Origin of the sequence: Bizionia paragorgiae (genome assembly GCF_900107625.1) — a bacterium.
GTDB classification, from domain to species: Bacteria; Bacteroidota; Bacteroidia; order Flavobacteriales; family Flavobacteriaceae; genus Bizionia; species Bizionia paragorgiae.
Genome location: NZ_FNQK01000006.1, coordinates 57672 through 115342, shown reverse-complemented (window position 1 = coordinate 115342; position 57671 = coordinate 57672). Strand labels below are relative to the sequence as shown.

General features: G+C 34.9%; 51 protein-coding genes and 1 riboswitch (2 of these 52 cut by a window edge). Of the genes, 32 read left to right on the top strand and 19 right to left on the bottom strand.

The window, feature by feature from the left end:
• A protein-coding gene (locus tag BLV64_RS05770) for a heme-binding domain-containing protein (RefSeq protein ID WP_092133247.1) crosses the window boundary here: on the bottom strand, positions 1-36 show its start. The gene continues 438 nt to the left of window position 1, outside the view; 36 of the gene's 474 nt are visible here — the first part of the coding sequence; it begins with the start codon at positions 34-36; its stop codon lies off the left edge, out of view.
• 38 nt (positions 37-74) lie between these two features.
• Between BLV64_RS05770 and BLV64_RS05765 the strand changes: the two genes are divergently transcribed.
• On the top strand, positions 75-632 hold the full coding sequence (locus BLV64_RS05765) for an adenylosuccinate lyase (RefSeq protein ID WP_092133246.1): 558 nt from the start codon (positions 75-77) through the stop codon (positions 630-632).
• Positions 633-738: 106 nt separating this feature from the next.
• Positions 739-2082 carry an adenylosuccinate lyase gene (gene purB, locus BLV64_RS05760; protein ID WP_092133245.1) on the top strand — a complete coding sequence of 448 codons (1344 nt, stop codon included), beginning with the start codon at positions 739-741 and terminating at the stop codon, positions 2080-2082.
• Positions 2083-2171: 89 nt separating this feature from the next.
• Here purB and BLV64_RS05755 read toward each other — a convergent pair whose 3' ends face one another.
• From BLV64_RS05755 to BLV64_RS05740, 4 genes are read right to left on the bottom strand one after another with little or no spacing between them, the layout of a single operon-like run.
• Positions 2172-2717 (bottom strand): DUF4252 domain-containing protein, encoded by a 546-nt coding sequence (locus BLV64_RS05755; RefSeq protein WP_092133244.1) that lies wholly within the window; start codon positions 2715-2717, stop codon positions 2172-2174.
• Between the two features lie 28 nt (positions 2718-2745).
• Positions 2746-3354: a DUF4252 domain-containing protein gene (locus tag BLV64_RS05750; protein WP_245705872.1), complete on the bottom strand. Its 609-nt coding sequence runs from the start codon at positions 3352-3354 to the stop codon at positions 2746-2748.
• Positions 3355-3366: 12 nt separating this feature from the next.
• The gene (locus tag BLV64_RS05745) at positions 3367-3840 is read right to left on the bottom strand and encodes a hypothetical protein (RefSeq protein ID WP_092133243.1); all 474 of its coding nucleotides are present in this window, start codon (positions 3838-3840) and stop codon (positions 3367-3369) included.
• Entirely contained in the window at positions 3827-4336 is a 510-nt protein-coding gene (locus BLV64_RS05740; protein ID WP_092133242.1) for an RNA polymerase sigma factor, read from the bottom strand. Before BLV64_RS05740 ends, BLV64_RS05745 begins: the two co-directional genes overlap by 14 nt.
• A 143-nt stretch (positions 4337-4479) precedes the next feature.
• Here BLV64_RS05740 and BLV64_RS05735 point away from each other — a divergent pair, with 143 nt between their 5' ends.
• Together BLV64_RS05735 and BLV64_RS05730 are read left to right on the top strand one after the other, a co-directional pair.
• The gene (locus BLV64_RS05735) at positions 4480-5877 is read left to right on the top strand and encodes a S41 family peptidase (RefSeq protein ID WP_092133241.1); all 1398 of its coding nucleotides are present in this window, start codon (positions 4480-4482) and stop codon (positions 5875-5877) included.
• 14 nt (positions 5878-5891) lie between these two features.
• A complete protein-coding gene (locus BLV64_RS05730) occupies positions 5892-6590 on the top strand; it encodes a Dph6-related ATP pyrophosphatase (protein WP_092133240.1) in 699 nt (232 codons plus the stop codon).
• A 77-nt stretch (positions 6591-6667) separates the two neighbouring features.
• On the opposite strand, the gene BLV64_RS05725 is transcribed toward BLV64_RS05730, so the two are convergent.
• Both BLV64_RS05725 and BLV64_RS05720 read right to left on the bottom strand, forming a co-directional pair.
• Positions 6668-7726, bottom strand: coding sequence for a YncE family protein (locus BLV64_RS05725; protein WP_092133239.1), 1059 nt, complete (start codon positions 7724-7726; stop codon positions 6668-6670).
• A gap of 11 nt (positions 7727-7737) precedes the next feature.
• Positions 7738-9588: a TonB-dependent receptor plug domain-containing protein gene (locus tag BLV64_RS05720; RefSeq protein WP_092133238.1), complete on the bottom strand. Its 1851-nt coding sequence runs from the start codon at positions 9586-9588 to the stop codon at positions 7738-7740.
• 31 nt (positions 9589-9619) lie between these two features.
• A riboswitch (cobalamin riboswitch) is annotated at positions 9620-9821 on the bottom strand.
• Between the two features lie 94 nt (positions 9822-9915).
• Here BLV64_RS05720 and BLV64_RS05715 point away from each other — a divergent pair.
• From BLV64_RS05715 to BLV64_RS05690, 6 genes are all read left to right on the top strand, one after another.
• Positions 9916-11064 carry an ABC transporter substrate-binding protein gene (locus tag BLV64_RS05715; protein WP_092133237.1) on the top strand — a complete coding sequence of 383 codons (1149 nt, stop codon included), beginning with the start codon at positions 9916-9918 and terminating at the stop codon, positions 11062-11064.
• 2 nt (positions 11065-11066) lie between these two features.
• A complete protein-coding gene (locus BLV64_RS05710; RefSeq protein ID WP_092133236.1) occupies positions 11067-12098 on the top strand; it encodes a FecCD family ABC transporter permease in 1032 nt (343 codons plus the stop codon).
• A 1-nt stretch (position 12099) separates the two neighbouring features.
• Positions 12100-12894, top strand: coding sequence for an ABC transporter ATP-binding protein (locus tag BLV64_RS05705; RefSeq protein WP_092133235.1), 795 nt, complete (start codon positions 12100-12102; stop codon positions 12892-12894).
• 68 nt (positions 12895-12962) lie between these two features.
• On the top strand, positions 12963-13487 hold the full coding sequence (locus tag BLV64_RS05700; RefSeq protein WP_092133234.1) for a hypothetical protein: 525 nt from the start codon (positions 12963-12965) through the stop codon (positions 13485-13487).
• A gap of 113 nt (positions 13488-13600) precedes the next feature.
• Complete coding sequence (gene rmuC, locus BLV64_RS05695) at positions 13601-14998, top strand: DNA recombination protein RmuC (RefSeq protein ID WP_092133233.1); 1398 nt, start codon at positions 13601-13603, stop codon at positions 14996-14998.
• Between the two features lie 46 nt (positions 14999-15044).
• Positions 15045-15602 (top strand): acyl-CoA thioesterase, encoded by a 558-nt coding sequence (locus BLV64_RS05690; RefSeq protein ID WP_092133232.1) that lies wholly within the window; start codon positions 15045-15047, stop codon positions 15600-15602.
• Between the two features lie 54 nt (positions 15603-15656).
• Here BLV64_RS05690 and BLV64_RS05685 read toward each other — a convergent pair whose 3' ends face one another.
• The 3 genes from BLV64_RS05685 to rpmH form a co-directional block, all read right to left on the bottom strand.
• Complete coding sequence (locus tag BLV64_RS05685; RefSeq protein WP_092133231.1) at positions 15657-16268, bottom strand: T9SS type A sorting domain-containing protein; 612 nt, start codon at positions 16266-16268, stop codon at positions 15657-15659.
• A 119-nt stretch (positions 16269-16387) separates the two neighbouring features.
• The gene (gene carB / locus BLV64_RS05680; protein ID WP_092133230.1) at positions 16388-19240 is read right to left on the bottom strand and encodes a carbamoyl-phosphate synthase large subunit; all 2853 of its coding nucleotides are present in this window, start codon (positions 19238-19240) and stop codon (positions 16388-16390) included.
• 97 nt (positions 19241-19337) lie between these two features.
• Complete coding sequence (gene rpmH / locus BLV64_RS05675; protein WP_092133229.1) at positions 19338-19499, bottom strand: 50S ribosomal protein L34; 162 nt, start codon at positions 19497-19499, stop codon at positions 19338-19340.
• A gap of 303 nt (positions 19500-19802) precedes the next feature.
• Here rpmH and BLV64_RS05670 point away from each other — a divergent pair, with 303 nt between their 5' ends.
• Positions 19803-20375, top strand: a complete 573-nt coding sequence (locus tag BLV64_RS05670; protein WP_092133228.1) for a hypothetical protein — start codon at positions 19803-19805, stop codon at positions 20373-20375.
• Positions 20376-20445: 70 nt separating this feature from the next.
• Here BLV64_RS05670 and cls read toward each other — a convergent pair whose 3' ends face one another.
• From cls to BLV64_RS05655, 3 genes are read right to left on the bottom strand one after another with little or no spacing between them, the layout of a single operon-like run.
• Positions 20446-21903, bottom strand: coding sequence for a cardiolipin synthase (gene cls / locus BLV64_RS05665; RefSeq protein ID WP_092133227.1), 1458 nt, complete (start codon positions 21901-21903; stop codon positions 20446-20448).
• On the bottom strand, positions 21903-22832 hold the full coding sequence (locus tag BLV64_RS05660; RefSeq protein WP_092133226.1) for a lytic transglycosylase domain-containing protein: 930 nt from the start codon (positions 22830-22832) through the stop codon (positions 21903-21905). Before BLV64_RS05660 ends, cls begins: the two co-directional genes overlap by 1 nt.
• 53 nt (positions 22833-22885) lie before the next feature.
• Positions 22886-23548: an alpha/beta hydrolase gene (locus tag BLV64_RS05655; protein ID WP_092133225.1), complete on the bottom strand. Its 663-nt coding sequence runs from the start codon at positions 23546-23548 to the stop codon at positions 22886-22888.
• A 112-nt stretch (positions 23549-23660) separates the two neighbouring features.
• Here BLV64_RS05655 and BLV64_RS05650 point away from each other — a divergent pair, with 112 nt between their 5' ends.
• Positions 23661-23957: a GNAT family N-acetyltransferase gene (locus BLV64_RS05650; protein ID WP_177165300.1), complete on the top strand. Its 297-nt coding sequence runs from the start codon at positions 23661-23663 to the stop codon at positions 23955-23957.
• A 35-nt stretch (positions 23958-23992) separates the two neighbouring features.
• Here BLV64_RS05650 and mtaB read toward each other — a convergent pair whose 3' ends face one another.
• Positions 23993-25321, bottom strand: a complete 1329-nt coding sequence (mtaB, locus tag BLV64_RS05645) for a tRNA (N(6)-L-threonylcarbamoyladenosine(37)-C(2))-methylthiotransferase MtaB (protein ID WP_092133224.1) — start codon at positions 25319-25321, stop codon at positions 23993-23995.
• A gap of 44 nt (positions 25322-25365) precedes the next feature.
• Here mtaB and BLV64_RS05640 point away from each other — a divergent pair, with 44 nt between their 5' ends.
• Entirely contained in the window at positions 25366-26994 is a 1629-nt protein-coding gene (locus tag BLV64_RS05640; RefSeq protein WP_092133223.1) for an ABC transporter substrate-binding protein, read from the top strand.
• Positions 26995-27094: 100 nt separating this feature from the next.
• On the opposite strand, the gene BLV64_RS05635 is transcribed toward BLV64_RS05640, so the two are convergent.
• On the bottom strand, positions 27095-28270 hold the full coding sequence (locus BLV64_RS05635; protein WP_092133222.1) for a GlmU family protein: 1176 nt from the start codon (positions 28268-28270) through the stop codon (positions 27095-27097).
• 103 nt (positions 28271-28373) lie between these two features.
• A complete protein-coding gene (locus BLV64_RS05630; protein ID WP_092133221.1) occupies positions 28374-28625 on the bottom strand; it encodes a type B 50S ribosomal protein L31 in 252 nt (83 codons plus the stop codon).
• A gap of 157 nt (positions 28626-28782) precedes the next feature.
• Here BLV64_RS05630 and BLV64_RS05625 point away from each other — a divergent pair, with 157 nt between their 5' ends.
• From BLV64_RS05625 to BLV64_RS05595, 7 genes are all read left to right on the top strand, one after another.
• A complete protein-coding gene (locus BLV64_RS05625; RefSeq protein WP_092133220.1) occupies positions 28783-29313 on the top strand; it encodes a DUF4199 domain-containing protein in 531 nt (176 codons plus the stop codon).
• Between the two features lie 39 nt (positions 29314-29352).
• Positions 29353-30300 (top strand): glycosyltransferase family 2 protein, encoded by a 948-nt coding sequence (locus BLV64_RS05620; RefSeq protein ID WP_092133219.1) that lies wholly within the window; start codon positions 29353-29355, stop codon positions 30298-30300.
• A gap of 86 nt (positions 30301-30386) precedes the next feature.
• Positions 30387-32117 carry a phospho-sugar mutase gene (locus tag BLV64_RS05615; RefSeq protein WP_177165299.1) on the top strand — a complete coding sequence of 577 codons (1731 nt, stop codon included), beginning with the start codon at positions 30387-30389 and terminating at the stop codon, positions 32115-32117.
• Complete coding sequence (locus tag BLV64_RS05610) at positions 32118-33947, top strand: ABC transporter ATP-binding protein (protein ID WP_092133218.1); 1830 nt, start codon at positions 32118-32120, stop codon at positions 33945-33947.
• A 183-nt stretch (positions 33948-34130) separates the two neighbouring features.
• Positions 34131-34673, top strand: coding sequence for an RNA polymerase sigma factor (locus BLV64_RS05605; RefSeq protein WP_092133217.1), 543 nt, complete (start codon positions 34131-34133; stop codon positions 34671-34673).
• 33 nt (positions 34674-34706) lie between these two features.
• A complete protein-coding gene (locus BLV64_RS05600; RefSeq protein WP_092133216.1) occupies positions 34707-35186 on the top strand; it encodes a hypothetical protein in 480 nt (159 codons plus the stop codon).
• Position 35187: 1 nt separating this feature from the next.
• Entirely contained in the window at positions 35188-35637 is a 450-nt protein-coding gene (locus tag BLV64_RS05595) for a hypothetical protein (RefSeq protein ID WP_092133215.1), read from the top strand.
• A 37-nt stretch (positions 35638-35674) separates the two neighbouring features.
• Here BLV64_RS05595 and BLV64_RS05590 read toward each other — a convergent pair whose 3' ends face one another.
• A complete protein-coding gene (locus tag BLV64_RS05590) occupies positions 35675-36781 on the bottom strand; it encodes a WD40/YVTN/BNR-like repeat-containing protein (protein WP_092133214.1) in 1107 nt (368 codons plus the stop codon).
• A 174-nt stretch (positions 36782-36955) separates the two neighbouring features.
• Here BLV64_RS05590 and BLV64_RS05585 point away from each other — a divergent pair, with 174 nt between their 5' ends.
• The 4 genes from BLV64_RS05585 (at position 36956) to BLV64_RS05570 (ending at position 44740) form a co-directional block, all read left to right on the top strand.
• Positions 36956-38161, top strand: a complete 1206-nt coding sequence (locus BLV64_RS05585) for an RsmB/NOP family class I SAM-dependent RNA methyltransferase (protein WP_092133213.1) — start codon at positions 36956-36958, stop codon at positions 38159-38161.
• 18 nt (positions 38162-38179) lie between these two features.
• Entirely contained in the window at positions 38180-39973 is a 1794-nt protein-coding gene (locus BLV64_RS05580; protein WP_092133212.1) for an endonuclease, read from the top strand.
• A 143-nt stretch (positions 39974-40116) separates the two neighbouring features.
• The gene (gene purL / locus BLV64_RS05575; RefSeq protein WP_092133211.1) at positions 40117-43782 is read left to right on the top strand and encodes a phosphoribosylformylglycinamidine synthase; all 3666 of its coding nucleotides are present in this window, start codon (positions 40117-40119) and stop codon (positions 43780-43782) included.
• A gap of 154 nt (positions 43783-43936) precedes the next feature.
• Positions 43937-44740, top strand: a complete 804-nt coding sequence (locus BLV64_RS05570; RefSeq protein WP_092133210.1) for a helix-turn-helix domain-containing protein — start codon at positions 43937-43939, stop codon at positions 44738-44740.
• Positions 44741-44963: 223 nt separating this feature from the next.
• On the opposite strand, the gene BLV64_RS05565 is transcribed toward BLV64_RS05570, so the two are convergent.
• Entirely contained in the window at positions 44964-45410 is a 447-nt protein-coding gene (locus tag BLV64_RS05565; RefSeq protein WP_092133209.1) for a hypothetical protein, read from the bottom strand.
• Positions 45407-45964 carry a hypothetical protein gene (locus tag BLV64_RS05560; RefSeq protein WP_092133208.1) on the bottom strand — a complete coding sequence of 186 codons (558 nt, stop codon included), beginning with the start codon at positions 45962-45964 and terminating at the stop codon, positions 45407-45409. The genes BLV64_RS05565 and BLV64_RS05560 overlap by 4 nt, the downstream gene beginning before the upstream one ends.
• A gap of 100 nt (positions 45965-46064) precedes the next feature.
• Between BLV64_RS05560 and BLV64_RS14790 the strand changes: the two genes are divergently transcribed.
• From BLV64_RS14790 to BLV64_RS05530, 8 genes are all read left to right on the top strand, one after another.
• Positions 46065-46193: a hypothetical protein gene (locus tag BLV64_RS14790; protein WP_262484276.1), complete on the top strand. Its 129-nt coding sequence runs from the start codon at positions 46065-46067 to the stop codon at positions 46191-46193.
• 278 nt (positions 46194-46471) lie between these two features.
• Positions 46472-48241: an AMP-dependent synthetase/ligase gene (locus BLV64_RS05555; RefSeq protein WP_092133207.1), complete on the top strand. Its 1770-nt coding sequence runs from the start codon at positions 46472-46474 to the stop codon at positions 48239-48241.
• Between the two features lie 128 nt (positions 48242-48369).
• Entirely contained in the window at positions 48370-48819 is a 450-nt protein-coding gene (locus BLV64_RS05550; RefSeq protein WP_092133206.1) for a MarR family winged helix-turn-helix transcriptional regulator, read from the top strand.
• 5 nt (positions 48820-48824) lie between these two features.
• Positions 48825-51233 carry a 3-hydroxyacyl-CoA dehydrogenase/enoyl-CoA hydratase family protein gene (locus BLV64_RS05545; protein WP_092133205.1) on the top strand — a complete coding sequence of 803 codons (2409 nt, stop codon included), beginning with the start codon at positions 48825-48827 and terminating at the stop codon, positions 51231-51233.
• A gap of 81 nt (positions 51234-51314) precedes the next feature.
• On the top strand, positions 51315-52505 hold the full coding sequence (locus tag BLV64_RS05540; RefSeq protein ID WP_092133204.1) for an acetyl-CoA C-acyltransferase: 1191 nt from the start codon (positions 51315-51317) through the stop codon (positions 52503-52505).
• Positions 52506-52532: 27 nt separating this feature from the next.
• Positions 52533-54341 carry an acyl-CoA dehydrogenase family protein gene (locus BLV64_RS05535; RefSeq protein ID WP_092133203.1) on the top strand — a complete coding sequence of 603 codons (1809 nt, stop codon included), beginning with the start codon at positions 52533-52535 and terminating at the stop codon, positions 54339-54341.
• A 246-nt stretch (positions 54342-54587) separates the two neighbouring features.
• Positions 54588-54980 carry a hypothetical protein gene (locus tag BLV64_RS14465; RefSeq protein ID WP_143034134.1) on the top strand — a complete coding sequence of 131 codons (393 nt, stop codon included), beginning with the start codon at positions 54588-54590 and terminating at the stop codon, positions 54978-54980.
• Positions 54981-54991: 11 nt separating this feature from the next.
• Positions 54992-57671, top strand: partial view of an ATP-binding protein gene (locus BLV64_RS05530; protein WP_092133202.1) — the start only. The gene runs 3146 nt beyond the window's last position; only the first 2680 of its 5826 coding nucleotides appear in the window; the start codon lies at positions 54992-54994; its stop codon lies beyond the right edge, outside the window.

Sequence of the window (57671 nt, the reverse complement as noted above, 5' to 3'; positions counted from 1 at the left end):
TAAAAAAGCGAATACTATGTTCTTAAGTAGTTTCATATATTTGATTACATTAGACATCAAAAGTATAAAAACTAGTGACACCACAGCAACTCTACAACGAATTAAATTACGTAAATCATTCCAGAGAAAAACGACAATACTATGCCAACCTTGTTATTGACAACACCGATTTAGTACCTTTACTTCTCGATATTTTATTTCAGGTTAACGATCCTATATCGTGTCGTGCTGCCTGGGTATTCGAGTTTATGTGCAGTAAAAAACTAGAAGCCTCCCTACCCTATTTGGATACATTTACAAACCAATTACATACCGTACATCGCGATTCGGCAATACGCCCTGTCGCTAAAGTTTGTGAATACCTGGTTACAACATATTACAACCAGCCCCAATCACAAGTGAGGCAAAAACTAACGGAATCTCACAAAGAAAAGATTATTGCATCGTGTTTTGATTGGATGATAAACGAGAACAAGGTAGCCCCAAAAGCCTATGCTATGAATTGCTTGTTTTTACTTGGTTCGGACAATACTTGGATACATCCAGAGTTACGCGGTATCTTAGAACGCGACTATCAGATGCAAAGCTCAGGGTTTAAAGCCCGAGCACGACACATTCTAAAAAAAATATAGAGCGACTATAAATAGTATATTTTTTGTAAATACATAAAAATACAATCGCTAATCATCACACAAAAAAGCTATCTTTGTTTTTTTTCAAAAACAACACACTAACACTATGTTATTATCTACATTAAATGCCATTTCACCAATAGATGGCCGTTATAGAAACAAAATTGACAATTTAACGCTTTATTTCTCTGAGGAGGCACTAATAAAGTACCGCGTTTTAGTAGAAGTAGAATATTTTATCGCCCTTTGTGAGCAGCCTTTACCGCAGCTAAAAGGAGTTGATAGTTCTCGTTTTGAAGACTTAAGAGCGATTTATAAAAACTTTTCTTCGGAAGACGCTCTAGCGATTAAGAAAATTGAAAGTGTAACCAACCACGATGTTAAAGCGGTTGAGTACTTTATTAAAGAAAAGTTTGACGCCTTAGACCTTTCGGCATACAAAGAGTTTATCCACTTCGGATTAACATCTCAAGATATCAATAACACCGCGGTTCCACTAAGTATTAAAGACGCAATGAACGCGGCTTATGTACCAGAATACAGTAAATTATTAAACCGTTTAAAAGAACTAGCTAAAGAATGGGCAAATGTACCTATGCTAGCTAGAACTCACGGGCAACCGGCTTCTCCTACGCGTTTAGGGAAAGAGATTGAAGTCTTTGTTGTACGTTTAGAAGAGCAGTTTAACTTATTAAACGATATCCCAAGTGCCGCTAAATTTGGTGGAGCAACAGGAAATTACAACGCACATAAAGTAGCTTACCCGTCTATAGACTGGAAAGCATTTGGAAGTGCCTTTGTACACGATAAATTAGGATTATACCACTCATTTCCAACGACTCAAATTGAGCATTACGACCATATGGCGGCTTTGTTTGATTGTTTAAAACGTATAAACACGATACTTATAGATTTAGATAGAGATATCTGGACGTATGTGTCTATGGATTATTTTAAACAAAAAATTAAAGCAGGTGAAGTTGGAAGTAGCGCAATGCCACACAAAGTAAATCCTATCGATTTTGAAAATAGCGAAGGAAACTTAGGACTTGCAAATGCTATTTTCGAGCATTTATCGGCAAAATTACCAATTTCTCGTTTACAACGTGATTTAACAGATAGTACGGTATTACGTAATGTAGGTGTGCCTTTTGGACATACGTTAATCGGATTTGCCTCTACCCTAAAAGGATTGGATAAATTGCTTTTAAATGAAAGTAAATTTGCTGCCGATCTAGAAAATAACTGGGCAGTTGTGGCCGAAGCGATCCAAACCATATTGCGTCGTGAAGGGTACCCAAACCCGTATGAAGCTCTAAAAGGTTTAACACGTACTAACGAAGCGATTACGCAAACGTCGATTGCTAATTTTATAGATACACTTGAAGTTAGCGATGCTATTAAAACAGAATTAAAAGCCATTACACCAAGTAATTATACAGGAATATAAAAATAAGATTTTGAGTTCGATTAGAAACTCTTTTAATACAAAAAGGATAGCTCACGCTATCCTTTTTTTTGTTTTATGATCTATAAACTTTAATTATTAAAATAGTCCATAACTTTACCTAATTGGTTTTTATCGATATCCACATCTTTCATTTTCTCCATAAGTTGCACTAATTTCTCAGGTTGCATATTATCTCCAATAACGCGAACCACAGCGAAACCAACTTCTTCTGAGCTTGCTAAAAGTATAAACTCATCAATCTCTTCACCTTCTCCAATGGTATTAACTTGAAACTTCATACCATTATCGCTAAACTCCATTAATTCACTATACTCTTTATTCTTAAAAACAGTTTTCGCTTTCTCTAATTCTGAAGCATAGGTCGTTTTATCAGTTTTATCGGCTTTATAACCTAAAACATTAACCTTTTTAAACGAATTGTAAACTTTTCGTTGTTCGTCATCGAGTTCGGTTTGCGAAATATCTATCATTTTAGGAGAGAGATCTATCATTAAAAACTCGGGTTTATCTTGATGCTCTACAAAGTATGTTTGTATAGACTCTTCGTTTTTACAACTAAAAAGTGCTAATAAAAAGAAGGTGCTTAATGCAAATAATTTAAAGAAATGTTTCATGATTGATGGTGATTTTCGGAATCGTTAATTATTTTTTCTTCTCTAATTCGTCACTACCTGGTAGGTCAAATTTTTTCGTTAATTTAGAAATGTGATTCAAATTAATATCTCCGGTAAAGGAAACTATCACCGTTTCTAAACTACGCTTTTGTCCATTTATGTTGATATCGCTATCTTTCATTACCGCTTCCAACCCATTTACAAACATTAAAAGTTCTGCAACATGGTCTTCGTCTTTACCTTGTTTTACGTAGAATTTTACGACTACACCGTTGTCTTTAACTTCCATTAACTCTTCTAATGCGTTTGATCTTGACTTAACCCATTTAGACACATCGGCAGCAATAGTTTTATCGTCTGTAGCTAGCGTTTTAAAACTAGTTATACTATTCACCATTTGCATAAACTCTTTGGCTTCAGCATCTTCAGGATTAATATCCATTTTCGCTAACATTTGAAACATTTTTGGTTTAATAGACACGTAAGTCACGCTGCTATTGTCGCTATATTTCGAAAATATATCACTTTGAGCCCACCCTGTTAATGGCATTAAAATAACGGCTAAAGCGAATAATACAATTGATTTTTTCATGGTTTCTAATTTTTTAATTGATGCTATATTTATACGTGTTTTCATGATTTCTTTGTTTTAATTTTTAAATATTCTCCGCAAGGGATGGTTAAATTCTTTTAAGTAGTCGACCTGTGTTCCGGCTGTATTAATTATGCCCAAATAACTTACTTTTTCTGTTCCTTTATTAAGTTGTTTAGACACAAAATGTAAGGACTCTTTTACCTGTTGGTAAGCGAGTTCTTTCTCGGTTTGCGTGTACTCGTCAGTATTATTTATAGAAGAGTTGTAGAAAAATCCGAATATTAAAACACCTACCGCTGCAACAGATAACCATTTGTAGTATAAACTACTTTTAGTTTTTAAAGGCACCTGCTTGGTAAACTGCTCTTTACTGCTCTTAGAAAAATAGGCAAACATAGGTTTATACATTTCCAAGTGCGGCGCTACAGTTTCCTGAGAAAAATAGTTTTTTAACTGCTGCTCTTCTTGTAATGTGGTTTCCCCATTATCGTATTTTTCTAATAGTTTTTCTATATTATTTAATACCATAATTATGTGTATTAGTTAATTGTTCTTTAATAGTTTTTCTAGCTCTAGATAAAGCAACGCGAATTGCGGTTTCATTCATATCTAGCATTTGTGCAATCTCTTTAAATTCGTATTGCTCGATATCACGAAGTTGAACGATTAGTTTTTGCTGCTCAGGTAAACCATTCATTATTTTACCCACCCAGTCTAAACTATCACTGTCCTCCAACTGTTTTTGTAAACCTACTTGCGTGTCTTCGTAATTATTATGAACTATTTTTAAATTTTGAGCTTGCTTCGATTTTAATTTGTCATAACAAAAATTCTTGGTCATGGTCATCGAAAAAGCTTCAACATTCTTATAGTTTTTTATATTCTTTTTATTCTTCCAAAGCTTTATCATGACTTCTTGTGTCGCATCTTCTGCTTCTTCTGTCGACACTAGCAATCGTTTTGCTAAACGAAAGACTTTGTCTTTAAAAGGCGTCACAATAGTTAAAAAATCGGACTGTGTCATTATTTTGCTTTGGTTGGTGGTTTGTTTTACAGTGCTTTTTATCGCACTATACTATTACGACGATTGGATGCCAGTTTTGTTACAATTTATTTTTAATCCGACTAAAAGTAAGTACATTTAAACTGAAAAAGAAACCTATTATAATGAAAAGCCTCCATAAAATTCTATTTGCTGTAGCCATATCCTTTCTGTTTACAAGTTGTTTCGAAGATTTAGATGATAAACCTATAGATTCCGTCGACATTAATGATTTTGTTTACAAAGCAATGGATACTTATTATTTATATAAGGATCAAGTACCTCATTTACTTGAAGATAAAGTATCGCGCCCTGATTACACTAGTTATTTATCGCAATATACACAACCCCAAGACCTCTTCGAAACTTTAATATATAACCGTACTACGGTGGATAAATTTAGTTGGATTACAACCGATTATTTAGCATTAGAACAATTATTTAGTGGACTATCTACAACTACAGGTATGGAATATGGTCTTGTGCGTTATGCCTCAGGATCGGATGCTATTTTTGGCTATGTGCGTTATATTTTACCAAATACCAGTGCAGAAAGTGCAGGCTTACAACGTGGTGATTTATTTTATGCTGTTAACGGCACTCCATTAACAGTCTCTAATTACAGAGGTTTATTAAATCAATATGCATTTACCTTAAATTTAGCGGCCTATAATAATAACAATACAACAGACCCTGATGATGATAGTATTGACCCTACACCAAACACAGTCGATTTAAGCATGGTTTCCTATACTGAAAACCCTGTATATAAAACGACTATATTACAAGTGGAAGGTGAAAATGTGGGCTACCTAATGTACAACGGATTCGTTGCCAATTTTAATGAATCTCTAAAAAATGCATTTGGAATTTTAAAAGCGAATGCCGTGCAGCATTTAGTAATCGATTTGCGTTATAATTCTGGAGGTTCGGTAACCACCGCGGCGCTATTAGGAAGTCTTATCAACGGGAACTTTAGCGGTGAAACGTTCTCAAAACTACAGTACAACTACCAATTGCAAAGTAATAATACCAGCTATACTTTTAGCTCTCAAGGCTATAGTTTAAATTTGAATAAAGTCTATGTCCTAACCTCAAAAAGTTCGGCTTCAGCGAGCGAAATGGTGATTAATAGTTTAAAACCTTATCTCACCGTGGTACAAGTTGGCGATATTACAACAGGAAAATCGCAAGCTTCAATCACACTTTATGATTCTCCAGATTTTGGACGTACCAATGCCGATCCTCGACATACCTATGCACTGCAACCCTTGGTAGCCAAAACAGTAAATGTTTTAGATGAAGGTGTGCCACCGACTGGTTTAGTGCCTGTAATAGAATATAAAGAGCAACTGAATAACTTAGGTGTACTTGGAAATGAGAATGAACCTCTTTTAGCTGAAGCATTAAATGATATTGCCAACACCAATAAAACATCACATTCTGTTGAAGGTAAATCGTTTGAAGCCGTTGGAGATAGTAATGATTTCATACCGTTTTCTAAGGACATGTACATTGACTAATACAATAAGTACTCATGTTTAAACACAAAACCTATTGCAACTGGAGCAGCGGCAAAGATGCTGCCCTTGCGTTGTATTATACACTTAAAGACGAGCGTTTCGATGTTAGCGAACTCGTTACTTCTGTAAACTCACACTATCAACGGGTGACCATGCACGGTTTACCACTTAATTTGCTTCACGCACAGACGGAAGCTATTGGTATTAAAGGTACAACTATAGAATTACCCGAAAACCCATCGATGGAGGCGTACAACCAAATAATGAAGCGCACTACAACACGGTTAAAGAATGAAGGGTATACACATAGTTTGTTTGGAGATATTTTTTTGGAAGATTTAAAACAGTATCGCGAAAATGAATTAGAAAAAGTAGAACTGACTGGCATTTTTCCTTTATGGAAAAAGGACACTAAAACACTTATTAATACCTTTCTAGATTTAGGTTTTAAAGCCGTTATAGTTTGTGCAGATGCAAAATATTTTAACGACGATTTTGTAGGACAAACACTTAGCAAAGATCTTATTAAAAAGTTACCGGAAGGTGTTGACCCTTGCGGTGAAAACGGAGAGTTCCATACCTTTTGCTACGATGGTCCTATTTTTAAAACACCTGTAGCCTATTCTATTGGAGAAAAAACCTATCGCGAATACGACTCCCCTAATGTTAAAGGAGGGAAATCCGGATTTTGGTTTTGTGATTTACAATCATAAAAAAACTGCTTTGCCTACACAAGGTAGAACAAAGCAGTTACGGAATTAATAGCGATAATTGGTTGTTTGATTAATCCCTAATTAAAGTAAATTTTTGAGGCTCCGATTCCTGCATCAAAAGAATGTGTTTGCGTCGCTGTAGACAAGTCATAAACTAAAATTTCACTTTGTGACGTAAAACTAGCATCAGCTACAAACAATCTATTGTCTTTAACAGCCATACCATAAGTATACCCTGTTGTTAACTCTAATATTGATGTCGTAGGTAAACTCGTATCAGCATCTGTCATACTATAAATTTTATTATCTGAAGTTTGAAAGTATAAGTTACCATTACCGTAATCCATTAAATTTGGGTGTACTCCCATTGGAAACTCATGGTTAGAAATAACAGTATTGTTAGTCACATTAATTTTTGTAATAGATCCAAGAGTTTCAGTTCCAGACCACGCCTCTTTACCTCCACATAATACAACCAGTTGCCCTGAGTTGTTCATAATCATTTCATCTGGATTATCGTTAACAGTAATAGTATTCACAACAGTACTGTTAGCATGTACTACAGAAATTATATTATTAGAACCATATCCACCTTTATGAGAAACAAATAATTTATTATCATTTGCTAAAATACGCTCAGGTCCTTCTCCAACAGGAACAGTTGATTCAACAGTATTTGTTGCTAGGTCAATTACAGCAATAAAATCATCTGTTGCATCATTAGGATCTCCCCAATTTGAAACGTACCCTTTTCCATTTAAAAATGAAATATAACGTGGTAATTCAAGTCCTGTTGTAATTGCTCCTACTTTTTCGAATGTATTTCGGTTTACTATAGTAATTGTATTATTACTATCTGTTACTATATAAGCCAAGTCATTATTGAACCCGATAGACTGTAGGTAAACTCCTAAATCCTCGTTATTCACGTTGTAATAAATTGTATTTTCACTAGTTGATAAATCTTCAGAAATAAAAGCAATTGACGACGGTCCGCCTTCAGAACTTACTAAAATACCATCCTCATAAGCCCCTAAAGGTGCTACCACTTCTTCTTCATAAAAAGTATCATCATCGCTAGAGCACGAGAAAGTTAAAAGTAAAAGAGCTACTACTGGTAATAAAATGTTTTTCATTGTGTTTGGTTTTAAAATTTATAGTGTAATTGTATATTAAAATTTCTATTGGGCATAGGTCTAAAAGCTACGCTTTGATACGATTTATTAAATACGTTATTGATTGTTCCCCCTAAGCTTAATGTATTATTTCCTTTATTGTAAAGACTATACTCTAGGCCTAGGTTAGATACATCATACGATGGTAATGACGTTAACCGTCCTTTTAAATTATCTTCGGTAGTGAATACATCACCGTTAAAAGCATGTTGAAAAAACAGTGCTAACTTTTTATAAGAATACGCTATAGAGAAATTGGCTTTGTGAAAAGGCACATAAATAAGTTGCTTTTTAGTATTTGTATCTTCAGAAACGGTATACGAATAATGGCCATCTAACTTAAAATAATGTGATTTAAAATGCACCTCGGCGTGGCCTTCTATTTCTGCCCCATAACTTTGAGTTGATGCTATATTAACAGGCGACCATAACCCGATACTATTGGGTTTCCACACAATTAATTCACTAGTTTTAATAAAGTATCCGTTTAATTTTAATTGAGCAAAACCAAACGATAATTGCTGACCTAAATCAACTTGATACGACGATTCAGGAATCAGGTCCAAATTCCCTCCCGGTTGCCAATACAAATCGTTAAAAGTGGGAACACGGTAGTTTCGCGACCCGTTAAGCTGTAAACTGTAGTGTTTAGTAACAGCATATTCCGTATCGACAGAAAACACTAGCGGATTACTAAATGTGGAAGTGAAATCCTTTCTCAAATTCACACCATAGCTAAACGCTCGTGAAACCTTATGATTTAATAAAGCTGTTGCCGAAACATTAGAACGACTTGGAGTGCCAAAGCTAGTGCCTTCAGCATCGTACTTAGTATAATCAACACTTGTTTGCAGTTTAATTTTTCTTGAAAACCGAAAGTTAAATGACGGTTTCACGATTAGAGTATTTACTTTTCCGTAGGAAAAATTAGAGGTCGATTGGGTGCCGAAATATTTAAAATGCTCTTGTAAGTGAGCCACTTTTAATTGATAATTAAACGCTTTAGCCAAATGGGACCACTCGATTAAACTGCGGTAATTTTTATCTTCATAATGACTTTGAGAGGGCGTCGCAACCGTTCCCGAAAAATCTCGATTGCCTATAAAATGCTGATGGTAAAGTTTCAACACATCATTATCTGAAATAAAATACCCGAGATTGAGATTTAGGTCAAGGTTATTATATGCGCCGTTAACGTTTTTCTTTGTTGTTCCAAGATAAGGATAGTCATTTTCAGATGCGTTATAGGCTAATCCCACATTAACAGACCAGCGGTCACTACCAATAGCGCTAGACACACTCCCCGTTTTCGTATCGTAACTCCCATATCCTAGACGCATGGTAGTATCAAAATGCGGCTTAAATAAAAGCGTGTTATTTAGGTGAATACTCCCTCCTATTGCACCACTACCATATTGCACACTACCACCACCACTACGAATGGCAATATCATTATAATGTGTGGTATTTATAGTATTAAAATCGGTTTGACCATTAAGTTGAGAGTTTATAGGTATACCGTTCCAAATTACGGCCGTTTGCGAAGCATTAGTGCCACGAAATGAAGGGGAAGACACCATGCCGTTACCATTTTCTTTAAAGTAGATATTAGAATTAAACGCGAGAAGCCCTGTTAAAGACTGTGCATTAGTTCTGAGAACAGAATCTTTTAAAACTTCAATTTTAAATCCTGGTGCGTACTGTTTAAGTTTCACATCACTTAAAACCACCTCATCTAAGGATTGGATAGAATCCAATTGTGTTTGGGCGATACCACCAAAACAAACACTCAATACTAGTAAAAGACAAATTATATGTTTCATAAATCTTGAGGACTTTTCTCCCGAAAGTCAATTTAGATGATGAAAAATGGCAGGTCTCCTGGCTTTCGTCTTACTATTTGTCTTCCCAGAAAAAATATCCAGTGACTTGAAGTGTAATAGTAAGCATTCACTAACGTGAACTAAGAATACAGTTGCGGGAACAGCTTCCGAATTTAACGGAATTCCCTTTTAATCGGTACAGACAGATCAAAACTATTTTGATAGTGTTCTATAACGAACCAAAATTCGCTGCAAAAGTAAACATTTTAGTTTATGTTATTGCAAAAGATTAATTAATATTACTTTTGATACCTAAAACTTAAAGCTTTGAAAAAAATAGTATTCTTTCTATTAGTTAGTGTTTCATTCTGGTCTTGTAAACAGGAATCCCAAAACAGCAGTACACTTCCAACAACACAGCGTACAACAGTACCCATATCATATGCAAAAGGATTTACTATAACCAAACACGACAACCACTCGGTTATTGAAATAAAAAGTCCGTGGCCAAAAGCAAAAAAAAGCTTTAACTATGTTTTAATTTCTCGTGAAGAGGCAGCCAAAACGACCTTTATGAAAGAGGCATACGACGGTATTATTATTACGCCTATCGAAAACATAATAGTGACTTCAACCACTCATATCCCAGCATTAGAACTTTTAAATGTTGAAGAAACACTGCGTGGTTTTCCGGGTACTGACTATATTTCTTCAGAAAAAACACGCACTAGGATTGATTCTAATGCCGTTCGTGAGTTAGGAAAAACTGAAGGCCTAAATACCGAAGTAGTTTTAGACATTGCTCCCGATGTCTTAGTGGCTTTTGGTTTAGATGGTAAAAACAAAGCCTTAGAAACCATAAAAAAAGCAAACATTCCTGTAATTTATAACGGAGATTGGATGGAGAAATCGCCTTTAGGAAAAGCCGAATGGATTAAATTTTTCGGAGCGCTTTATAATAAAGAACAGCAAGCCGACTCGATATTTAACCGTATTCAAACGGATTATAACGACGCTAAAAAATTAGCTTTAAACACCACTAAAAAGCCTACTATATTAAGCGGAGCCATGTATAAAGACGTTTGGCACTTACCAAATGGAGAAAGTACAGAGGCACAATTTTTAAAAGATGCCAATGCTAACTATTTGTGGCGTAATACTAAAGGTTCTGGAAGCCTTTCTTTAAACTTTGAAGTCGTTTATGACACTGCAAAAGATGCGGATATTTGGTTAAGTCCGGCCTATTACCGTAGTAAAGCTGAATTAGAGCAAGCCAATACCCACTATAGTAATTTTGACGCGTTTAAAAACAATACCATTTACACCTTTGCCAACACCGCAGGTCGCACAGGTGGGGTTACCTATTATGAATCAGGGATGGCACGACCAGATTTAGTATTAAAAGACATTATAAAAATCTGTCACCCAGAGGTTTTACCGGACTATACACCACACTTTTTTAAACCCCTAAAATAATAGTGAAGCCACAGCCATCATATACGGTTACCTTTATCATACTTCTCTTTCTTGTCGTGCTTTTATTTTTCGTCAATGTGAGTTTGGGTTCTATTTCTATTCCATTTACCGAAATATTTAGTAGTTTTTTCACTGAAGCTTCACAGTATAGTAACAAGGAATATATTATTCAAAATTATAGATTACCAAAAGCTTTAACTGCGGTTTTGGTGGGGTCTGGGCTTGGTATTTCTGGACTGTTAATGCAAACCTTATTTCGCAATCCTTTGGCGGGCCCTTTTGTTTTAGGAATTACTTCGGGAGCCAGTTTGGGTGTTGCTCTTGTTATTATGGGAGCCTCAGCAATTGGAGGTGTTTTTGCGTCCTTGCTCATATCAAAATGGAGCTTGGTAATCGCCGCTAGCATAGGAAGTTTTTTAGTTCTGCTTACGGTTTTAATCGTGTCATCTAAAGTACGTGATACTATGGCTATACTTATTATAGGTTTAATGTTTGGAAGTATCACATCGGCGGTTGTAAGTGTACTCTCATATTTTAGTTCGGCTGAAGATTTACAACAATATATATTTTGGGGATTTGGTAGCTTAGGTGATTTACAGTGGGATGAACTCGGCGTATTTGCCGCCATTTACACTGTTGGTTTACTATTTAGTATCGCATCTATAAAAGCTTTAAACACGCTGTTATTAGGTGAGAATTATGCGAAAAGCTTAGGTTTAGACCTAAAAAAAAGCCGACTTATTATTATCATCGCTACCAGTTTGTTGGCAGGAACGATTACTGCATTTGCAGGTCCTATTGCTTTTATTGGTTTGGCCATTCCACATATAACACGCTTGGTATTTAATACCGCTAATCATAGAACGCTAATACCTGCAGTCTTTTTGTTTGGAGCAATCGTCATGCTTATTTGCGATAGCATAGCGCAATTACCAAACACAGATTATACCTTGCCTATTAATGCTATTACCTCATTAATTGGTGCACCCGTTGTTATTTGGTTATTAATTAGAAAACGTAAAATGGTCTTTTAATATGAATGACGCCACACAACATACCATACTAAAAACCGAAGATTTAAGTATAGGATACCGTTCTAAAAAATCGGAAACCAGTATCGCTTCGGGAATTAATTTGAACCTAAAAAAGGGAGAGCTTGTGGGCCTCGTTGGCGGTAATGGTATTGGTAAATCGACGCTATTAAGAACCTTAACACATGTACAACCCGCATTAAACGGCCGTGTGTTTTTACACAACAAACCTATAGAAAAATACGATAACCTCGCATTAGCAAAAGTTTTAAGTATTGTACTTACAGAACCTATTGCGTCGAAAAACATGTCGGTTTTTGAGTTGATTGCCTTGGGCCGACAACCTTATACCAATTGGGTGGGGTCACTCACAAAAACAGATTTAAAGGCCGTTACCTCTGCTATTTCTCAAACTAATTTAGAGAGCTTACAAAATAAAAAATGTTACGAGCTTAGCGACGGACAATTGCAAAAGGTAATGATTGCTCGAGCATTGGCCCAAGATACAGATCTTATTATTTTGGACGAGCCTACCACTCATTTAGATATGTATCATAAAGCTTACATCTTAAAATGGCTTAAAAAACTAGTAGAAGACACAGGAAAAACCATTTTATTTTCGTCTCATGAAATTGATTTGGCCATTCAGTTATGCGACCGCCTAATCGTAATGAAAACAGATAGTATTGTTTGCGACAAACCATGTCATTTAATCTCTCAAGGTGTATTTGATAACTTATTCCCTAATGATTTAATTGTTTTTGATAAAGAAACAGAGCGTTTTAAGGTTAAAAAATAATTATTCCCATTAACTTAAAAAAAAACTGTCTTGAAAATCATCATTTTCCAAAAAACACGTTTACTACAATGAATCTAAATATATCTTTTTTAATTTTATTTTCAATTTTATTTTCAACTTGTAGTCCATCTTATTCACAAAGTGACAGTTTTAATGTTGAGTTTATTAAAGCAAAAAAAACAATAAAAGAGATAACAACATTTAGTGCTAACTACAAATCAAATAATGTAAATAAAATTAGTGTTAAAATTAAAATAGAGTCAACAGAAAAAAAAGGTGTATTTGATCCAAATAAAATATCTTTAATAGATCATGAAAACAACTTAAGATTCAGGCCTACCGATGTTTTAGCCAAAAGATTTACTAATCTAATCCCTTTTGGTAGAGTTTCAAAAGTAAAACCTAAGCTAAAAAGAAATAAAAAATTGTATGCCCCAGAAATCAAGGATACTTATTTAGATTATAATTTTGATGGCATCCAAAATGTAGACCTACCATTTAACTATGGCACAACTAAGAAACCAGATTTATTAATAATGCACTTTTATTCAAAAAAACTACGATCTACAACACTAACACTATTTTTTGCATAACCAAAAAATGCTAAAACTGGCACTTTATATTATGGAAATGAAAAAAATTCAGACATTAGTATTTAATAGTTTTTTGTATGTACTTTAAAAGTGAATAAAATTCAACCTATTTCATGAACGACAATCTCATTCTAATTCTCGCCATTCTTATTTCAGCCATTATTGGTGGCTATTTAGGGCTTATTATTTCGCGTTTAAAAAGTAAAGGTGAAAAGAGCAGACTCGAAGAGCGTCACAATAACTTAATTCAGCAATTGGCTGAAACCAAACAGGCAGCTGAAACTGAATTTCAAAAACAAGAGCTTCAATTTAATCAGCAGCTATCCGACTTAAAAAACAGACTTTCTAAAGCTGAAAGTGATCGCGAAGACATCCGTAGAGAAAAAGAATTTTTACATACAGAACTCACGCGAAAGTCGACAGAATATGATAATTTAAAACAACAGAGTCAAAATCGGGAACAAGACATTGAATTAAGGCAAGAGCAATTACGAAAAGACTTCGAACTTTTAGCTACTAAAATCCTAGAAGAGAAATCTGAGAAATTCACGCTTCAGAATAAAGAAAACATAAAAAACATTTTAACCCCCTTGCAAGATCGTATTCAGGTGTTCGAAAAAAAGGTAGACGATACGCAAAAAGAAAGCATTAGCATGCACAGTGCTCTAAAAGAGCAACTTCTAGGATTAAAAGATTTGAACTTACAAATGACCAAGGAGGCCACCAACCTAACGCGGGCATTAAAAGGGGATAGTAAAATGCAAGGAAATTGGGGTGAATTGGTCTTAGAGCGCGTCCTAGAAAAATCGGGATTAGAGAAAGACCGTGAGTATTTTGTTCAACAAAGTTTCACCCTCGCCGATGGCTCCCGTGTACTCCCCGATGTTGTGCTACACCTACCCGATGGGAAGCGTATGATTATTGATAGTAAGGTCTCACTAACCGATTACGAGCGGTTTGTAAATGCCGATGAAGACGAGCGGAAACCCTATTTAAAAGCACACATAAATTCTATAAAACGTCATATAGAGCAACTATCGGAAAAAAATTATCAGGATTTATACGATATCGAATCACCAGATTTTGTCTTGTTATTTATTCCTATCGAACCCGCTTTTGCTATTGCTATTAATGAAGATAACGCTCTTTATAATAAAGCATTCGAACGCAATATTGTGATAGTAACACCGTCTACCCTACTCGCAACATTACGAACTATTGACACGATGTGGAATAACGAAAAGCAGCAGCAAAACGCTATAGAAATTGCAAAACAAGCAGGTGCCTTATATGATAAGTTTGAAGGTTTAGTAAAAGATCTAACTGGCGTAGGTAAAAAGATTGACGATGCTAAAAAAGACTACTCTGCAGCTATGAATAAATTGGTTGACGGCAGAGGAAATATTATAAAAAGTGTCGAAAAACTAAAAAAAATGGGCGCTAAAGCAAAAAAATCACTGCCTGAAAACCTTTTAAGACGCGCTGATGAGGATCATGAAACAACGCTCTAAATTAGAAAACCTGTTGTATATTTAAAATTAAAAAACACGAATAAAAATGGAAAACACTTATAGAACAGTCGATGCCTCACGCATTAGTATATCAGAATTAATGTTACCCTCACATTCTAATTTTAGCGGGAAAATTCATGGGGGTTATATCCTTCATTTATTAGATCAAATTGCTTTTGCTTGTGCGTCTAAGCATTCTAAAATGTATTGTGTTACGGCATCTGTAGACACCGTCGATTTTTTAGCACCTATTGAAGTTGGAGAGCTAGTAACCATGAAAGCCTCCGTTAATTATGTCGGTAATACATCGATGGTTGTAGGTATTCGCGTGGAAGCCGAAAACATACAAACAGGAGTGACTAAACACTGTAACTCTTCTTATTTTACTATGGTTGCAAAAGACGAGAATGGCAGCTCGGTTAAAGTACCGGGGTTAATATTAAATGACAAAACAGAGTTAAAACGCTTTTTAAAAGCGATTAAACGAAACCAAACAAAGCAGCAAAGAAAACAAGAATTTGATCATCACGGCTTTTCTTTGGATAACTATCTTGCCGACCTAGAGGGGCATAAAGTGCGTATAGAACTACCCACAGACTTATAAAAAAAGCCTATACAATCTGGATTGTATAGGCTTTTTTTTAATTAAAATAGGGTTTTACATTTTCACAAATCGTTTGGTTAAACTTACAGACTGCTTACTGTCTGACACCCGTACTAAGTATACACCGGACTCCCATGTAGAAATTCCAATTGTAGACTTTAATTTTGTTAAACGCTGCTTATGAATACGTTTTCCTAAGATATCGAATACTTCAAACAACAATCCATCTGTAGTTACACTAGGCACATGGACCTCCAGACTAAAGCGTCCAGGGTTTGGGTGCATTGAAAAGGAACGGGGTGTTTCAAATTGAGGCGTACTTAAAGTACCTTCGGCCACCACTGTAATTGTTCCCGACATACTAGCTGCACCGTGAACACCACAGTAATAATCGTTAGCTCCTAGGTTTGCAAAAGTATACGAGAAAGTAGATCCGTTTGCGGCTAAAACACCACTATTAAATGTTTCTACACTCGTTCCTGCAGGGTCATTTTCCACGGAATGGTTTGGACTGGTCCACGTCCAAATCACCGTGTCTCCAGTTTCTATAGTGAGGTCTACATTAGAACCTATACCTGCAAACCAATTTAAATTATAGGTCTGCGTTTGCGCAATAGCACTGATGTAGAAAACCAATAAAAACATAAAAAGTAAAGTTTTCTTCATAATTTAAAAAGTTAAGGGATTCTATTAAAGTTACACCTTTTATTAACACAAAACGATAGAAAACAAAAAAAACCTCTAATAATAGAGGTTTTTTGTTAAAATATAAAGATTAAAATTTTCTATTTACTCAAGTACATTTTACGTCTTGCATATAAGTTATAGAACTCATCATCTTTTAAATCATCGATAAATAAAATGCTCTCTCCAGTACTTTTCATTTCTGGTCCTAGTTTTTTATTTACATTATGAAACTTATCAAAAGAGAAAACTGGTTGTTTAATTGCATACCCTTTTAACATAGGCTTAAAATCAAAATCAGTTACTTTTTTATCTCCTAACATCACTTTAGTCGCGTAGTTTACATACGGTTCACCGTAAGCTTTCGCAATAAAAGGAACTGTTCTAGAGGCTCTTGGATTAGCTTCAATAATATAAACGACATCATCTTTAATCGCAAATTGAATATTAATTAAACCTACTGTATTTAAGGCTAGAGCAATCTTTTTAGTGTGATCTTTAATTTGTTGCATCACTAAATTCCCTAAGTTAAATGGTGGCAAGGTCGCATTACTATCTCCAGAGTGAATTCCGCAAGGCTCAATGTGCTCCATAATACCAATGATATACACATTCTCCCCATCACAAATGGCATCGGCTTCTGCTTCAATAGCACCATCCAAATAGTGATCTAATAGTAATTTATTTCCTGGAATACTACGTAGTAAATCAACTACGTGTTCTTCTAGTTCCTTTTTATTAATTACAATTTTCATTCCCTGACCTCCTAATACATACGATGGCCTTACTAATATTGGGAAATCTAATGTATCGGAAACAGCTAAGGCTTGCTCTGCAGTTTCAGCAATATCAAATTCAGGATAAGGAATATTATTTTCTTTTAATAATTTAGAAAAACTCCCTCTATCTTCAGCTAAATCTAGTGATTCGTAAGTTGTTCCTATAATTTTAATACCGTAGCGATCTAATTTTTCAGCTAATTTTAAAGCGGTTTGTCCACCTAATTGCACAATAACACCTTCTGGTTTTTCGTGCTTTATAATATCGTAAATATGTTCCCAAAATACGGGCTCGAAGTACAATTTATCGGCAGTATCAAAATCGGTAGACACTGTTTCAGGATTACAGTTAATCATAATGGTTTCGTAACCACATTCTGCAGCAGCTAAAACACCATGTACACAACAGTAATCGAACTCGATACCTTGTCCGATTCTATTAGGTCCTGATCCTAAAACTATAATTTTTTTCTTATCAGAGACCACACTTTCATTATCTGCATAACGCTCACCATTTGCCAATTCTACATCATTCTCGAAAGTAGAATAGTAATACGGTGTTTTCGCTTTAAATTCAGCAGCACAAGTATCTACTAACTTGTACACTCTGTTAATTCCTAATTCTTCACGTTTAGTATACACTTCACTTTCTAAACATCCTAGCATGTGAGCTATTTGTCGATCTCCATATCCTTTTTGCTTTGCTTCAAGCAACAAGTCCTTTTGTAAAGTATCAATTTTAAAGGTAGAAATTTCTTGTTCTAGCTTATAAAGTTCTTCGTATTGCTTTAAGAACCACATATCGATTTTTGTAATCTCATGGATTCGACTTAAAGGAATTCCCATTTGAATGGCATCATAAATAACAAACACACGATCCCAACTGGCATGAGTTAATTTATCTATAATTTGATCGTAATTGGTATAGCCTTTTCCGTCGGCACCTAAACCATTACGTTTAATCTCTAAGGATTGTGTTGCCTTGTGAAGCGCTTCTTGGAACGAACGCCCAATACCCATAACTTCTCCAACAGATTTCATTTGAAGGCCTAAAGTACGGTCTGACCCCTCAAACTTATCAAAATTCCATCGCGGTATTTTTACGATCACATAATCTAATGTCGGCTCGAATAAAGCAGATGTAGATTTTGTAATTTGATTCTGTAATTCATCTAAGTGATAACCAATCGCTAATTTAGCAGCAATTTTAGCAATAGGATAACCTGAAGCTTTACTTGCTAATGCCGATGAACGCGATACACGAGGGTTTATTTCAATGGCAATAATATCTTCATTTTCGTCTGGACTCACTGCAAATTGTACGTTACACCCTCCTGCAAAATCACCTATACTACGCATCATATTAATAGCCATGTCACGCATTCTTTGGAATGTTTTATCACTCAAAGTCATTGCTGGTGCCACAGTAATAGAATCTCCAGTATGGATTCCCATTGGATCCATATTTTCGATAGTACAAATAATAACGACATTATCATTGGCATCACGAAGTAATTCCAATTCATACTCTTTCCAGCCCATTAAAGCTTTATCGATCATCACCTCGTGGATTGGAGAAATTTCTAATCCGCGTGTTAATAACTCGTCAAAATCTTCTTCTTTATACACGATCGAAGCTCCTGCTCCACCTAAAGTAAAAGAGGCTCTAATAACCAAAGGAAAACCAAACTCTTGAGCTATTTCTTTACCCTTTAAGTACGAAGTTGCTGTAGCTTGAGGCGCCATAGGCACACCAATTTTAAGCATTAATTCTCTAAACTTCTCACGGTCTTCGGTAATGTTTATTGCATCAATATCGACTCCAATAATTTCTACTCCAAAATCTTCCCAAATACCTTTTTCATCGGCTTCAATACATAAGTTTAATGCCGTTTGCCCACCCATAGTTGGTAATACAGCATCGATTTGCGGATGTTCTTTTAAAATCTTAACTAAAGATTTTGTTGTTAAAGGTAACAAGTAGACATGATCGGCCATAGACGGATCGGTCATAATTGTTGCTGGATTAGAGTTAATTAAAACGGTTTCAATTCCGTCTTCTCTCAAGGATCTTAAAGCCTGTGTTCCAGAGTAATCGAACTCACATGCTTGACCAATTACTATAGGTCCCGATCCAATAATAAGGATTGATTTTAATTTTGAATTTTTAGGCATTGCGTTGTTTTATTGTGTGGCAAAAATAATAAATATTAGATACAAAAAAAGGCGTTACACCTAAGTAACGCCTTAATATATTAACAATTGTTAATCATTATTTTTTATGTCTAGTTTCAGATGAAACAGATATTTTCTTTCTTCCTTTAGCTCTTCTACGAGCTAATACTTTTCTACCATTAGCAGAAGCCATTCTTTCTCTGAAACCGTGCTTGTTTCTTCTCTTTCTTTTTGATGGCTGAAACGTTCTTTTACTCATTTTATAATATCTTTAAAGTCTGAAATGTAATTTGTTTTATTTGCTTTAGTATTTCTCCAAAACTGACCGCAAATATACAACGACTTTTTAATTTCGCAAACCTTATTTAAAATTATTTTTGAAATGATGTGATTTCTCTTCAATTTAAAATAAAACACAGCTATAATATAGCGACAAGTTATGATTTTTAGTTTTTCTTTAGCTTCATTTTACCATAAAAAATTAGTTTCTTTGCACCCTCAAACATTTTTTTGAAGAAAAAATCATAAAAATTCAACATTCGATACGTAAAACACAGCTAGTATGTATAATAAAAATTTAAAATTAGTCATCGCAGCTTTAATTATTGCTGCAGCCGTTTGGCAATTTACAAAAGGAGGCATTGGAAATGGTATCATGCTTATTCTATTGTCTTTAATCTTTGTATTCTTATATTTTAAAAATGAGTTTATTTTAATGTCCTTTTTAAAACTGAGAAAACAAGATTTTGATGGTGCAAAAAAATGGTTAGATAAAATTAAAACACCAGAAACTGCATTAACGTCTAAACAACAAGGGTACTACAATTACCTTAATGGTATTATGGTATCTCAAACCGATATGAATGCGGCAGAGCGCTACTTTAAAAAAGCTGTGACTTTAGGTTTATCTATGGATCAAGATATGGCAATGGCTAAATTAAATTTAGCAGGTATTGCTTTTTCTAAACGCAGAAAACAAGAAGCTACCTTATTAATTAATGAAGCACAAAAACTAGATAAGCAAGGCATGCTTAAGGATCAAATTAAAATGATGAAAGAGAATATGAAGAAAGCTCAAATGCCAAACCAACATTACGGTGGTGGTCGCCAACAGCGCAGAGCAACTAGACGATAACAACAAAACGCCTTAATACTACATTAAGGCGTTTTTATTTTTGTGTACTCTTTAAGATCTATCAAAATTATCATAATAAGGGCGCCCATAACTTACAAATAGATTCCTTTATCTTTTCTGATTTAGGGCGCTTAATCCAAGCCTCTGGATTCATTACTTGCGCCGACTCTAAATCCTTTAAAAATATAGCTTTAAGCTCTTTACTTACCTTTTTATTATAAACAACAGCATTAATCTCAAAATTGATATTAAAACTGCGATAATCCATATTTGAAGTTCCTATGGTACTAAATACATCATCTACCACTAAGGTTTTAGCATGAATAAATCCTTTTTGATAGCGATACACTTTAATTCCTGCATCGAACAAGCTGTCTAAATAAGCATTTGTTGCGTGCTTTGCTGTCCACGAATCAGATTTATCGGGTATAAGCAGTCTAACATCAATACCGCTCTTAGAGGCCACCTGTAAGGCTGTTATAATTTGTGGATTGGGTATAAAATAGGGTGTTGTTAGGTAAATATAATCGTCTGCGCTAGTAATCGCTGAGAAAATAACTTCCATAATGTTAGCCCAATCCGTATCGGGACCACTCGCTGCGATTTGCACCGCTATTTCATCTTTACACGGTTTATTAGGAAAGAAATCCTCGCTGATATCAACATCACTGTCAGAAACAAAATTCCAGTTTATTAAAAACTGAACTTGTAGTGTTACAATAGCCTCCCCTTCTAAACGTAAATGAGTGTCTCTCCAGTAATCTTCACTTTCTGGGTAATTAACATAGGCATCAGAAATATTAATACCTCCAATATAACCAACGGCGCCATCTATAATTACAATTTTACGATGATTTCTATAATTCATACGTCCTGTGAATTTAGGAAATAGCACAGGCATAAAAGAGTAAAACTCGACACCACTTTCTTTAAGCTTAGTCTTCATTTTACGGGTTATACTGCTCCCCACATCGTCTATACTAAGCCGCACTTTTACGCCGCTTAGCGCTTTTTCACACAAGAGATTTAATACTTTAGAACCTATTTTATCATCTCTAACAATGTAGTATTCTATATGAATGTGATGCTTAGCAGCTTTTAAATCTTCTAATAAACGATCAAATTTAGTTTCACCGTTTAATAGGATATCAACCGTATTACATTTCGTTAGCGGTGCTTTATCACTCTTTTGTAATAGTTTTACAAGTTTTATTTTATCTTCTAAAAAATCATCCTCCAAGGCATCTAATTGGGACTTGGTTTGCTCTAAGCTCGCATTTAGTTTTTTTACAATACTTTGGTTTAAAATATTTTTCCGATTAAATATTTTACTCTTTCTATACTCTTGACCAAAGAGGTAATAAACGAGTAACCCAAAAAAAGGAAAAAACACTAAAACTATAATATAGGATAGTGTTTTTGTAGGATTTATATTTCTAAATAAAAGCGTCGTTACTGCAGAAATAGCCAATAAATAATTAATGACTATTAAGACATACCAAATATTATTTTGAAACAGCTCTAACATTAAGGTTTACTGGTATAATAACCTTCTCTAGGAATATCCAATTGGTATTTTTTTCGAGAATTATTATTTAAACGGTTCTCTCTTAACCATGGATTATGAAGTTTTAATATTTTATAATTAATGCCTAAATCTTTTGAAAACTGAGCAAAATCGGAAACTGCCGTATCCACTTCTATTTTATAAGTTGGCACATAACTGTACAAATCTTTTGGTCTAAAATTAAAACCATAGGTATCAGGGTTGGATAAAATTTCTTTTAGAGCTACGATTCTAAACACGTAACGCCCAGTCTCCTCTCCTAATAACAAATCGTAATACCCCTCTACTTTTTGTTCTTTAAGACGTCTAGACACACCATAATTCCCTGCATTATAAGCCGCCGCAGCTAGAGTCCACGATCCTAAACGTTCTTTAGAGTCCTTTAAATATTTACATGCTACTTCCGTTGCTTTTTCAAGGTGATAACGTTCATCGACATTATCATTTACCTCTAGCCCGTTTTCTTTTGCTGTAGCCGACATAATTTGCCAAAATCCACTAGCACCTGCAGGAGAGCGCGCATTTGTTAATCCGCTTTCAATTACCGCTAAATATTTAAAATCTTCTGGAATGCCGTGTTTTTCAAGTATCGGTTCAATAATTGGGAAATACTTTTTAGCACGTTTAAACATTAATAAACCATTAGATTGCCAGTAGGTATTTACCAACAACTCACGGTCCATGCGCTCTAAAATATCTGGATTATGCAAGGGCACCGGTTCACCAGCAAAATCTAGTTTTTCAGGTACTTGAAGTGCATAAACATTATATTCATTCTTAAATTTTTTCTCCACGAACTCGTCAGTTGGAGCTTCTTGAAATGCATTTATTGACACTGCTCCCACCGCCAATAATCCCACCGCCATTAATCCTTTTTGTATGTATTTCATCTTACTTTGTATTTTTTATAAATTTAAAAAATATTGCGGTATCCTCAAGATATTTAACCTAAAATTAGCTTTGGTAAATTCTCGTTAAACCATTTATATTTATTAATTATCATAATATGTGTACCTCCTTTAATGGTAATACAATCGCCTAAATAATGATGAGGAAAAACAAGGTCTGCATCACCGTGAATATGAATTGCTTCCGGCACGGGCTCCTCTTGATCCCAACACACCATTTGCTCGATAGCCCAGTCTAAATACTTTTTATCGTTAACCGACAAATACTTCTTGTATAACTCCACCCGTTTTGTCACCGTTTCACCAAAGGCAAACTTTGCTAATAAATCAATATTCCCCAACAACTGTGTAGGTAAAATCTTATAAGCCTTTGTCGCCCTTAACACTTTAAATCGCCTAGGCATTTCATTTTTGGTTTTAACACTAGATACGACAAATAATTTACGCACTTTAATATGCTTAATCATTTCTTGAACTAAAACACCTCCAAAAGACACCCCTAACAATACTATATTTTCATGTTTTATATCTTTAATAATTCGCAAAGCATAAGCCTCTAAAGTTTCATTGTCTAATGGAATAATCCAATGTAGCTTATGCAACTCGAATTGTTCCTTTGGTAAAGCTATGTTATCAAATATAGATGGGTTTGCCGCCATACCCGGCATTAAGTAAACATGGATTATTTCTTGATTCATAAGGTTTTAACAATATAGATTTACTATTGATGATAATAATGCTTAAATTTGAAAGATAAATTTATAAAATAGTTGATACTATTTTTGATTCTCTACACAAAAACACATAATTATGATAGATGCTGATGAACTTGTTGATAATGAATTTCAACGTCAATTTGAATTAACCATTGATGGTCATTTTGCAAAAATTGAGTATTCTTTACAAGACCGAAAAATATTCTTAACTAAATTAATTATTCCGGAAGCCATCACTGATGAAGACTTTCTAGATAATTTTTTAAAACTTGTTTTTGAAAATGTAAAAGAGCGCAATTTAAGCATTGTACCCACAAGCCCTGAAATCGCAAAATTTGTAAGACGAAACAGACAATACAAAAGCCTACTCCCGGTAGGACTAAGAATTTAAAAAAAAAGTCAAGCGTAATGCTTGACTTTTTTTATTTATACTAATTCTTTTACAAATTCAAACCTTACCAAGCCATCTTCATCAATATGCGTTAACTCTACACGATGTAAAGTATTTACTAATTCTGGATTCCAAGGCGCTTTGACTTTGACATAATTTTCTGTAAATCCGTGAATATACCCTTCTTTATTTTCACTTTCAAAAAGCACCTCTCTAGTGGTATTTAACTGACTCTCATAAAAAGCGCGACGCAATTTAACACTTAAGCCTCGTAACATTTTACTGCGCTTAGACCGGACGTTTTTAGGAACAACCCCATCCATATCTGCAGCTACCGTATTATCTCTTTCCGAATAGGTAAAAACGTGTAAGTATGAAATATCAAGCGTATTTAAAAAGTTATACGTTTCTAAAAACAACTCATCTGTTTCACCGGGAAAACCGACAATAACATCAACCCCAATACACGCATGAGGCATAACTTCTTTTATTTTATTTACGCGATCTACATACAACTCCCTTAAATAACGGCGACGCATTAATTTTAAAATAGTATTACTTCCACTTTGCAATGGAATATGAAAATGCGGAACAAAAGTTCTACTTTTAGACACAAAGTCTATAGTATCATTTTTTAAAAGATTAGGTTCTATAGAAGAAATACGTAAACGCTCGATACCTTCTACAGTATCTAAAGCTTCTACCAACTCAGAAAAGGTATGTTCGTGTTTTTTATTTCCAAACTCACCCTTACCATAATCTCCAATATTTACACCAGTTAAAACAATTTCTTTAATATTTTTTTCAGAAATCTCTTTCGCATTTTTCAGCACATTCTCTAATTCATCACTTCTAGAGATTCCTCTAGCCAAGGGAATAGTACAGTAAGTACATTTATAATCACAACCGTCTTGAACCTTTAAAAAAGCACGTGTACGATCACCTATAGAGTAACTTCCTACATAAAAATCGGCGTCTTCAATTTCACAAGAATGCACCTCACCAAAATCATTTTTAGACAAATCGTTTAAATAATCGGTGATTTTAAATTTTTCGGTTGCTCCAAGAACAAGATCTACACCGTGTACATCGGCTAATTCTTGTGGTTTTAATTGCGCATAACATCCTACAGCAGCGACAAAAGCATCAGGGTTTTTCTTTTGAGCCTGTTTAACAATAGTCTTAAAACGTTTATCGGCATTCTCTGTAACCGAACATGTATTTATAACATAAATATCTGCCGATTCAGTAAAATCGACACGGTCAAACCCTTCCTCCTTAAAACTCCTCGCTATTGTAGAGGTTTCAGAAAAATTAAGTTTACATCCTAAAGTATAAAAAGCGACTTTTTTTCTAGCGTTCATTCTCGTATTTTTACCAAGGTCCAAATTTACAACTTAATTATAATATGATAAAACCTATAGCCAAGCAATTTCATTCACTAAACAACTGTTTATTAATTAGTTGCTTTGTTTTCTTTTTTTTCTCATGCGGAAATGAAACAGACTCGAAACAAGACCGTTTGGTATTTCGTTATAACGAACATAAAAACATAGGTTCCTTAGACCCTGCCTTCGCTAAAGATAATGCAGATATTTGGGCCGTTAACCAATTATTTAATGGCTTAATACAAATGGACGATAGCCTAAATATTGTCCCTAGTATCGCCTCACATTGGAAGATTTCTCCCGATGCACTCACCTACTCCTTTAAATTAAGAAAGGATGTATTTTACCATAAACACCACCTTTTTGGCACAGATTCCACGCGACAAGTAACTGCTCAAGATGTTAAATACAGTATTTTAAGAATTAGTGATACCAAATTAGCCTCTCCAGGAAGTTGGGTGGTAAAAAACATAAAATCTATTGATGTTATATCCTCAGATTCTTTGCACATTTCCCTAAACACTCCGGACCCCTCGTTTTTAGGTAAACTCACCATGAAGTACTGTTCGGTTGTTCCTCGCGAAATTGTAGAACACTATGGCAATGATTTTCGAGCTAACCCTATAGGAACTGGTCCTTTTAAATTTCAACAATGGATAGAAAATATCAAGTTGGTATTACGTAAAAACGACACCTATTTTGAAAAAGATAATTTAGGAAATTCCTTACCCTATTTGGAAGCCGTAGCTATTTCGTTTTTACCAGATAAACAAAGTGAATTCTTACAGTTTATTCAAGGTAATTTAGATTTTTTAAACTCTCTTGACGCGTCCTACCAAGATGATATTTTAACCTCTAAAGGGGAGTTAAGAGGCAAATACAATCAGTCTATAAACCTTATTCGCGGGCCTTATCTAAACACCGAATACCTAGCGTTTTTCCTAGATTCTGAAAGCTCCGAAATGCAGTCTTCACTTTTAAGACAAGCTGTAAATTACGGGTTCGACAGAAAAAAAATGATGATTTATTTGCGTAATGGCGTTGGTATCCCTGCAAATGGCGGATTTATACCAAAAGGATTACCTGGTTTTAATGATTCTATTGGCTACAGTTATAACCCCAATAAAGCGAAACAATTATTAGAACAATATCGTACCCAAACAGGAAACTCCAATCCAAAAATAACATTAACAACAACGAGTAATTATCTTAATTTCTGTGAATATATTCAACGTGAATTACAAAAAATTGGCTTGGAAGTTAGTGTTGATGTAATGCCACCTGCAACTTTAAAAGACGCTAAAGCGAATGGTAAATTAGATCTATTTAGAGCAAGTTGGGTAGCCGATTATCCTGATGCTCAAAACTACTTATCGTTATTTTACAGTCAGAATTTCGCGCCTAACGGCCCAAATTATACACATTATACAAATCCGATTTTTGATACTTGGTATACCGAATCTTTTAAATTAACAGATAATAAAAAACGTGAAGAACTCTATACTAAAATGGATAGTTTGGTTATGAAAGAGGCTCCAATTGTTCCTTTATATTACGACGAAGTGATTCGTTTTACTCAAAAAGGCATCACCGGTTTAGGAAACAACCCTATTAATTTATTAGAACTTAAGCGGGTGAGAAAGAATTGAAACTATTCAAATTTAAAAGAACTCACGAATTAAAACAACAAACCACATCCCATAAGATGTGGTTTGTTGTTTAATCAAAGACGTTTAGCATCATTTAAGACTAGTCTCTTCTATATTTTTTTGTCTCCTCAAAAACAAACTCCAGAATGGCTTTATCTTGTTCTGAGAACTCAATACCACGTCTCGACATCACCACTTCGGCAACTTCAAAAGCTTTATCTGTTTTATAAGTTGTAAAACCTGCACTACCACCCCAACTATAACTAGGTACAAAGTTTCTAGGAAAACCACTTCCAAAGATATTAGCATTAACCCCAACAACAGTCCCCGTATTAAACATGGTGTTTATACCACACTTACTATGATCTCCCATCATTAAACCACAAAATTGTAGACCCGTTTTTGCAAACCGTTCCGTCTCGTAGTCCCAGAGTTTTACTTCGGCATAGTTATTTTTTAAGTTCGAATTATTAGAATCTGCTCCTATATTACACCATTCTCCCAATACAGAATTCCCTAAAAACCCATCATGACCTTTATTAGAATACCCCATTAATACAGAGTTATTGACTTCACCCCCAACTTTACAATGTGGACCAACAGTAGTCGCACCATAAATTTTAGTTGCTAATTTTAAAGTTGCGTTATCACATAACGCTAAAGGACCACGAACTACAGTCCCTTCCATAATCTCGGCGTTTTTACCTATATAAATCGGACCGGAGCTTGCATTTAATGTCGTAAATTCTAAAGTTGCACCTTCTTCTATAAATATATTTTCTGGAGCAATTACATTATTAGAGCTTGGAATGGGTTCTGACTGCCTGTTGTGAGTTAAGCACTCAAAATCTAATGCAATTGCTTCGGCATTTTTAGAAAAGATATCCCAAGTATGCTCAATCTTTACACAATCATGTGTAAACTCAATAGCTTCATAAGTATCTAAATCCACTTCCTCTTGAGAATCTTTAGTAAAAAAAGCAATCATATCCTCGCCGCTAAAAATGGCTTGATTCTCCTTTAACCCTTTTACTAATTCTATTAATTGAGGTGTCGGACAAAAAGATGCATTAATTAATATATTCTCCTCCAATTCCACCATTGGATATTTATCAGACAAATAGTCTTCGGTAATTGTTGTGGTTGTGGTGCCTAAATAATGTTCCCATTTTTCTCTAATAGTCATAATTCCAACTCTTATCTCTGCCACAGGACGTGTATAAGTAAAAGGAAGTAATTGGTTTCTTGCTGGACCGTCAAAAAGAATATAGTTCATGTTGTCTTGAGTTGATAAGTTAATTCAAAAGTAAATATATTAGGCATAACAAAAAAGCCTTTCAGTAAATGAAAGGCTTTTAAATATAATAAAACTACGGAAATTACTTTTTGAATTTCGCGTATTTGTTTTTGAATTTATCGATACGACCTGCAGTATCTATTAATTTAGATTTACCGGTGTAAAAAGGGTGAGATGTTCTAGAAATCTCCATTTTTATTAATGGGTATTCTGCTCCTTCGAACTCAATTGTTTCGTTTGAAACTGCTGTAGACTTAGTTAAGAACACGTCGTCATTAGACATGTCTTTAAATGCTACTAATCTATAATTTTCTGGATGTATATCTTTTTTCATCTCTAAATGCTTTAATTGTATTCTAATTTCGAGGTGCAAATTTAAGTAAATTTTACATATTACCAACCTTTTCCACAAAAATATTTAAACTTTTTCTGTAACGTTTGCTTATCTTTGAAAACTAACAACTATAATTAACTTCAAAAACACCAAAGATATGGAAAATTCATTAAAATCTAACGCTACCAATTATGGCCTTTATTTAGGAGCTGCTTTAAGTATTGCAACAATTATAGCTTACGCTGTAGACTTATCGCTTTATACGGCCTGGTGGTACGGCATTGGATTAATGTCTTTAGTCATTATAATAGGTATTTTATCTACTGTAAAATCTAAAAGTCTTCAAGATGGTTTTATAACGTTTAAGGAAGCTTTCACTTCTTATTTTATTACCATCGCCCTTGGTTTAGCCATCAGTTCTGTAGTGAGCATTGTTATTTATAATTTTATAGATCCCGAAGCAGCGATTACTATTAAAGACCTTATGTTAGATTCTCAAGTAGAAATGATGAGAAATTTTAACGCCCCAGAAGAATCAATTGCTGAAGTGGTAGCTCAATTTGAAGAGCAAGAGAATATTTTTTCTATTGGAAATGTTATTCAATCTATGGTATTTCAACTTATTGGCTTCAGTGTTATAGGTCTTATTGTTGCTTTAGTAATGAAAAGAAAGCTAGAAAACGCATAATAACCTTATATTTGAAGCATCAAATTTCAAACGCATAGTATGAATATATCAGTAGTCATACCACTACTTAACGAAAAAGAATCTTTAAAAGAGCTATATGATTGGATCGCAAAAGTTATGCAGTCCAATCATTTTTCGTATGAAATCATATTCATTGACGACGGTAGCACCGATGGTTCTTGGCAACAAATAGAGACCCTTTCTAAACACGATCCGAATGTAAAAGGCATACGTTTTTTGAAAAACTTTGGGAAATCTCAAGCCCTCCACGCAGGATTTTCTAAAGCGAAAGGCGAAGTAGTGATTACTATGGATGCCGACCTGCAAGATAATCCCGAAGAAATACCTGAACTCTATAAGATGATTGTTAATGATAACTTCGATTTGGTTTCAGGGTGGAAAAAGAAACGTTACGATAATAAACTCACTAAAAACTTACCGTCTAAACTCTTTAATTGGGCAGCAAGAAAAACCTCTGGCGTAAAACTAAACGATTTTAATTGCGGATTAAAAGCGTACCATAATAACGTTGTAAAGCATATTAATGTTAATGGTGAAATGCACCGTTACATTCCTGTTTTAGCCAAAAACGCAGGCTTTTTAAAGATTGGAGAAAAAGTGGTTCAACATCAAGCGAGAAAATATGGCGAAACGAAATTTGGAATGGATCGTTTTGTAAATGGATTCCTCGATCTCATCACCATTTGGTTTATCTCTCGCTTTGGAAAACGTCCTATGCACCTGTTTGGCGCTTTAGGTGTAATTATGTTTGCTATTGGTTTAAGCTTCGCTTTTTACCTAGGCGTAGACAAGTTGTTTTTTCACCCTTACGGACGATTAATTACCCAAAGACCTCAGTTTTATATTTCCTTAGTAACTATGATTATAGGTTCTCAGTTTTTTGTTGCAGGATTTTTAGGTGAAATTATCCTAAGAAATACTCCCGATAAAAAACGCTACTTAATAAAAAAGGAACTTAATTTTTAAACCGTTATTTCTAACATTTTTATTATGCTTATTTTAGCAAAATAATTACTTAGTTAGTATATCTCATTACGCAGTACTATTAAAACATGATACATATAGAACCAGAATTATTAGATAAAGTAAATACATGGTTAACACCAGCTTTTGATAAAGAAACCCAAGAGTATATTAAGACGCTTATTGCTGAAGACCCTAAAACCTTAAAAGAGAGTTTTTATAAAAACTTAGAATTTGGAACCGGAGGAATGCGAGGTGTAATGGGTATTGGTACCAATCGTATTAATAAATATACATTGGGAAAAAACACTCAAGGACTAAGCGATTATATGCATAGCGTTTTTCCTGGAGAACAATTAAAAGTCGCTATTGCTTACGATTGTAGACACAATAGTAAATCGTTAGCAAAAATAGTAGCAAACGTATTTTCCGCTAATAATATAGAAGTCTTTTTATTTGAAGACTTACGCCCTACTCCTGAATTATCGTTTGCCTTAAAACATTTAAATTGTCATTGTGGTATTGTTTTAACCGCCTCTCACAATCCGCCAGAATATAACGGATATAAAGTGTACTGGCAGGATGGCGGACAATTAGTTCCGCCGCAAGATGCTGAAATTATTTCGATAATTAATGCCCTTGACTATGGCGCTATTAAATTTGAACCTAACGAGAAATTAATTACTTATATAGGAGAAGATATCGATAATGCGTTTATAGATGCAGCCGTTAAAAACGGAAGCTTTAACACGCCTCAATCTGCTAAAGATGAGTTAAATATTGTGTTCACCTCATTACACGGAACGTCTATTACAGCTGTTCCCGAAACCTTAAATCGTGCAGGTTATAAACAGGTTAATATTGTTGAGGAACAGCGTGTTCCTGACGGTGATTTCCCAACAGTTAAGTCGCCTAACCCCGAAGAGCCTGAAGCCTTAAAAATGGCTTTAGAATTAGCTAACAAAACACATGGTGATATCGTAATTGGAACCGATCCTGATTGCGATCGATTAGGCGTTGCTGTTAGAAATCTTGACGGAGAGTTGGTATTACTTAACGGTAACCAAACGATGGTATTAATGACAGCTTTTTTAACCGAACAATGGAAAAAAAGCAACAAAATTAATGGTCAAGAGTTTATTGCTAGCACCATTGTATCTACCCCAATGATGCAAAACATTGCCGATGCCTATAATGTAGAACTCAAAGTAGGTTTAACAGGTTTTAAATGGATTGCTAAAATGATTAAAGACTTCCCAGAACTCAATTTTATTGGTGGTGGAGAAGAAAGTTTTGGTTTTATGGTAGGCGATTTTGTACGTGATAAAGATGCTGTTACCTCTACCCTATTAATTTGTGAAATCGCTGCTCAAGCTAAAGCTGAAGGCAGTTCGGTATATAAAAAACTAATCGATTTATACGTCAATCATGGGATGTTTAAAGAGCGTTTAATTTCAATGACCAAAAAAGGCATTGAAGGTGCTCAGGAAATTAAACAAATGATGATTGATGCTCGAGAAAACCCACTACAAACTGTAAACGGTTCTAAAGTGATTAAAATTGAAGACTACCAATTATCTACAGCTACAAATACAATAAATAATACAGTAACTCCTTTAGACATCCCTAAATCAAATGTCTTAATTTATTACACTGAAGATGGTAGTAAGATTGCACTTAGACCAAGTGGAACAGAGCCTAAAATTAAATTTTATATTAGTGTAAACACTGTTTTAGAGTCAGCTGCTCACTTTCAAAGCACAGAAAACAAATTAGAAACCAAAATTGATGCTATCATAAAAGATATGCAACTCCACTAAATGAAAGAAATAGTACGACAACTTCTACCATTTATCAAGCGTTTTAAAAGGCACGTATACTTAAACGTTTTTTTTAATATACTTTATGCTTTATTTAGCGCCCTAGCATTTGTCTCGCTTATCCCCATGATGAATGTGCTATTTAGTAAAACAAAGGTGGTCACCAAAGCTCCTGTTTGGACAGGTATTGCAGAAATCAAAACCTATGGTGAACAGTTTTTAAATTACAAAGTGAGTGGCTACTTAGAAAATGGCAATGCTCAAATGGCCTTATTAATAGTAGTTTCACTTGTGATTTTTACGTTTTTATTAAAAAACCTATTTGGATATTTTGCTATGCAGCATATGATGTATCTTAAAAACGGCGTTTTAAATAGCTTAAGAAAAGATATGTATGATAAGATAATCAAACTCCCATTAAGTTTCTATTCCAAACGCCAAAAGGGAGATGTGATGGCGAGAGTTTTGGGAGACATTAATGAAATGCAAAATTCATTTTTTATTGTCTTAGAACTTATTGTAAGAGAACCTGCTACAATTATATTCTCACTAATTATAATGTTTTCATTCAGTTGGAAGTTAACCTTATTTGTATTACTATTTATTCCTGTCTCCGGATTTTTAATCTCAAGAATTGGAAAAAGTTTAAAAAGCAATTCTCTTAAAGCACAACAAGAATCTGGTCGTCTTATATCTATTGTCGAAGAATCTTTAACGGGTTTAAAAATTATAAAAAGTTATAATGCTGAAAATACATTTAGAAACCACTTTATCAATTCTGCAGACAGAATTTTAAAGTTATCCAATAAAATAGGCTTAAAAAACAATTTGGCTGGCCCTGTTAGTGAAGTGTTAGGTATTGCAACTATTGCCGTCTTACTGTGGTATGGCGGACAACTTGTACTTATAGATAATGTTATAGCAGGAACCGATTTCTTAGCCTTTATGGGATTAGCTTATGGTATTTTAACTCCTGCTAAAGCCATCTCAAAAGCATCTTACCGTGTTAAAAATGGTATTGCAGCGGCCGATCGTGTATTCGAAATTCTTCACGAAAAAGACAACATGGAAGATATTCCAAACGCTAAAATACTAGACGGTTTCACAAAAGAACTAAGTATAAACAATATTTCATTTAAGTATGATAACGACCTAGTTCTTAAGAATTTTAGCATCACTGTTCCCAAGGGAAAAACGGTCGCATTAGTTGGACAGTCAGGAAGTGGAAAAAGTACAATTGCTAACTTAGTTACCCGATTTTACGATATTAATGAAGGCAGTATCTTAATCGATGGAAATGACATTAAAAATGTAACAAAAAAATCACTTAGAAGCCTTATGGGCTTAGTCACACAAGACTCCATACTATTTAACGATACCATAAAAAACAACATTCTTATTGGGCAACCAAATGCTACAGACGACCAAATTATAGACGCCTTAAAAATCGCTAATGCTTGGGAATTTGTTAAAGATCTACCTCAGGGCATGGAAACCAATGTAGGTGATGCTGGAAATAATTTTTCTGGCGGACAAAAGCAACGGATAAGCATCGCTAGAGCGGTACTTAAAAACCCTCCAATTATGATCTTGGATGAAGCTACATCGGCCCTCGACACCGAAAGTGAACGATTAGTTCAAGTGGCTTTAGAAAATATGATGAAAAACAGAACTTCAATTGTCATTGCTCACCGTTTGTCGACAATACAAAGTGCAGACCAAATTATCGTTATGCAAAACGGACGAATTGTAGAGCAAGGAACGCATGTTGAGTTAATTAAAAAAGATGGCATGTATAAACGCTTAGTCGAAATGCAAAGTTTCGAATAAGCTTCATAAAGTACTTACACAATACCCCTAAAGAGAAGTGATTTTTAAACTATAAAATCACTTCTCTTTTTAGTTCTACCACAACTGGTATTTAAAGTGTTTTAAAACACCTTGGATTGGAAGATAAAAAACAATATTTTAAACCTTTATCGTAATTTATAGTCTAAAAACAAAATCGTTATAGTGCTACAAGAAAAAGAGCTCTTAATACAATTACAGTCTAACAAGAATAAAGACGCCGCTTTTAAAGAGTTAGTTACTCTTTACAAAGAGCGCCTGTATTGGCATATTCGTAACATTGTTAAATCTCACGATGATGCCGACGATGCATTACAAAACACTTTTATTAAAGTGTATAGAAATATTAATGGTTTTAAAGGCGATAGTAAATTATATTCCTGGCTTTATCGCATTGCAACAAACGAAGCAATTACCTTAATAAATAAAAATGCAAAACGTCTACAAATCTCTAATGAAGAAGTTCAAGAATTAGCCATAAACAATTTACAATCCGACGTGTATTTTGAAGGCAATGACATTCAATTACAATTACAAAAGGCTATAGCAATATTACCAGAAAAACAACAATTGGTTTTTAATATGAAATATTTTCAAGATTTAAAATACAAAGAAATATCAGAGATATTAAATACTAGCGAAGGGGCTTTAAAAGCCTCTTACCACTTGGCTTCAAAAAAAATTGAAGCCTATTTAAAAGCGCATTAAACTATTTGACTTTTTAACAGTCTTATTAATAGAATGAAAAACAAAGGATTACATATTATAAAAGAATCAGGATTTAAAACACCATCAAATTATTTTGAAGGTCTAGAAACTGAGATACTAACTACTGCACGCTTAAAAAACAATGCAGCACAATCTGGTTTAAAAGCGCCAAGTGATTATTTCGAAACTTTCGAGGTTAGTATTCCAGCCTCTAACAAAGAAGTAAAAGTAATACCGCTTTATAAAAAAATTGTGGTGTCTGTTGGTAGTATTGCGGCTGCTCTTCTTTTATTTTTTAGTTTGAATTTATTTAAAAAAGATTTAAGTTTCGATTCACTAAGCTCAGCAACTTTAGATAGTTATTTGTTAGAAGAATCAAGTAGTACCGAATTATCTCTTTTATTTTCAAACTCAGAACTCACCGAATCGCAGTTTATTGATTTCGATTTGAATATAGACACCATAGATTCTTTATTAGACACTAAAGATTTTGACGAATTAATTTTAGAATAAAATGAAACACCTTATCCTAACCGCATTACTTGCTGTTTTTAGTTTTCAACTATCAGCACAAGATCACGGTGAAAAAATAGACCGAAACAAGTTAAAGGCACTAAAAGTAGCTCATATTACAGAGCAAGTAAACTTTACGCAACAAGAAGCTCAAGCCTTTTGGCCTTTATATAATGCTTACGAAGATCAGCGTAATGCACTTCAAGAAGCGTCTAAAGAACGTAAAAAAGAAAATTTAGAAGGCATTTCGGAATCAGCAGCGAAACAATATCTAAATACCCTTCTAAAAATTGAAGAAGATTACCATATTAATCAGAAGGAATACTATGCTAAATTAGAACGTGTATTATCTGCAAAGAAAATTATCAAGGTTATTCAAGCCAATCGTTCTTTCCGAAAAAAAATGATTGAAGAATTTAAAGATCGTCATAAAAAAGAATACAAAAAATAAAAAAAGCAGCCAATGGCTGCTTTTTTTATGCTTTAATTTATCTAAAAGTAAGCTTAGCCAAACGTTTATTTCCCGCGGCATAAGCAACACTATCATTTACAAATCGAATCGTATAAAAACCTTCGTTCGTTAAATGCGTCCAATGCTCTCCACCGTCATTTGAGTAATCTATACCTTTAAAACCAACAGCAACCAAAGACTTCCCGTCACTATTTGGCACATATTGCACACAACTTCTATAACCCGGAATTTTGTTTTTAGCGGCTACATGCCACGTTTTCCCTCCATCTTGAGTTTTTATTTTATTCGTATTCATAGCGTCGGGTTTGGTGTAGTCTCCTCCTATAGCATACCCCATTTTATCATCATAAAAATCTATAGAATACATTCCTGCCGTTTCAATCCCTTGAACAATTGGAGTGTCAAAAACCTCCCAGGTTAACCCTTTATCCCCAGAAAATAATACACGACTCGCCTTGCCTCCAGTAGCAACCCAAGTTTTATCACCACTAATTTTAATATTCGTATCACTAGCCGCAAAAGCTGCTTCACCTTCTTTAGAAGGCGGTAAATTCTCACAGTCTATTTTTGTCCATGTTTCTCCCCCATCACGAGTAATTATAATACTCATACAAGAATCGGTAGGGTCACCTATGGCAATACCTTCCATATCATTCCAAAATGCCATGGCGTCATAAAACGCTTTCTCATGATCTTCTTGATAGACTAAAGACGCACTAGAGTCATTAATTTTATAAAGGTATGCCGGACTCCCAACAGAAATCCCGAATTTAGCCGTGTTAGTCACCGCTAAAGCTCTGAAATTTAAATCTGTTTTATCAGCGTCGATGTTAATAGGATAAGTAATCTCATCTAAAAACACATTGTTTAAATCGGGCGTTTTTACTTGCCCTGCAAACCCTTTAGAAGTTAGAAAATAACATCCCGCTTCATTTTTAAGCAATTCTAAAGCTCTAATATTTAGCGTCGAATCACTAAGCAATACGGCAATTTCAACTTCAGAAAATGATGTTTTATTCACTTTCAAAGACAGCTCTTCTAAGTTAGAGCCCTCATTTTTAGTATCTTTTTTACAACCATAACATAGTACGATTGCTAGTAACAGGAATAATTTAGTCTTCATTTTTATATTTTTGTTAAAGATAATATAATACAGATAATTTAAAAATAATCGTCTATTCGAAGCTTTTAATGTAACTTTGCAGGCTGAATTTGAAGCGTTAATCGCTTTAATTCTATATATTATTACAGATAAATAAGCTTCTACTTGTAGAAGAAAGACAACGAATACACAAAGATGAGATTACATAGAAATTTATGTTTTGCAACGGTTGATGGTTTATTACAAATCTTTAACGAAGGTATGTACGCCGACAAAGTTGTACAACAATTATTAAAAAGAGATAAACGTTGGGGAAGTCGCGATCGCGGTTTCGTAGCTGAAACCACTTACGATATTGTAAGATGGAAGCGTTTATATGCAGAAATTGCAGACGTTAAAGAACCGTTTAGCCGTGATGATGTTTGGAGAATGTTTGCCGTATGGGCAACACTGCGAGGTATTAAATTACCGGATTGGAAATACTTTGAAGGCACGCCATTACGAAAAATCAAAGGCCGATTCGATGAGCTTTCGAAAGTAAGAAAAATTAAAGAGTCTATTCCAGATTGGATGGATGAACTTATTGTTAGTGAACTTGGTGAAGCTGTTTGGAATAAAGAAGCTACGGCTTTAAATGAACAAGCCGATGTTATTTTAAGAACGAACACCTTAAAAACAACAAAAGAAAAATTACAAACAGAATTGTTTGATTTAGATATCGAAACAGAATCTATTAAAGGCTATCCTGATGCTTTAAAACTAAAGGAACGTGCTAATGTTTTTACAACTGATGCCTTTCAAAAAGGATGGTTTGAAGTGCAAGACGCATCATCTCAATTAGTAGCTGAGTTCTTAGAGGTTAAACCAGGAATGAAAGTTGTAGATACGTGTGCAGGAGCAGGAGGAAAAACCTTGCATATGGCTGCTCTTATGGAAAACAAAGGTCAGATCATAGCTATGGATATCTATGAGAATAAACTTAAGGAATTAAAACGCCGAGCAAAACGAGCGGGTGCTCATAATATTGAATTCCGAGTTATAGACTCTACAAAACCGATTAAAAAATTATACGATAAAGCCGATCGTGTTTTAATTGATGCGCCTTGTTCTGGTCTTGGGGTACTAAGACGTAATCCTGATGCTAAATGGAAATTACAACCTGAGTTTATAGAAAAAATCAAAAAAACTCAACAAGACATTTTAGTGCAATATTCTAGAATGGTAAAACCTGGTGGAAAATTAGTGTATGCAACATGCTCTATACTTCCTTCAGAAAATGAAAATCAAGTAAAAGCTTTTTTAGAGACCAATAAAGAGTTTACTTTTATAAAAGAGAAAAAAGTACTGTCGCATAAATCTGGATTTGATGGATTTTACATGGCTTTATTAGAAAGAAAATAATTTATTACTCTATTACCGATGAAACAGTTCTACCTATCATTATCCCTAATTTTAATTAGCATTTCTGCTATAGCCCAAATTCCTAGCAACTATTACGACAGTGCTGCAGGATTAAATGGTTACAGCTTAAAAACAGAATTGCATAATATAATAAGCACAGGCTATCAACAAAATTCATACGACAATCTTTATACGGGTTACCAAACTACCGATGTAGACCTCTACTATGAGAATGATGGAACCGTTTTAGATATGTATTCGGAAAAACCTGCAGGTACTGATGCCTATAATTACAATCACACCAGTGGAGACCAATGTGGAAATTACAACAGTGAAGGTGATTGCTACAATAGAGAGCATTTAATTCCACAATCTGTTTATAACCAAGCATTACCTATGCGTACCGACATCCATCAAGTTATCCCAACAGATGGAAAAGTTAATGGTCAGCGTAGTAATTTTCCTTTTGGAATTGTCAGTAGTCCTTCTTGGATCTCTACAAACGGTTCTAAAGTCGGAAACTATACCACAGTGGGTTACAACGGACAAGCTTTTGAACCTATTGATGAATTTAAAGGTGATATTGCAAGAGCTGTTTTATATTTTGCTGTGCGTTACGAAGGCCAAGTAGGCAATTGGAATTTCCCAATGTTTGATGGCTCTAATGATAAAGTGTTTACCGATTGGGCTTTAGATCTTTTATTACAATGGCACGCAAACGACCCTGTTTCTCAAAGAGAAATAGACAGAAACAATGCGGCTTATAATTACCAAAATAACGCAAATCCTTTTGTGAGCCACCCTGAATACGCTCAATTAATTTGGAACCCGAACCCAGATGTTACACCTCCAACAACACCAACTATGCTTGTTGCGTTTAACCCTACAGATAATTCTGTGAATTTAGATTGGAATGCTTCTAGCGATAATGTAGCCGTAACCTCTTATAACGTATATATTGGTGGTACTTTAGCCTTTAACACTTCAAATACAACAACATCTACCGTTGTTAATGGCTTACAACCAGACACAATGTATTGTTTTACAGTGACTGCCTTAGACGCCAATGCAAACGAGTCAGCTATAAGTAATGAAGTTTGTGAGACAACAACTAATTCGGGAACAGGAACTCAAGATTGCGTTACTGAAACCTTTGAAAACATATCAACAAGTTCTAGTAGCTACACCGATGTAAACTGGACTGGAGATAATGGTTTAACATGGACAGCTACCGAAGCGCGTACAGACCAAATGATTAATGGTAAAGCTATCGTTATAGATGGTAGAGGCTCTACTATGGGCACGCTTACTTCACCGACAATTTCTGGAGGAATAGGTAACTTAACCCTGACTACAAAACGTGTTTTTGGTGGTAGTACTGGAGATTTAAGTGTTTATGTTAACGGTGTTCTTAAAGGTACAGTACCTTACGATAATACTGTGCAAACAACATCCCTTTCTGGAATAAATACAGAAGGTAATGTTAGTGTCACTATTTCAGAAAATACTTCCCAAGGTGATCGCGTGGCGATAGATGACTTATCGTGGACCTGCTACTCGGTATTAGGAACAGAAACTTTTAATGAAACATCAGACATTAGCATATACCCTAACCCTATTGCGGGTAGTACCCTAACTATAAAAACGAAAAGACCTTTACCATATACTATTTACGATGTTCTAGGTCAACGTGTAAAATCTGGGACCACCGACGAAAAAACAATAAACGTTTCCAACCTTAATAACGGATTGTATTTAATTAAAATTAAAACACCATCTGGAAACATCACTAAGAAATTAGTAAAACAATAATTATTAAGCGGCTTTCGAGCCGCTTTTTTTTTGGTTAATAACCACGTGAATAACCTTTAAAATAATGCCCACTTTTTTAATAAACCATATCATTAAAAAAGTTAAATTTGCATATTACAAACAACAACACAATTTAACATACAATGATTCATTTCTTTGGAAACGTAAACAGCAAAGTATTTGCAGTACAAACAGCAAAAGAATTATCAACTGAAACCATCTTAAAATTAACATGGTTATTTGGTGACCAACCAAAAATTGAACAAGCATCTCTAGATGCTTTTTTTGTTGGACCTCGAGCAGCTATGATAACGCCTTGGAGTACAAACGCAGTAGAGATTACCCAAAACATGGGGATTTTTGGAATAATTAGAATTGAAGAGTTTTTAGCTTCAACAGAAGGATTTTCAGATTTCGACCCTATGATTTCTGAGTTATATAAAGGCTTAAACCAGCAGTCTTTTTCTATTGACATTCAGCCAGAAGCTATTTTAAATATCGAGGATATTGCCGCTTATAATGAACAAGAAGGACTTGCGTTAAGCGATGAAGAAATTCAATACCTTGAAGGTGTTGCTAAGAAAATTGGACGCTCTTTAACCGATTCTGAAGTTTTTGGTTTTAGCCAAGTGAACTCTGAACACTGTAGACACAAGATTTTTAACGGGACGTTTATTATTGATGGAGAGGAAAAGGACACCTCACTTTTTAAACTAATAAAAGAAACTTCCAAGCAACATTCAAACACCATTGTATCTGCTTATAAAGATAATGTGGCATTTATTAAGGGACCAGTAGTCGAGCAATTTGCTCCTAAAACTGCTGATAAGCCTGATTTTTATACCACAAAAGATTATGAGTCTGTTATTTCATTAAAAGCAGAAACTCATAACTTTCCTACTACTGTTGAACCTTTTAATGGTGCGGCAACTGGATCTGGAGGAGAGATCAGAGACCGTCTAGCGGGAGGAAAAGGATCTTTACCTTTAGCTGGAACTGCGGTTTACATGACGTCTTACTCACGATTAGAGGCAGCTAGACCATGGGAACAAAAAATGAAAGAACGCAATTGGTTATACCAAACGCCAATGGATATATTAATAAAAGCAAGTAATGGAGCCTCTGATTTTGGGAACAAATTCGGACAACCATTAATTTGTGGTTCTGTTCTTACTTTCGAACACGAAGAAGAAGCCCAAAAATTAGGCTTCGATAAAGTGATCATGCAAGCAGGAGGAATTGGTTATGGTAAAGCAGACCAAGCCTTAAAAGATACTCCAAAAGAAGGGGATAAAATTGTAATTCTTGGTGGTGAAAACTACCGTATTGGAATGGGAGGCGCTGCCGTTTCTAGTGCCGATACAGGAGAATTTGCTTCGGGAATTGAACTCAATGCCGTTCAACGTTCTAACCCTGAAATGCAAAAACGTGCTGCCAATGCCGTAAGAGGTATGGTAGAAAGTGAAGAGAACTATATCGTATCTATTCACGATCATGGTGCCGGTGGACATTTAAATTGTTTATCAGAATTAGTTGAAGACACAGGAGGACATATCGATTTAGATAAGCTCCCTGTTGGTGACCCAACCTTATCAGCAAAAGAAATTATTGGTAATGAATCTCAAGAAAGAATGGGATTAGTCATTGCCGAAAAACATATTGATACACTACATAGAATTGCCGAACGTGAGCGCTCGCCAATGTATACTGTTGGTGATGTTACTTTAAACAATCGTTTTACATTCGAGTCTAAAACTACAGGCGAAAAACCTATGGATTTAGCACTTGAAGATATGTTTGGAAGCTCTCCAAAAACAATCATGACCGATGTTACTGTTAATAGAAACTACGAAGACCTTAGCTATAATCCAGATCAAATTCTTGAATATATCGATAATGTCTTACAGTTAGAATCTGTAGCTTGTAAGGATTGGTTAACTAATAAAGTAGACCGTTGTGTAGGTGGTAAAGTTGCCAAACAACAATGTGCGGGTTCTTTACAATTACCACTTAACAATTGTGGGGTAATGGCTTTAGACTTTAAAGGTAAAGAAGGTATTGCAACCTCTGTAGGCCACTCGCCTATCTCTGGATTAATAAGTCCAACAGCAGGGAGTAGAAATGCTATTGCAGAATCTTTAACTAATATTATTTGGGCGCCTTTAAAAGACGGATTACAGTCGGTTTCTCTTTCTGCAAACTGGATGTGGCCTTGTAAAAATGAAGGTGAAGATGCCAGGTTATATGATGCTGTAGAAGCTGTTTCAGAATTTGCCATCGATTTAGGTATAAATGTACCGACCGGGAAAGATTCTTTATCGATGAAACAAAAATATCCGAACGAGGAAGTAATTTCTCCTGGTACGGTTATAATTTCTGCTGCTGGTAACTGTAACGACATCTCTAAGGTAGTCGAGCCAGTTTTAAGCCATAACGGTGGTGATATTTATTATATCAATCTTTCGGAAGATGACTTTAAATTAGGAGGAAGTGCTTTTGCTCAAACACTTAATAAAATTGGTAAAGACACGCCAACCATAAAAAATGCCTCTCAATTTAAAACGACCTTTAATACCATTCAACAACTTATTAAGGACGGTAAGATTATTGCTGGTCACGATGTCGCTTCAGGAGGATTAATTACAACCTTATTAGAGCTTTGTTTTGCCGAAGTTAATTTAGGAGCAGAATTAGACTTAACAGCTCTAGGAGAAGAAGATTCTGTAAAATTATTATTCTCTGAAAACTCAGGACTAGTTTTCCAAGCAAAAGATCAAACTATAGAAAACGTATTAACAGACGCTAATATTAAGTTTTTCAACATTGGAAAACCAACTCATAGCGATGTGTTAAATATTATAAATAAAAATGAAGTTTACACGTTAACAGTTTCAAGGTTAAGAGATGTTTGGTATAAAACCTCATTTTTATTAGACCAAAAACAGACCGCTAACGGTTTAGCTGAAGCACGTTATAAAAACTTCGCAAATCAACCCCTTCAATATACCTTCCCTACTCATTTTACTGGAAAATTACCAGTAATCGATAGCTCTAAACCAAGACCAAAAGCAGCTATTCTAAGAGAAAAAGGAAGTAATAGTGAGCGTGAAATGGCCAATGCCATGTATTTAGCAGGTTTTGATGTTAAGGATGTGCATATGACCGATTTAATTTCTGGTCGCGAAGATTTAAAAGACATTCAGTTTCTGGGTGCCGTAGGAGGTTTCTCTAATAGTGATGTATTAGGATCTGCTAAAGGATGGGCCGGTGCGATAAAATTCAACGAAAAAGCGAACGAAGTCATTTCGGATTTCTTTAAAAGAGAAGACACTTTATCGGTAGGTATATGTAACGGTTGTCAGTTATTTATGGAACTCGATTTAATAAATCCAGAACATGAGGTACATGGGAAAATGATTCATAACGATTCTAAAAAACACGAAAGTGCATTTACTTCGGTACATGTTCAAAAAAACAACTCGGTCATGTTATCCTCTTTAGAAGGTAGCACGTTAGGAGTATGGATTTCTCATGGTGAAGGAAAGTTTAATTTACCTCAAGGCGAAAACAACTATAACATTGTTGCTAAATACGGTTATGACAGTTACCCAAGTAATCCAAATGGTTCCGATTTTAACACAGCAATGTTATGTGATAAAACAGGAAGACATTTAGTCACAATGCCTCATATTGAGCGCTCTACATTTCAGTGGAACTGGGCCAATTACCCTGAAAACAGAACGGATGAAGTCAGCCCTTGGCTAGAAGCATTTGTTAATGCTAGGCTCTGGATAGAATCTAAAAAATAACAAACACTATATAATTAAAAAAAGGGGCGGTTTTATTAAACTAGCCCCTTTTTAATTTAATACTTTAAATATGTAAGATTTTACGACTAAAACCATCTTAAGACAAAAAATAATAATATTTTTGGAGTTGCTATTAAGATTAATAACCCCTTAAATGACCTACAACTCACACCGATCCTCAACCAAAGGAGCTTTGGTAGACGAATACTTTGAAGTCTATTGCCCAGATTCTATTATCCCCTACCACTCAACACTACTTCCAGTTGCAATGCCATCGATTACATATATTAAAGACGGCCTATTTAGAGCTAAGACCCCAAACAATGATTACACCGTTGATGGGATAATTTTAACTGGGCAATTCTATAGAGCATACAATATGGAAATTAACGATGCCTATAAAGCCGCAGGTATTACCTTACACCCTACAACATTATACAAGCTTTTAAACACAGACATTTCCAAATTCAGCAATAAATACACTGCACTCGAACATGTTTCCGAGGAATTATCTGAAACGATTACCGCTATAATCGAAACTGGAGTAACGGGTAAAAAAGCACTTTTAGCTATGGAAAAAGCATTAAAACCATTAGTAAAAGTCAACGATTCTAACGTTCAACAAATCGATTTAGCAGTTAATACTATAATAAAGAAAAAAGGGCTTTTAAGCGTTAGTGAATTATTGAGCGATATGAACATATCCCAAAAAACCTTGGAATCCCAATTTAAAAAGATAGTGGGTTTAACACCTGTACGTTTTATTAAATTAAAACGCTTTATTAATCTTATGAGGCAATATGAGAATCAGGATATAAATTTAAAAAACTTGATTTTTAAATATAACTATTATGATGAAGCTCATTTTTACAAAGATTTTAAGCTCTTTATGAACGAAACGCCAAAAAACTTCTTTACTAACGAGACCGATTTTATAAAAAAATACATAAATCGCTAAAATAATTTAGCATTTACGAATTTTTACAATAATATTCATTTTATTCTGTATATTTTTGAGAAAACTTATGTGAAGTTTATTTATATTAAATGAAAGTTAAGGGATTCATTTAATACTATAATTAAATTTACTTAATACCACATAACGTTTTGTTATCAATCTATTAGTAAAAGGGCTATATATCTATATAGCTCTTTTTTTTTACCTTACTTTTAAAGATCGGCTAGTTCTCTGTTTTAGACCCCCTACTCTTTAACCTTACTAGAATACCTTGTATACGTTCTTTCCTTAGGATTACAGAAAGAGCTAAAGCAACCAATAACGAAATACAGGCCGCAACACCTAAACCACCACCAAAACCGTTAAACACAGAATTTGCTGATAAAAACAAAACAGCAAATAACCCTCCTGCAGCACCTAATAAAACATAATTCGAGACTACCGAAGAGGACACCATTCCAATAAACGACGCTCCAAAAGCAACTAGTGGTATATGTTCAAAAAGGTACTCAGAGAAAAAACTTTGAAAAAGAAGCACTGTAATACCAGACGAGAGGCCGATAAGAGATGAAGCTCGAACCGCACTCTGATTGTATTTAGTATGCAAAACAAAGGTCGCTATAACCGAAAGAGCTCCAACACTACATAAAACTATGGTTTCAAAATTCATGAGCCTACTATTAAAGTGATGACAAAAGTTAACAATACACCTCCAAAAGCTAAAGTGCCCAGCTTACCTCCCATATTATGAAAGACACCACTAGCACTCACCAACAAAAGACCTGTTATACAACTCGCTAAGAAAATAAATAAATATCCAGACGCCACCACAGCACTTGTCATTCCCACAAAAGTACCACAATACACTGCGGCAGGCATAGACTGTAATGTGATATTATTTTTAAAAATATTAGGAACAAAAGAAACAACTAAACCTACCATGCTAGCCGCAAGCACCGCACTTAAAGCTGTAGAGGTATGCAATACGTAAGTAGAAAACGCCCCTATAAACACGAAAAAAATACTGTGAATTTCGTCTAAACTATTATGCTGTGGCCGTACCGGCTTCTTTATATAGGTTACAACTAACATTAAAAGAATTAGTATAAGCCCTACTATTATGAAGGGGTTTTCTAAATAGCTATAAAGTAGCACCCCAACATAACTAAAGTGGATTAGTAATATGAGGATAAAAGTAACTTGTTTTACTCGTTTATTAGTCATTAAAAAGGCTGAAAGCCTAGAGTTTAGTATTAAGCAATAGTGTTTCAATAGCAAATAAGCATGCAAAATTACTATTTATCTACCCTTAAACCAGGGTTTAATGAAAAGTTTAACATCCGAAACCATTTTATCCCTATTAGAATTTGAAGGTATTGAACTAGTGCAACCGGAACAACAAAAAGCAAGAACAAATACTAATATTTCAACTAAAATTAAAGAATACCAATAATTTGCAATGTGTTTTTTAATACGACCACAGATTTAACAAGGTCTTGGCGCTTTCTAGCTATAATTTAATAATTTTTTAATTCAAGATGATTACAATTCCTCACAAATAAGAATAATACAACCTATTACAAAAACTCAAATAAGCACACAACGCCCTGAATAACAATAACTAACAAAATATAAAACACCATAAAAGTAATTATAAATGTTTTTGTCAATCTAATTTTAAAATAACCATTCCTTTTCTTAATTTGCAAGTCGACAATACAAATTATCCCTATGCAAGAAATCACAAAACTTTTTGATTTTCCATACTATCAATTGGAGACCTATAATTTAGACGCTGCTTTAGTCTCTAAAGTTAATGGTGAATGGATTAAAACATCTACAAAAGAATATATTGATAAAGCAAATGCTATAAGCCGCGGTTTACTTCGCTTAGGTGTACAGCCTAATGATAAAATTGCTGTTATTTCTACGACCAACAGAACAGAATGGAACATCATGGATATTGGTATACTCCAAACTGGAGCACAAAACGTACCCATATACCCAACGATATCAAAGGAAGACTACGAATACATCTTAAATCACTCTGAAGCGACCTATTGTTTTGTTTCAGACGAGAGTATTTTAGAAAAACTAAACCAGATTAAAGCTAACACGAAACTAAAAGGAGTCTACACTTTTGATGATGTAGCCAATGAAAAGAGTTGGAATGATATCTTAAAACTAGGAGAAGATACTAGTAACCAAAACGAAGTAGAAGCGAGAAAAGAAGCGGTAAATGAAAACGATCTTGCAACCTTAATTTACACCTCTGGAACCACAGGTAAACCAAAGGGAGTAATGCTATCCCACAAAAATATCGTATCGAATGTACTTAATAGTGAAAAGCGCGTACCTTTCGATTACGGACAATCTAAGTCATTAAGTTTTCTACCAGTTTGTCACGTTTTTGAGCGCATGATTCTATATTTATACCAATATTGTGGTGTAGAAATTTATTTTGCAGAGTCCATTGAAAAAATGAGCGACAATTTAAAAGAGGTTCAACCACATGTTATGACCGCTGTACCACGCTTATATGAAAAAGTTTTTGATAAAATAGTTGCTAAAGGTGCTGACCTTTCTGGTATTAAAAAAGCACTTTTCTTTTGGGCTGTAGACTTAGGTTTAAAATATGAACCCTATGGTGCTAATGGGTGGTGGTACGAAACCCAATTAAAACTTGCTCGAAAACTTATTTTTAGTAAATGGAAAGAAGGTCTTGGCGGAAAATTAGACCTTATGGTTTCTGGTAGTGCCGCTTTACAACCTAGACTTACCCGCGTTTTTGCTGCGGCAGAATTACCTATTATGGAAGGCTACGGACTTACAGAAACATCTCCAGTAATTTCTGTGAATGATATGAGGGATGGTGGTTTTAGAGTAGGAACGGTAGGAAAAGCTATTGATAATATTGAAATTAAAATAGCTAGTGATGGTGAAATTTTAGTTAAAGGGCCTAACGTAATGATTGGCTACTACAAAGATGAAGAAAAAACAGCCGAAGTCCTTAAAGATGGGTATTTCCATACTGGAGATATTGGTGAAATAGATAGTGATGGCTTCTTAAAAATCACGGATAGGAAAAAAGAGATGTTTAAAACATCTGGTGGTAAATATGTAGCCCCTGCTCTATTAGAAAACAAATTCAAACAATCTCGATTTATAGAACAGATCATGGTTATTGGAGAAGGCGAGAAAATGCCAGCGGCTCTTATTCAAGTTAATTATGAATTTGTCGAAGAATGGGCAAAAAGACGTAAACTTACCTTTAAAAACAAAGAGGAGATTACTTCTAACCAAATACTTAGAGACCGTATTCAAGAAGAAATAGATGAAGTCAACGAAAAATTTGGTCATTGGGAACAAATTAAAAAGTTTGAAATAACTCCGGACTTATGGACGATTGAAGGAGGACACCTCACCCCTACTATGAAAATGAAGCGTAAGGTTATTAAAGAAATTTACAAAGACCTTATCGAAAAAATATATAGACCGTAAACTAAAAACTCCTTAAATTTATTAAGGAGTTTTTTTTTGGAATTTCATAATAATTTTCCATAATTTATTATGCGTGCATAGTATTTTTTTCTTATCTTTGGTATTCATAGAATTACGAAGACAAAAGAATGAGAGAAAAAACCATTGACTATTTATTACGTACCACTTGGCTGGCTGTCAATAAAATGTATAATGAAGAAGCTGCTAAGTTTGATACTACAATGGCTACTGGATTTACATTATTAAGTATAGATCCGGAAAAAGGCACCCCATCTACTTCACTGGGCCCTATAATGGGTATGGAAGCAACGAGTTTATCTCGTATCTTAAAAAAAATGGAAGAACTAGGATTAATTGAGCGTAAACCTAATCCTGAAGACGGACGTGGTGTTTTAATTTATCTCACCGAATTCGGAAAGGAAAAGCGAGAGTTTTCTCGAGATCGTGTATTAACATTTAATAATACCATTAAAAAGCATATCTCAGAAGAAAAGTTGCAACACTTTCAAGAAGTTACCGAAACAATTACAGAATTGATTTCAAATAAAAAAATTTACAATCAAAAGCTAACATCATAAATAACATGAGCAAACGTAGAATTAAAAAAATAGCTATTATTGGTTCCGGAATTATGGGAAGCGGTATCGCTTGTCATTTTGCCAATATTGGTGTAGATGTACTATTATTAGACATTGTACCAAGAGAATTAACCGATAAAGAAAAAGCAAAAGGATTAACTTTAGAAGACAAAGTTGTAAGAAACAGATTGGTAAATGATGCCTTAACAGCCTCATTAAAATCGAAACCCTCTCCTATATACAATCAAAAATTTGCAAGCAGAATTACTACTGGTAACTTAGAAGATGATATCGCTAAGGTTGCCGATGTAGATTGGATAATGGAAGTTGTTGTTGAAAGATTAGACATCAAACAACAGGTATTCGAAAAATTAGAAAAATACAGAACTCCTGGTACACTAATTACTTCAAATACATCGGGAATCCCTATTAAGTTTATGAGCGAAGGACGTAGTGAAGATTTCCAGAAACATTTCTGTGGAACGCACTTCTTTAATCCCGCGCGTTACTTAAAATTATTTGAAATCATCCCTGGACCTAAAACAGATAAAGCTGTATTAGATTTCTTAAATGAATATGGTGAAAAATTCTTAGGGAAAACGTCTGTTGTGGCTAAAGATACACCAGCATTTATTGGAAACAGAATTGGTATTTTCAGCATACAAAGTTTATTCCACGCCGTTAAAGATTTAGATTTAACTATCGAGGAAGTTGATAAATTATCAGGACCAGTAATTGGTCGTCCGAAATCGGCAACCTTTCGTACGGTAGATGTTGTTGGTTTAGATACTTTAGTTCACGTTGCCAACGGTATTAGAGAAAACTGTCCGAAAGATGAACGTTTAGAATTGTTTGAATTGCCTGACTTCATCAACACTATGATGGAAAACAAATGGCTAGGTAGTAAAACAGGACAAGGATTCTACAAAAAAGTAAGAAAAGAAGACGGATCTTCAGAGATTCTATCTTTAGACCTAAACACTTTAGAATACCGCCCGTCTAAAAAAGCGAAATTTGCTACTTTAGAACTGACTAAAACAGTCGATAAAGTTGTAGATCGTTTTAAAATATTAGTTAAAGGAAAAGATAAAGCTGGTGAGTTTTACAGAAAAAGTTTCACTGCCCTATTTGCTTACGTATCTAATCGTATTCCGGAAATTACAGATGAATTATATAAAATTGACGATGCCATGAAAGCAGGTTTCGGATGGGAACATGGTCCTTTCCAAATCTGGGATGCTATTGGCGTTGAAAAAGGTATCGAATTAATGAAAGCCGAAGGTTTAGAGCCTGCTGCTTGGGTTAATGACATGATAGCTTCAGGAAACACCTCGTTCTATACAGTAAAAGAAGGCGCTACTTATTTCTACGACATTCCTAGTAAAAAACAAACTAAAGTTCCTGGTCAAGATGCATTTATCATCTTAGATAATATTCGTAAAACAAACGAAGTCTTTAAAAACTCGGGAGTTGTTGTTGAGGATTTAGGAGATGGAATCCTTAATGTTGAATTCCAATCTAAAATGAATACGATTGGTGGTGATGTTTTAGCTGGTTTAAATAAAGCTATTGACTTAGCTGAAAAAGATTTCGACGGTTTAGTAGTCGGTAACCAAGGTCCTAACTTCTCTGTTGGAGCGAACATCGGAATGATTTTCATGATGGCTGCAGAACAAGAGTACGACGAGCTTAACATGGCTATTAAATACTTCCAAGACACGATGATGCGTATGCGTTATTCTGCAATACCAACTATCTCTGCTCCACATGGAATGGCTTTAGGTGGTGGATGTGAAATTTCATTACACGCAGATAAAGTAGTTGCAGCAGCAGAAACCTATATGGGACTAGTAGAATTTGGTGTTGGTGTAATCCCTGGAGGTGGTGGTTCTAAAGAAATGGCTTTAAGAGCGCAGGACCTTTTCCAAAAAGGAGATGTGCAATTAAACATTTTACAAGAGCATTTCTTAACTATTGGGATGGCAAAAGTATCAACTTCTGCTTATGAAGCTTTCGACTTAAACCTTTTACAAGAAGGAAAAGATATCGTTGTGGTAAATAAAGACCGCCAAATAGCAGTTGCTAAGCAACACGCAAGATTAATGGCCGATTCAGGTTACACACAACCTGTTCGCAGAGATGACATTTTAGTTCTTGGTAAACAAGCCTTAGGTATGTTCTTAGTAGGAACAGATTCTATGCAAGATTCGAACTACATCTCTGAGCACGATATGAAAATCGCAAATAAACTTGCTTATGTTATGGCAGGTGGTGATTTATCAGAACCTACGCGCGTTACAGAACAGTATTTATTGGATTTAGAGCGTGAAGCCTTCTTAAGCTTATGTACAGAACGTAAGACTTTAGAAAGAATCCAACACATGTTAACAAAAGGGAAACCACTTCGCAACTAGTTGCGGATAGTAATAAGGAATTAGTACTAAGGATGAAAATATCACTAAATACTAATTACTAACAACTAAATACTAAAACAAATGAAAACAGCATATATAGTAAAAGCATACAGAACCGCAGTTGGTAAAGCTCCAAAAGGTGTGTTCCGTTTTAAAAGAACCGATGAATTAGCGGCTGAAACCATTCAGTACATGATGAAGGAACTTCCAAATTTGGATAAAAAGCGTATTGACGATGTCATCGTTGGAAACGCCATGCCTGAAGGTGCACAAGGATTAAATATGGCACGTTTTATTTCCTTAATCGGATTAGATAGTGTAGATGTACCTGGTGTAACCGTAAATCGTTTCTGTGCTTCAGGTATAGAAACTATCGGAATTGCAACTGCCAAAATCCAAGCAGGAATGGCAGATTGTATTATTGCTGGAGGAGCAGAAAGCATGAGCGCTGTACCTATGACCGGTTTTAAACCAGAATTAAATTATGATACAGTAAAAGCTGGTCATGAAGATTATTATTGGGGAATGGGAAATACTGCTGAAGCAGTAGCAAAACAATTCAACGTATCTCGAGAAGATCAAGATGAATTTGCCTTTAACTCACACATGAAAGCTTTAAAAGCGCAAGCTGAAAATCGTTTTCAAAATCAAATTGTGCCTATTGACGTAGAACAAACTTATATTGATGCTAACGGAAAAAGAGCTACAAAATCGTATACAGTAACTAAAGACGAAGGACCACGTGCAGGAACTAGTAAAGACGCTTTAGCAAAATTGCGTCCAGTATTTGCTGCTAACGGTAGTGTAACTGCCGGTAACTCCTCACAAATGAGTGATGGTGCTGCCTTTGTTATGATTATGAGTGAAGACATGGTAAAAGAATTAAATCTTGAACCAATTGCGCGCTTAGTAAATTATGCAGCAGCAGGTGTCGAGCCCCGTATTATGGGTATCGGACCAGTAAAAGCAATTCCGAAGGCTTTAAAACAAGCAGGATTAAAACAAGACGATTTATCTTTAATCGAGTTAAACGAAGCTTTTGCTTCACAGTCTTTAGCTGTAATTAGAGAGTTAGATCTTAATCCAGATATCATTAACGTGAATGGTGGGGCAATTGCCTTAGGTCACCCACTAGGTTGTACCGGTTCTAAATTATCTGTGCAGTTATTCGACGAAATGCGTCAGCGAAACATGCAAGGAAAATATGGTGCCGTAACTATGTGCGTAGGTACAGGTCAAGGTGCATGTGGAATATTCGAATTTTTAAACTAATCAAAGAACTTAATACAATACTATAAAATGGCAGATTTAGAAAAAGACATCCTTCGTGGAGGTCAATTCTTAGTAAAAGAAACACAATGTGAAGACGTTTTTACTCCTGAAGATTTTTCAGAAGAACAAACAATGATGAAGGAGGCTGTAATGGAGTTCAACGATCGTGAAATCATTGCAAATAGAGCACGATTTGAAGCTAAAGATTATGCGTTAACCGAAGAGGTAATGCGTAAAGCTGGTGAACTTGGATTTTTAGGAGTTGCTGTTCCTGAAGCTTATGAAGGATTAGGAATGGGTTTTGTTTCAACCGTATTAACATGTGATTATATATCTTCTGGTACCGGTTCTTTTAGTACCGCTTTTGGTGCACATACAGGAATTGGAACAATGCCAATTACCCTTTATGGTACTGAAGAGCAAAAGAAAAAATACGTTCCTAAATTAGCAACAGGAGAATGGTTTGGTGCGTACTGTTTAACAGAGCCCGGCGCAGGATCGGATGCGAATTCAGGAAAAACAACTGCAGAACTTTCTGCTGATGGAAAGTCTTATAAAATCAACGGACAAAAAATGTGGATATCAAATGCAGGTTTCTGTAGCTTGATGATTGTTTTTGCACGTATTGAAGATGACAAAAATATTACTGGTTTTATTGTAGAATACGATAAAAATAACCCTAACGGAATTACTTTAGGTGAAGAAGAACACAAATTAGGAATTCGTGCGTCTTCTACACGTCAGGTGTTTTTTAATGACACAGTAGTTCCTGCAGAAAACATGTTAGCTGGTCGTGGTGAAGGATTTAAAATCGCTATGAACGCCCTAAACATTGGACGTATTAAATTAGCTGCTGCTTGTTTAGATTCTCAAAGACGAATTTTAACAACTGCTGTTAACTATGCAAACGAGCGTAAACAATTTAAAACGCCTATCGCTGACTTTGGTGCTATTAAAGTGAAACTTGCTGAAATGGCAACTAACGCTTACGTAGGAGAGTCTGCTACCTATAGAGCTTCTAAAAACATTGAGGACAGAATCGCTATGCGTGAGGCTGCTGGAAACACACACCAAGAAGCGGAGCTAAAAGGTGTTGAAGAATATGCTATTGAATGTTCTATTCTTAAAGTAGCCGTTTCTGAAGATGTACAGAATTGTGCAGATGAAGGAATCCAAATTTTTGGAGGTATGGGATTCTCAGAGGAAACCCCTATGGAAGCCGCTTGGAGAGATGCTAGAATTGCACGTATTTACGAAGGAACTAACGAAATTAACAGAATGTTATGTGTTGGTATGCTAGTAAAGAAAGCGATGAAAGGTCACGTAGATTTATTAGGTCCTGCTCAAGCTGTTCAAAGTGAATTAATGGGTATCCCTTCTTTTGATACCCCTGACTATTCTGAATTATTTTCTGAAGAAAAGGAAATGATTGCAAAACTTAAGAAAACATTCTTAATGGTGGCTGGAGCTGCTGTACAAAAATTTGGTCCGCAATTAGAAGAGCACCAACAGTTATTAATTGCTGCTGCCGACATCTTAATTGAAATCTATATGGCTGAATCAGCAATTTTAAGAACCGAGAAAAATGCTAAGCGCTTTGGTGAAGACAAACAAGCTGTTCAAATAGCGATGTCTAAACTATACTTATATAACGCTGTAGATATCATCGAGAAAAAAGGAAAAGAAAGTATTATCTCTTTTGCTGAAGGTGACGAGCAACGTATGATGCTTATGGGATTAAAGCGTTTTACAAAATATGCTAACTACCCAGATATCGTTGATTTACGTAACGAAATTGCTGAGCGTATTAAAGCAGATAATAAATACGACTTCTAAACTTTAGAACAAGTAAAACTTATAAAAAGCCAATTCTATCAATATTAATATTGAGAAGAATTGGCTTTTTTTTTATATCTCCAATTTTAATTCCAAAAAACACCTTTTCCACCACAGCATTCTGATTTACAATATCTTATAAACTTTTACTAGCTAAATCGACTCCTTTTCACTAAATTTAAGACTCCCGCCCCTAAATTGATTAATAGCACTTAATAGTTTAGTTAATGTATTATTCACATTTCTATGAAAGTAAAGTCAATAATGGGACAGTCATCCCAAGGGATTATAGAAGCCTTTAAACATTTTGTTAAAGATGTTTTAAAGCTGTGTTTAGAACTTGTACTACTCTCGAATACACAACACTTCAATTTACTTTTAGCTGTAAGTTATACCCATACAGGTAGAAAAGTATACCGTTTCCATCACACTATTAATCCCCTACTTCTTACCCCTACTTTAGCGAATTCCCATACCTGCAATTTAAAGCGCTTAGTCAAAAAGGCAATTCATCTTATCCAATACCATAAGGTGTTTTCAACGAATCCCTTATCACAAAGTGTAGCTTTTGGCTTAGGTCAAAGTATACGCACAACGCACAAAGTAAAAGTGTACAATTCATCATTAATATCCTCCTAAACCAGTACACTATGCAACTCACCAATACTTTAGAAAAAGAGGTTCTAAATAGCTATAACACTTGGTTATACAGCTATTTAAATGGTGATATAGTAACCTATGACTCCTATTTTGACGACACCTATCACTTTATCGGGTCGACTGATAATGAAGAATACTTAAACAAGAAAGAAACCACAAACTTCTTTAAAGCGACTAGCGATCAATTGGCTGGAAAATGCGATTTAAGAAATGAAACTAAAATCATCGAAAAGTTTAACGATTTAATTTTTATAACACATCTATTTGATGGCTGGTTTATAAATGGTGAAGATTGGAGTTATTACGGACGATTTCGATTTTCATCGGTAATGAAGAATAAAGAAAACGAATGGAAATTTATACACCAGCATTTTTCGACTACAGATTCTAAAACAAGCAATGGAGAAACCATCGGATTTGATAAAGTAAATCTAGAAAACCAAGAGCTTCGTGATGCCATAAAACGTAGAACTTTTGAGCTGGAAACCAAGAATCGTGAACTTGAAATTGAAGGCGCTTTAGAACGCATCAGAGCACAAGCCGTTGCGATGAAACAGCCTTCTGACCTACTCGATATTGTAGTCACCATGCGTAATGAATTCAATAAACTAGGTCATGAAGCGCATTACTTTTGGCATATGATGTGGTTACCAGAAAAATATGAAAAAGCCATGACCAGTGGCGATGGTTCTAAAATTGGTTTTGTTATGGAACTGCCCAAACATATTCATGGAGATATTCCATTATTAGCAAAATGGGAAAAGAGTAATGAACCTACCGTTGTATATGCTATGGATACAGAAAAAGCCATTAATTATGTGGATAAGATGATGCAATTGGGAGATTTTAAAAATAGTGATCCTCAAGCACCTAGTCACGAAAACATAAGGGATATTGGTGGATTAACTTTTATAATGGCGCGTACCACACACGGAGAGATTGGTTATAGTCTACCTGGAATCGTCAAAAATCCACCCGTAGAAGATTTAAATATTTTAATACTATTTGCCGGTGCGTTTGACCTAGCTCATCGACGTTTCTTAGACTTACAAAAAGCCGAACATCAAGCCAGAGAGGTTGAGATAGAATTAGCCTTAGAAAAAGTAAGAGGCCGTACCATGGCCATGAAACATAGTGATGAATTACAAGAAGCATCATTCTTATTAGATCAACAAGTACGAGGTTTAGGAATTAAAACTTGGGGCTGTGCTTTCAATATTTACGGAGAAAACGAATCTACGGAATGGTTTGGAAATGAAGCTGGTGTATTACCTACATATACTGTTCCTCATAAAGGAATATTTAAGGAATATTACCAAAATGGTCAAGAGGGTAAATCATTATTAATTAAGGTGTTTAATGGTGAGGAATGTCTGTCGCATTATGAATATATGAGTTCGCTTCCTATTATTGGCGATGTCTTAAAAAACTTAAAGAAAACTAATACTAGCTTCCCAACCTATCAAATAGATCATGTCGCCTATTTCAAATATGGCTACTTATTGTTTATTACCCGAGAGCCTGTTCCAGATGCGTATGCTGTTTTTAAACGTTTTGCCAAAGTTTTCGAGCAAACGTACACGCGCTTTTTAGACCTTCAAAAATTTGAAGCGCAAGCTAGAGAAGCACAGATAGAAGCTGCTTTAGAACGTGTAAGATCTTGCGCAATGTCTATGCATAAAAGTGATGATCTTACTAAGGCTGTAGACATTGTTTTTTCAGAATTAAAACAATTAGAGTTTAACACGGTGCGTTGTGGTATTGGCATTTTTAATGACCAATCTAATTATGTAAATGTTTGGACCACTTCATCCCATAACAACAAGGAAACCTCTCATTTATCTGGAGATGAAAAACTTGAAGGTCATCCTCTTCTAGACGGAATCTACAAGGCATGGCAAAAGCAAGTAGATTTTTCTTATACCCTAAAAAATAAAGATCTTGAAAAGTATTACCAGGTTGTTGCAAGTTCTAACCTTCCAGTCACTGCCCCTAATGATAATAACCAATTAACAACTCAATACTACCATGTCGTTGTTTTTCCTGCAGGAGGACTTTTCGCATTCAGTGATACCGAGTTCACTGAGGACAAAAAACTATTAATGAAGCGTTTTGGAGAAGTATTTCACCTTTCCTTTACGCGTCACCTAGATTTAAAACAAGCGGAAGAACAAGCTAGAGAAGCTCAAATAGAAATGGCGTTAGAAAAAGTCCGATCTCGTACAATGGCTATGCAAAGCAGTAGCGAGTTATCAGAAGCTGCTAATAACCTTTTTCTTCAAGTTCAAGCACTAGGAATCCCGGCATGGAGTGCTGGTTATTGTATTTGGGAAGACAAAGACAAAAAAAATGTATGGTGTAACATGAGTAGCGAAGGTGAAATTCAAAAAGGATTCTCTTTACCTACAATTGGTGAAGGCTATGATTTTTATAATCCTCATAGAGATAAAAAGAGTTTTCACGTTTCAGAATTAGGTGGTAAAAAGTTAGTTAAACATTATGACTTTATGAAAACACTTCCTGGTATTAGAGATGTTCTTGAAGACTTTAAGCTAAAAGGTATTGCGCTACCAACGTTTCAGATTTTTCATATCATCTATTTTACACATGGCTACCTCATGTTTATCACCTATGAACCTGTACCTAAGGATTGGGATGTTTTTAAACGTT

Coding starts and splice junctions, on each gene's coding strand:
- BLV64_RS05650 (WP_177165300.1), top strand. CDS start 23,661: ATGATAGATGCTGATGAACTTGTTGATAATGAATTTCAACGTCAATTT.
- BLV64_RS05550 (WP_092133206.1), top strand. CDS start 48,370: ATGAGAGAAAAAACCATTGACTATTTATTACGTACCACTTGGCTGGCT.
- BLV64_RS05635 (WP_092133222.1), bottom strand. CDS start 28,270: ATGAACTATATTCTTTTTGACGGTCCAGCAAGAAACCAATTACTTCCT.
- BLV64_RS05610 (WP_092133218.1), top strand. CDS start 32,118: ATGAAAGAAATAGTACGACAACTTCTACCATTTATCAAGCGTTTTAAA.
- BLV64_RS05555 (WP_092133207.1), top strand. CDS start 46,472: ATGCAAGAAATCACAAAACTTTTTGATTTTCCATACTATCAATTGGAG.
- BLV64_RS05630 (WP_092133221.1), bottom strand. CDS start 28,625: ATGAAAAAAGATATACATCCAGAAAATTATAGATTAGTAGCATTTAAA.
- mtaB (WP_092133224.1), bottom strand. CDS start 25,321: ATGAACGCTAGAAAAAAAGTCGCTTTTTATACTTTAGGATGTAAACTT.
- BLV64_RS05580 (WP_092133212.1), top strand. CDS start 38,180: ATGAAACAGTTCTACCTATCATTATCCCTAATTTTAATTAGCATTTCT.
- BLV64_RS05755 (WP_092133244.1), bottom strand. CDS start 2,717: ATGAAACATTTCTTTAAATTATTTGCATTAAGCACCTTCTTTTTATTA.
- purL (WP_092133211.1), top strand. CDS start 40,117: ATGATTCATTTCTTTGGAAACGTAAACAGCAAAGTATTTGCAGTACAA.
- BLV64_RS05750 (WP_245705872.1), bottom strand. CDS start 3,354: ATGAAAACACGTATAAATATAGCATCAATTAAAAAATTAGAAACCATG.
- rpmH (WP_092133229.1), bottom strand. CDS start 19,499: ATGAGTAAAAGAACGTTTCAGCCATCAAAAAGAAAGAGAAGAAACAAG.
- BLV64_RS05540 (WP_092133204.1), top strand. CDS start 51,315: ATGAAAACAGCATATATAGTAAAAGCATACAGAACCGCAGTTGGTAAA.
- BLV64_RS05570 (WP_092133210.1), top strand. CDS start 43,937: ATGACCTACAACTCACACCGATCCTCAACCAAAGGAGCTTTGGTAGAC.
- BLV64_RS05600 (WP_092133216.1), top strand. CDS start 34,707: ATGAAAAACAAAGGATTACATATTATAAAAGAATCAGGATTTAAAACA.
- cls (WP_092133227.1), bottom strand. CDS start 21,903: ATGTTAGAGCTGTTTCAAAATAATATTTGGTATGTCTTAATAGTCATT.
- BLV64_RS05620 (WP_092133219.1), top strand. CDS start 29,353: ATGAATATATCAGTAGTCATACCACTACTTAACGAAAAAGAATCTTTA.
- BLV64_RS05560 (WP_092133208.1), bottom strand. CDS start 45,964: ATGACTAATAAACGAGTAAAACAAGTTACTTTTATCCTCATATTACTA.
- BLV64_RS05735 (WP_092133241.1), top strand. CDS start 4,480: ATGAAAAGCCTCCATAAAATTCTATTTGCTGTAGCCATATCCTTTCTG.
- BLV64_RS05535 (WP_092133203.1), top strand. CDS start 52,533: ATGGCAGATTTAGAAAAAGACATCCTTCGTGGAGGTCAATTCTTAGTA.
- BLV64_RS05565 (WP_092133209.1), bottom strand. CDS start 45,410: ATGAATTTTGAAACCATAGTTTTATGTAGTGTTGGAGCTCTTTCGGTT.
- BLV64_RS05625 (WP_092133220.1), top strand. CDS start 28,783: ATGGAAAATTCATTAAAATCTAACGCTACCAATTATGGCCTTTATTTA.
- BLV64_RS05700 (WP_092133234.1), top strand. CDS start 12,963: ATGAATCTAAATATATCTTTTTTAATTTTATTTTCAATTTTATTTTCA.
- BLV64_RS05595 (WP_092133215.1), top strand. CDS start 35,188: ATGAAACACCTTATCCTAACCGCATTACTTGCTGTTTTTAGTTTTCAA.
- BLV64_RS14465 (WP_143034134.1), top strand. CDS start 54,588: ATGAAAGTAAAGTCAATAATGGGACAGTCATCCCAAGGGATTATAGAA.
- BLV64_RS05705 (WP_092133235.1), top strand. CDS start 12,100: ATGAATGACGCCACACAACATACCATACTAAAAACCGAAGATTTAAGT.
- BLV64_RS05745 (WP_092133243.1), bottom strand. CDS start 3,840: ATGGTATTAAATAATATAGAAAAACTATTAGAAAAATACGATAATGGG.
- BLV64_RS05740 (WP_092133242.1), bottom strand. CDS start 4,336: ATGACACAGTCCGATTTTTTAACTATTGTGACGCCTTTTAAAGACAAA.
- BLV64_RS05585 (WP_092133213.1), top strand. CDS start 36,956: ATGAGATTACATAGAAATTTATGTTTTGCAACGGTTGATGGTTTATTA.
- BLV64_RS05615 (WP_177165299.1), top strand. CDS start 30,387: ATGATACATATAGAACCAGAATTATTAGATAAAGTAAATACATGGTTA.
- purB (WP_092133245.1), top strand. CDS start 739: ATGTTATTATCTACATTAAATGCCATTTCACCAATAGATGGCCGTTAT.
- BLV64_RS05730 (WP_092133240.1), top strand. CDS start 5,892: ATGTTTAAACACAAAACCTATTGCAACTGGAGCAGCGGCAAAGATGCT.
- BLV64_RS05725 (WP_092133239.1), bottom strand. CDS start 7,726: ATGAAAAACATTTTATTACCAGTAGTAGCTCTTTTACTTTTAACTTTC.
- carB (WP_092133230.1), bottom strand. CDS start 19,240: ATGCCTAAAAATTCAAAATTAAAATCAATCCTTATTATTGGATCGGGA.
- BLV64_RS14790 (WP_262484276.1), top strand. CDS start 46,065: ATGAAAAGTTTAACATCCGAAACCATTTTATCCCTATTAGAATTTGAA.
- BLV64_RS05670 (WP_092133228.1), top strand. CDS start 19,803: ATGTATAATAAAAATTTAAAATTAGTCATCGCAGCTTTAATTATTGCT.
- BLV64_RS05590 (WP_092133214.1), bottom strand. CDS start 36,781: ATGAAGACTAAATTATTCCTGTTACTAGCAATCGTACTATGTTATGGT.
- BLV64_RS05690 (WP_092133232.1), top strand. CDS start 15,045: ATGGAAAACACTTATAGAACAGTCGATGCCTCACGCATTAGTATATCA.
- BLV64_RS05660 (WP_092133226.1), bottom strand. CDS start 22,832: ATGAAATACATACAAAAAGGATTAATGGCGGTGGGATTATTGGCGGTG.
- BLV64_RS05640 (WP_092133223.1), top strand. CDS start 25,366: ATGATAAAACCTATAGCCAAGCAATTTCATTCACTAAACAACTGTTTA.
- BLV64_RS05685 (WP_092133231.1), bottom strand. CDS start 16,268: ATGAAGAAAACTTTACTTTTTATGTTTTTATTGGTTTTCTACATCAGT.
- rmuC (WP_092133233.1), top strand. CDS start 13,601: ATGAACGACAATCTCATTCTAATTCTCGCCATTCTTATTTCAGCCATT.
- BLV64_RS05655 (WP_092133225.1), bottom strand. CDS start 23,548: ATGAATCAAGAAATAATCCATGTTTACTTAATGCCGGGTATGGCGGCA.
- BLV64_RS05720 (WP_092133238.1), bottom strand. CDS start 9,588: ATGAAACATATAATTTGTCTTTTACTAGTATTGAGTGTTTGTTTTGGT.
- BLV64_RS05545 (WP_092133205.1), top strand. CDS start 48,825: ATGAGCAAACGTAGAATTAAAAAAATAGCTATTATTGGTTCCGGAATT.